Source organism: Deltaproteobacteria bacterium IMCC39524, from assembly GCA_029667085.1.
Classification (GTDB): domain Bacteria; phylum Desulfobacterota; class Desulfuromonadia; order Desulfuromonadales; family BM103; genus M0040.
Map to the genome: position 1 here is coordinate 56,947 of JARUHJ010000003.1, position 57,671 is coordinate 114,617.

56 protein-coding genes and 2 tRNA genes (2 of these 58 only partly in view) are annotated in these 57,671 nt (G+C 52.0%); 31 read left to right on the forward strand and 27 right to left on the reverse strand.

All coding sequences use genetic code 11. From position 1 onward, the window contains the following. On the reverse strand, positions 1-1,268 hold the 5' portion of the coding sequence (gene uvrA, locus P9J64_08385) for an excinuclease ABC subunit UvrA (GenBank protein ID MDG5468334.1). It extends 1,549 nt beyond the left edge of the window; the window shows 1,268 of its 2,817 coding nt (coding positions 1-1,268); it begins with the start codon at positions 1,266-1,268; its stop codon lies beyond the left edge, outside the window. Positions 1,269-1,371: 103 nt separating this feature from the next. Further along, positions 1,372-2,421 carry a 4-hydroxythreonine-4-phosphate dehydrogenase PdxA gene (pdxA, locus tag P9J64_08390; protein ID MDG5468335.1) on the reverse strand — a complete coding sequence of 350 codons (1,050 nt, stop codon included), beginning with the start codon at positions 2,419-2,421 and terminating at the stop codon, positions 1,372-1,374. Positions 2,422-2,599: 178 nt separating this feature from the next. On the opposite strand from pdxA, the gene P9J64_08395 reads away from it, so the two are divergent. Beyond that, positions 2,600-2,959: a PilZ domain-containing protein gene (locus P9J64_08395; protein MDG5468336.1), complete on the forward strand. Its 360-nt coding sequence runs from the start codon at positions 2,600-2,602 to the stop codon at positions 2,957-2,959. A 75-nt stretch (positions 2,960-3,034) separates the two neighbouring features. Here P9J64_08395 and P9J64_08400 read toward each other — a convergent pair whose 3' ends face one another. The 4 genes from P9J64_08400 to nadA all read right to left on the reverse strand — a co-directional run bounded on the left by P9J64_08400 (position 3,035) and on the right by nadA (position 9,558). Next, complete coding sequence (locus P9J64_08400; protein MDG5468337.1) at positions 3,035-3,982, reverse strand: SurA N-terminal domain-containing protein; 948 nt, start codon at positions 3,980-3,982, stop codon at positions 3,035-3,037. An 89-nt stretch (positions 3,983-4,071) separates the two neighbouring features. Further along, positions 4,072-5,022, reverse strand: a complete 951-nt coding sequence (locus P9J64_08405; GenBank protein ID MDG5468338.1) for a peptidyl-prolyl cis-trans isomerase — start codon at positions 5,020-5,022, stop codon at positions 4,072-4,074. 45 nt (positions 5,023-5,067) lie between these two features. Further along, on the reverse strand, positions 5,068-8,556 hold the full coding sequence (gene mfd / locus P9J64_08410) for a transcription-repair coupling factor (protein MDG5468339.1): 3,489 nt from the start codon (positions 8,554-8,556) through the stop codon (positions 5,068-5,070). An 87-nt stretch (positions 8,557-8,643) separates the two neighbouring features. Beyond that, positions 8,644-9,558 carry a quinolinate synthase NadA gene (gene nadA / locus P9J64_08415; protein MDG5468340.1) on the reverse strand — a complete coding sequence of 305 codons (915 nt, stop codon included), beginning with the start codon at positions 9,556-9,558 and terminating at the stop codon, positions 8,644-8,646. A 153-nt stretch (positions 9,559-9,711) separates the two neighbouring features. On the opposite strand from nadA, the gene tatB reads away from it, so the two are divergent. Both tatB and tatC read left to right on the forward strand, forming a co-directional pair. Next, complete coding sequence (gene tatB, locus P9J64_08420) at positions 9,712-10,074, forward strand: Sec-independent protein translocase protein TatB (GenBank protein MDG5468341.1); 363 nt, start codon at positions 9,712-9,714, stop codon at positions 10,072-10,074. Continuing rightward, positions 10,067-10,828, forward strand: a complete 762-nt coding sequence (gene tatC, locus P9J64_08425) for a twin-arginine translocase subunit TatC (protein MDG5468342.1) — start codon at positions 10,067-10,069, stop codon at positions 10,826-10,828. The genes tatB and tatC overlap by 8 nt, the downstream gene beginning before the upstream one ends. A gap of 87 nt (positions 10,829-10,915) precedes the next feature. Here tatC and P9J64_08430 read toward each other — a convergent pair whose 3' ends face one another. After that, positions 10,916-11,761 (reverse strand): thioredoxin domain-containing protein, encoded by an 846-nt coding sequence (locus tag P9J64_08430; GenBank protein MDG5468343.1) that lies wholly within the window; start codon positions 11,759-11,761, stop codon positions 10,916-10,918. Positions 11,762-11,930: 169 nt separating this feature from the next. On the opposite strand from P9J64_08430, the gene P9J64_08435 reads away from it, so the two are divergent. Continuing rightward, positions 11,931-12,857, forward strand: a complete 927-nt coding sequence (locus tag P9J64_08435) for an ABC transporter ATP-binding protein (protein MDG5468344.1) — start codon at positions 11,931-11,933, stop codon at positions 12,855-12,857. Continuing rightward, complete coding sequence (locus P9J64_08440; protein ID MDG5468345.1) at positions 12,854-13,642, forward strand: ABC transporter permease; 789 nt, start codon at positions 12,854-12,856, stop codon at positions 13,640-13,642. The genes P9J64_08435 and P9J64_08440 overlap by 4 nt, the downstream gene beginning before the upstream one ends. A 121-nt stretch (positions 13,643-13,763) precedes the next feature. Here the strand turns inward: P9J64_08440 and P9J64_08445 are convergent, their stop codons facing one another. Next, positions 13,764-14,456 carry a GntR family transcriptional regulator gene (locus P9J64_08445; protein MDG5468346.1) on the reverse strand — a complete coding sequence of 231 codons (693 nt, stop codon included), beginning with the start codon at positions 14,454-14,456 and terminating at the stop codon, positions 13,764-13,766. 155 nt (positions 14,457-14,611) lie between these two features. On the opposite strand from P9J64_08445, the gene P9J64_08450 reads away from it, so the two are divergent. From P9J64_08450 to P9J64_08460, 3 genes are read left to right on the forward strand one after another with little or no spacing between them, the layout of a single operon-like run. Then, complete coding sequence (locus tag P9J64_08450; protein MDG5468347.1) at positions 14,612-14,893, forward strand: ion channel; 282 nt, start codon at positions 14,612-14,614, stop codon at positions 14,891-14,893. After that, positions 14,890-15,699, forward strand: a complete 810-nt coding sequence (locus P9J64_08455) for a sugar phosphate isomerase/epimerase (GenBank protein ID MDG5468348.1) — start codon at positions 14,890-14,892, stop codon at positions 15,697-15,699. The genes P9J64_08450 and P9J64_08455 overlap by 4 nt, the downstream gene beginning before the upstream one ends. A 56-nt stretch (positions 15,700-15,755) precedes the next feature. After that, positions 15,756-16,529 (forward strand): sulfite exporter TauE/SafE family protein, encoded by a 774-nt coding sequence (locus tag P9J64_08460; GenBank protein ID MDG5468349.1) that lies wholly within the window; start codon positions 15,756-15,758, stop codon positions 16,527-16,529. A gap of 389 nt (positions 16,530-16,918) precedes the next feature. Here the strand turns inward: P9J64_08460 and P9J64_08465 are convergent, their stop codons facing one another. From P9J64_08465 to rpmH, 18 genes are all read right to left on the reverse strand, one after another. Beyond that, a complete protein-coding gene (locus P9J64_08465; protein ID MDG5468350.1) occupies positions 16,919-17,332 on the reverse strand; it encodes a F0F1 ATP synthase subunit epsilon in 414 nt (137 codons plus the stop codon). Positions 17,333-17,365: 33 nt separating this feature from the next. Then, positions 17,366-18,772: a F0F1 ATP synthase subunit beta gene (gene atpD / locus P9J64_08470; GenBank protein ID MDG5468351.1), complete on the reverse strand. Its 1,407-nt coding sequence runs from the start codon at positions 18,770-18,772 to the stop codon at positions 17,366-17,368. A gap of 69 nt (positions 18,773-18,841) precedes the next feature. Next, positions 18,842-19,717 (reverse strand): ATP synthase F1 subunit gamma, encoded by an 876-nt coding sequence (gene atpG / locus P9J64_08475; GenBank protein ID MDG5468352.1) that lies wholly within the window; start codon positions 19,715-19,717, stop codon positions 18,842-18,844. 25 nt (positions 19,718-19,742) lie between these two features. Then, positions 19,743-21,251 carry a F0F1 ATP synthase subunit alpha gene (gene atpA, locus P9J64_08480; GenBank protein ID MDG5468353.1) on the reverse strand — a complete coding sequence of 503 codons (1,509 nt, stop codon included), beginning with the start codon at positions 21,249-21,251 and terminating at the stop codon, positions 19,743-19,745. A 25-nt stretch (positions 21,252-21,276) separates the two neighbouring features. Further along, positions 21,277-21,819 (reverse strand): ATP synthase F1 subunit delta, encoded by a 543-nt coding sequence (atpH, locus tag P9J64_08485; protein ID MDG5468354.1) that lies wholly within the window; start codon positions 21,817-21,819, stop codon positions 21,277-21,279. After that, positions 21,816-22,415 carry a F0F1 ATP synthase subunit B gene (gene atpF, locus P9J64_08490; GenBank protein MDG5468355.1) on the reverse strand — a complete coding sequence of 200 codons (600 nt, stop codon included), beginning with the start codon at positions 22,413-22,415 and terminating at the stop codon, positions 21,816-21,818. The genes atpH and atpF overlap by 4 nt, the downstream gene beginning before the upstream one ends. Then, the gene (locus tag P9J64_08495; protein ID MDG5468356.1) at positions 22,415-22,840 is read right to left on the reverse strand and encodes an ATP synthase F0 subunit B; all 426 of its coding nucleotides are present in this window, start codon (positions 22,838-22,840) and stop codon (positions 22,415-22,417) included. The genes atpF and P9J64_08495 overlap by 1 nt, the downstream gene beginning before the upstream one ends. A 206-nt stretch (positions 22,841-23,046) precedes the next feature. After that, positions 23,047-23,439: a polymer-forming cytoskeletal protein gene (locus P9J64_08500; GenBank protein ID MDG5468357.1), complete on the reverse strand. Its 393-nt coding sequence runs from the start codon at positions 23,437-23,439 to the stop codon at positions 23,047-23,049. Between the two features lie 79 nt (positions 23,440-23,518). Then, positions 23,519-24,376: a ParB/RepB/Spo0J family partition protein gene (locus P9J64_08505; protein MDG5468358.1), complete on the reverse strand. Its 858-nt coding sequence runs from the start codon at positions 24,374-24,376 to the stop codon at positions 23,519-23,521. A 2-nt stretch (positions 24,377-24,378) separates the two neighbouring features. Then, complete coding sequence (locus P9J64_08510; GenBank protein MDG5468359.1) at positions 24,379-25,146, reverse strand: AAA family ATPase; 768 nt, start codon at positions 25,144-25,146, stop codon at positions 24,379-24,381. A gap of 151 nt (positions 25,147-25,297) precedes the next feature. Beyond that, a complete protein-coding gene (gene rsmG, locus P9J64_08515) occupies positions 25,298-25,930 on the reverse strand; it encodes a 16S rRNA (guanine(527)-N(7))-methyltransferase RsmG (protein ID MDG5468360.1) in 633 nt (210 codons plus the stop codon). 9 nt (positions 25,931-25,939) lie between these two features. Next, a complete protein-coding gene (gene mnmG / locus P9J64_08520) occupies positions 25,940-27,787 on the reverse strand; it encodes a tRNA uridine-5-carboxymethylaminomethyl(34) synthesis enzyme MnmG (GenBank protein MDG5468361.1) in 1,848 nt (615 codons plus the stop codon). A gap of 81 nt (positions 27,788-27,868) precedes the next feature. Beyond that, a complete protein-coding gene (gene mnmE / locus P9J64_08525; protein MDG5468362.1) occupies positions 27,869-29,239 on the reverse strand; it encodes a tRNA uridine-5-carboxymethylaminomethyl(34) synthesis GTPase MnmE in 1,371 nt (456 codons plus the stop codon). Then, positions 29,239-29,874 carry an RNA-binding cell elongation regulator Jag/EloR gene (gene jag, locus P9J64_08530; protein MDG5468363.1) on the reverse strand — a complete coding sequence of 212 codons (636 nt, stop codon included), beginning with the start codon at positions 29,872-29,874 and terminating at the stop codon, positions 29,239-29,241. The genes mnmE and jag overlap by 1 nt, the downstream gene beginning before the upstream one ends. Positions 29,875-29,883: 9 nt before the next feature. Further along, positions 29,884-31,521 (reverse strand): membrane protein insertase YidC, encoded by a 1,638-nt coding sequence (yidC, locus tag P9J64_08535; protein ID MDG5468364.1) that lies wholly within the window; start codon positions 31,519-31,521, stop codon positions 29,884-29,886. Positions 31,522-31,553: 32 nt separating this feature from the next. Then, positions 31,554-31,766: a membrane protein insertion efficiency factor YidD gene (yidD, locus tag P9J64_08540; GenBank protein ID MDG5468365.1), complete on the reverse strand. Its 213-nt coding sequence runs from the start codon at positions 31,764-31,766 to the stop codon at positions 31,554-31,556. Continuing rightward, complete coding sequence (gene rnpA, locus P9J64_08545; GenBank protein MDG5468366.1) at positions 31,759-32,115, reverse strand: ribonuclease P protein component; 357 nt, start codon at positions 32,113-32,115, stop codon at positions 31,759-31,761. Before rnpA ends, yidD begins: the two co-directional genes overlap by 8 nt. A gap of 15 nt (positions 32,116-32,130) precedes the next feature. Beyond that, entirely contained in the window at positions 32,131-32,280 is a 150-nt protein-coding gene (gene rpmH / locus P9J64_08550; protein ID MDG5468367.1) for a 50S ribosomal protein L34, read from the reverse strand. A gap of 317 nt (positions 32,281-32,597) precedes the next feature. On the opposite strand from rpmH, the gene dnaA reads away from it, so the two are divergent. The 10 genes from dnaA to nth all read left to right on the forward strand — a co-directional run bounded on the left by dnaA (position 32,598) and on the right by nth (position 45,479). After that, positions 32,598-33,950, forward strand: coding sequence for a chromosomal replication initiator protein DnaA (gene dnaA / locus P9J64_08555; protein MDG5468368.1), 1,353 nt, complete (start codon positions 32,598-32,600; stop codon positions 33,948-33,950). A 252-nt stretch (positions 33,951-34,202) separates the two neighbouring features. Beyond that, positions 34,203-35,315 (forward strand): DNA polymerase III subunit beta, encoded by a 1,113-nt coding sequence (gene dnaN, locus P9J64_08560; protein ID MDG5468369.1) that lies wholly within the window; start codon positions 34,203-34,205, stop codon positions 35,313-35,315. A 54-nt stretch (positions 35,316-35,369) separates the two neighbouring features. Further along, positions 35,370-36,473: a DNA replication/repair protein RecF gene (gene recF, locus P9J64_08565; GenBank protein ID MDG5468370.1), complete on the forward strand. Its 1,104-nt coding sequence runs from the start codon at positions 35,370-35,372 to the stop codon at positions 36,471-36,473. A 13-nt stretch (positions 36,474-36,486) separates the two neighbouring features. Continuing rightward, entirely contained in the window at positions 36,487-38,862 is a 2,376-nt protein-coding gene (gene gyrB / locus P9J64_08570; GenBank protein MDG5468371.1) for a DNA topoisomerase (ATP-hydrolyzing) subunit B, read from the forward strand. A 100-nt stretch (positions 38,863-38,962) separates the two neighbouring features. Continuing rightward, positions 38,963-41,467 (forward strand): DNA gyrase subunit A, encoded by a 2,505-nt coding sequence (gene gyrA / locus P9J64_08575; GenBank protein MDG5468372.1) that lies wholly within the window; start codon positions 38,963-38,965, stop codon positions 41,465-41,467. Continuing rightward, positions 41,394-42,278, forward strand: coding sequence for a tetratricopeptide repeat protein (locus tag P9J64_08580; protein ID MDG5468373.1), 885 nt, complete (start codon positions 41,394-41,396; stop codon positions 42,276-42,278). Before gyrA ends, P9J64_08580 begins: the two co-directional genes overlap by 74 nt. 46 nt (positions 42,279-42,324) lie before the next feature. Next, a complete protein-coding gene (locus P9J64_08585; protein ID MDG5468374.1) occupies positions 42,325-43,326 on the forward strand; it encodes an NAD(P)H-dependent glycerol-3-phosphate dehydrogenase in 1,002 nt (333 codons plus the stop codon). A gap of 24 nt (positions 43,327-43,350) precedes the next feature. Beyond that, the gene (locus tag P9J64_08590) at positions 43,351-43,920 is read left to right on the forward strand and encodes a peptidylprolyl isomerase (GenBank protein MDG5468375.1); all 570 of its coding nucleotides are present in this window, start codon (positions 43,351-43,353) and stop codon (positions 43,918-43,920) included. Positions 43,921-44,005: 85 nt separating this feature from the next. Further along, positions 44,006-44,740 (forward strand): hypothetical protein, encoded by a 735-nt coding sequence (locus P9J64_08595; GenBank protein MDG5468376.1) that lies wholly within the window; start codon positions 44,006-44,008, stop codon positions 44,738-44,740. Between the two features lie 85 nt (positions 44,741-44,825). Beyond that, complete coding sequence (gene nth, locus P9J64_08600; protein ID MDG5468377.1) at positions 44,826-45,479, forward strand: endonuclease III; 654 nt, start codon at positions 44,826-44,828, stop codon at positions 45,477-45,479. Between the two features lie 76 nt (positions 45,480-45,555). On the opposite strand, the gene P9J64_08605 is transcribed toward nth, so the two are convergent. Further along, complete coding sequence (locus P9J64_08605; protein ID MDG5468378.1) at positions 45,556-47,991, reverse strand: PBP1A family penicillin-binding protein; 2,436 nt, start codon at positions 47,989-47,991, stop codon at positions 45,556-45,558. A 219-nt stretch (positions 47,992-48,210) separates the two neighbouring features. On the opposite strand from P9J64_08605, the gene pyk reads away from it, so the two are divergent. From pyk to P9J64_08670, 13 genes are all read left to right on the forward strand, one after another. Continuing rightward, positions 48,211-49,650: a pyruvate kinase gene (gene pyk / locus P9J64_08610; GenBank protein MDG5468379.1), complete on the forward strand. Its 1,440-nt coding sequence runs from the start codon at positions 48,211-48,213 to the stop codon at positions 49,648-49,650. Positions 49,651-49,684: 34 nt separating this feature from the next. Beyond that, positions 49,685-50,374, forward strand: coding sequence for a 7-cyano-7-deazaguanine synthase QueC (gene queC, locus P9J64_08615; GenBank protein ID MDG5468380.1), 690 nt, complete (start codon positions 49,685-49,687; stop codon positions 50,372-50,374). A 102-nt stretch (positions 50,375-50,476) separates the two neighbouring features. Further along, complete coding sequence (gene folE2 / locus P9J64_08620; GenBank protein MDG5468381.1) at positions 50,477-51,259, forward strand: GTP cyclohydrolase FolE2; 783 nt, start codon at positions 50,477-50,479, stop codon at positions 51,257-51,259. Further along, entirely contained in the window at positions 51,252-51,950 is a 699-nt protein-coding gene (locus P9J64_08625) for a TIGR04282 family arsenosugar biosynthesis glycosyltransferase (protein MDG5468382.1), read from the forward strand. Before folE2 ends, P9J64_08625 begins: the two co-directional genes overlap by 8 nt. 115 nt (positions 51,951-52,065) lie before the next feature. After that, the gene (tolQ, locus tag P9J64_08630) at positions 52,066-52,737 is read left to right on the forward strand and encodes a protein TolQ (GenBank protein MDG5468383.1); all 672 of its coding nucleotides are present in this window, start codon (positions 52,066-52,068) and stop codon (positions 52,735-52,737) included. A gap of 1 nt (position 52,738) precedes the next feature. Further along, positions 52,739-53,161, forward strand: coding sequence for a protein TolR (tolR, locus tag P9J64_08635; GenBank protein MDG5468384.1), 423 nt, complete (start codon positions 52,739-52,741; stop codon positions 53,159-53,161). After that, on the forward strand, positions 53,162-54,016 hold the full coding sequence (locus P9J64_08640) for a TonB C-terminal domain-containing protein (GenBank protein ID MDG5468385.1): 855 nt from the start codon (positions 53,162-53,164) through the stop codon (positions 54,014-54,016). Between the two features lie 2 nt (positions 54,017-54,018). Further along, a complete protein-coding gene (gene tolB / locus P9J64_08645) occupies positions 54,019-55,317 on the forward strand; it encodes a Tol-Pal system beta propeller repeat protein TolB (protein ID MDG5468386.1) in 1,299 nt (432 codons plus the stop codon). A gap of 193 nt (positions 55,318-55,510) precedes the next feature. Further along, entirely contained in the window at positions 55,511-56,038 is a 528-nt protein-coding gene (pal, locus tag P9J64_08650) for a peptidoglycan-associated lipoprotein Pal (GenBank protein MDG5468387.1), read from the forward strand. A gap of 42 nt (positions 56,039-56,080) precedes the next feature. Further along, positions 56,081-56,929 (forward strand): tol-pal system protein YbgF, encoded by an 849-nt coding sequence (ybgF, locus tag P9J64_08655; protein MDG5468388.1) that lies wholly within the window; start codon positions 56,081-56,083, stop codon positions 56,927-56,929. 75 nt (positions 56,930-57,004) lie between these two features. Beyond that, positions 57,005-57,080 (forward strand) — tRNA-Lys (locus P9J64_08660). Positions 57,081-57,135: 55 nt separating this feature from the next. Further along, positions 57,136-57,213, forward strand: a tRNA-Glu gene (locus P9J64_08665). A gap of 448 nt (positions 57,214-57,661) precedes the next feature. After that, a protein-coding gene (locus tag P9J64_08670; protein MDG5468389.1) for a putative sulfate exporter family transporter crosses the window boundary here: on the forward strand, positions 57,662-57,671 show its 5' end (the start). Its footprint extends 929 nt past the window's final position; 10 of the gene's 939 nt are visible here — the first part of the coding sequence; the start codon lies at positions 57,662-57,664; its stop codon lies off the right edge, out of view.

The following is a 57,671-nucleotide window of genomic DNA, read 5'->3' on the forward strand; positions in this document are numbered from 1 at the left end:
GCAACACGCACACAGAGGGTTTCCGGTTTGAGTCTGGCACCATCACAGCTCGGACAGGACATGATGTTCATAAACTGCTCAAGCTTCTCTCGGGTCGCATCGGAATCGGTTTCACGCAGACGTCGTTCCAGGTTCGGGATCACGCCCTCGAACGGTTTGTTGTAAAAATGCCGGCGACTGGCCTGATCGTAGAAGAACTTGACCTCCTCTTTCCCTGAGCCATGCAGAAGAACCTTTTGTACCTGTTCCGGCAGTTCAGCGAAGGGCGTGCGGATATCAAAGTCATAAAAATCAGCCAGAGCCTCCAGAACCTGTAAATAGTAATAACCGGTCCGGGTCGACCAGGGTGCGATCGCACCCTCCCGCAAGGAAAGCTGACGGTTCGGGACAACCTGCTCCGGGTCAAAATACATGCGGGTGCCCAGACCGGAACAGTCCGGGCAAGCCCCGTAAGGGTTATTGAAGGAGAACATGCGCGGCGTCATCTCCGGTATCGAGATACCGCACTCCACGCAGGCGTGCCACTCGGAGAAGAGATAACTCTCTCCGCCCACAACTTCGACCCTGACCAACCCCTCACCGAGACGCAGAGCGGTCTCCAGGGAGTCCGACAGGCGGCTGACGATGTCCTCTTTGACCACAAGGCGGTCAACGACCACCTCGATGGTGTGTTTCTTGTTCTTATCCAGAACGATCTCGTCACCCAGTTCGCGCATTTCACCATCGATACGCACCCGAACGAAACCGTCCGCCTGCAACTGACGTAGTTCCTTGCGGTATTCGCCCTTGCGGCCCCTGACCAGTGGCGCCATGAGCAGCAGCTTGCTTTTTTCCGGCAGAGCCAACACCTGCTCCACCATCTGTTCCACCGTCTGTGAAGCTATCTCCTTGCCGCAGGAGGGACAATGCACGCGCCCGACCCTGGCAAAGAGCAAGCGCAGATAATCGTAGATTTCCGTAACCGTGCCAACGGTAGAGCGGGGGTTCTTCGACGTGGATTTCTGTTCTATGGAGATGGCGGGGCTCAGACCTTCAATACTTTCGACATCCGGCTTGTCCATCTGCTCCAGAAACTGCCGGGCATAGGCGGAAAGGCTCTCAACGTAACGGCGCTGTCCCTCGGCATAGATGGTATCAAAGGCCAGGGTGCTCTTGCCGGACCCTGAGACACCGGTGATCACCACCAGCTGATCTCGGGGAATCTCGACATCGATATTCTTCAGGTTGTGCTCGCAGGCACCTTTGATGATGATTTTATTGACCATGATTTTATATCTGCCACTTTTCTTCTATCATTGATTCGCTTCTGTTTTATGACACTATCAGGACGCGGCACACTGTACGAGGGCCGCGAGAAGCAGTCCACGCAACTTAAAGTACTGCTTTTCCTCGTGCCTCGTGCCTCGTGCCCCGTTCCTGCTTCTCAGCCATCTCGGCAGCCATTCTGACTGCAGCGACCAGGCTGGCAGGGCTGGCCTGACCGGTGCCGGCCAAATCATAGGCCGTACCGTGATCAACGGACGTGCGGACGATCGGCAGACCAAGGGTGACGTTGACGCCGTCATCAAAATGCAGCAGCTTGAGAGGGATCAAGCCCTGGTCATGGTACATGCAGATCACCGCGTCATGCTCGCCCTGAGCAGCAAACCAGAAGAGGGTATCGGCACTGTGCGGACCGCTGGCAAGGATTCCTTCAGAGCGGGCAGCAGCAATCGCCGGAGCGATGTGCCGGGTTTCTTCGTCACCGAACAACCCCCCTTCACCAGCGTGCGGATTTAGCGCCAAGACCGCCAAGCGCGGCTTTTTGATGCCGAACTGCCGCTGCAGACTCGACGAAACAATGCGCATGGTCGTCAGGATACGTTCTGCGTTCAGGCGTTGCGGGACCTCCCGCAAGGCACAATGGGTCGTCACCAGGCAGACGCGCAGTCTCTCTCCGGCCAGCATCATAACAACCTCTTCAACCTCGCAACGATCAGCTAACAGCTCTGTATGCCCCGGGAAAGAGACCCCTGCTGCGCGCAAGACTTCCTTGTTGATCGGTGCCGTGACCATCCCAGCCACATCACCGGCAACACAGGCATCGCAGGCCCATTCGATATAATCAGCCATGGCACGCCCGGAAGAGATCTGCGGCTGGCCAAACCTTTGCGAGGAGAGATCGAGTTGCGATAGGGCCTGTACAGGCAAGCGGTGCCCGCCAACAACAAGTTCATCCGTCGCCAGGGATGAGGAGGAACCATTCTGGTGCTGGACATCGCAACCACAAACGGCAGCAGCGCGTTTCAGGACACCAAGATCTCCGGCGACGATCAACGGACGAGCAAGATCAGCAAAAGTACCTTCGTAGACGGCTCGAATGACAATTTCCGGGCCAACCCCGGTCGGGTCGCCCATCGTTATGATAAGTGGCTTTGTCATAAAGCTCCCATTTCAATTAGCACGAACCTACAGTATAGCCCAGGCGTGAAAACCGCCTCAACCTGATTCGCAAAATAAGGATTCTTCTTTTAAGCCGGGAAAGCGGTTTTCAAACTCCGGGGAAAGGGTTATACTTTGATGAATTTCATTACGTTATGTAAATTACGGAGAAGAAGTGATGAGTGACGACCTGTTCGAACGCCGTCAAGCGGAACGCCGGTATGCCTTGAAATTTCTCGATTACGAGATCCTCTCCTCAAACGGTGAGGTCACCGGCCGTGGCCTGGCTCGCACACTCAATGTCAGCGAAACCGGCTTGCGGCTCGAAACCGGTCAATTCTTTGAGCCGGAACAACCGTTACGCATCACCCTCGGCCTCGACAACGACCTGGTGCAGATCAACGGGCGCGTGATCAATTCTCAACCGGAAAGTGACGATCTCTGCTCAAGTGGTGTCATGTTTCTCGAATTTGACGAAGCGGACCGCCGGACCTATCAGAAACACTTCACTGCCCTCAAGAGTGCCCTGGAAGAATAATTCTTTCTGATACAGATATTAAAAATGGCCACCTGCTTTTAGCAGGTGGCCATTTTTTTCAGCACGGGAGCTTCGCTACAGGCGGATATCGATAAACGCATTATTTTTCAGCGCTTTAGTCCACTCCTTGATACGGGCATCCGTTTTCTGATCCAGAATCATCTGGTGAATGTCAAATTTTACCGCATCAAACTGTCTCAACCCCTCAGACAGACGGTCGTCTACTCTCAGCAGGTGGATCGCGGTATCCATCTCTACGGGAGCAGTAAAGGTGCCATCCTCAACCTCATTAATCGCCTCGACAAACTGCGGGGTTAATTCTTCGTAGACGAATTTGCCCATTGAACCGCCAGTGGCACCATAGGTTTGATTATAGCTGTCAGCAACCTCTGCCAGAGCTTCGCCCTGCTGTAACCGCGTCAGAGCTTCATTGACCATCTTGCGGATCTGGGTGCGCTCCTGTTCGGACGCCTTTTCCGAAACCGGGAAGGAGATAGCGCTCAACTCGACCTCGGGGGGCAAGCGATAGTCATCCAGGTGAGCACGGTAATATTCAACGAGCTCACGCTCAGGCACATCGATCTGGCTACGAACTTCTTCACTAATCAGCTTATAGCGCAAAATCTGCTGCCGAAGATTGTCACGATAATCATCAAAATCCAAACCTTGCGTCTGTACGGCATCTTCAAGATCATCACGGCTCAGTTTATTCTTCTTCTGGACATCCACCAGAGCCGTTTCAATCTCTTCTTCGGAGACGGTCAGGTTAAGTGCCGCGATCCGCTGTTGAACCAGAGACTCCTCTATCATACGGGAAAGTAGTTCCTGACGCAGAGCTCCCATCTGCACCGGAGAAGGCTGTTTCTGCTGTTTTGCCAACTGCTCCTGCAGTCTCTGATCAAGCTGGTGGGTTGAAATGATCTCCTTGTTGACAACCGCCGCAACACGACTGACAACCTTTGCCGAAACCGATGTCAAACCGATGCTGCATATCAACAGCAGTGCAATTCCGAAATATCTCATAACATCCTTTTCCTTGGTTGCATTCTTTGAAACGTTAAACCCATATCATCACAGGATCTTACCCTGGTCTCCCGGGAAAGGCCCCTTGACTAATTTCTCTCGTTCTTTTCAAGCTGAGCCCAATCTACAGAAATCACGGCACGGGCTCGCATATCCTGGAGCCAGGCAAGGTAAACTTCTTCCTTTTTACGGCCTTCAAGGATCGCCCGGATCTCATCAGAAGCTTCCTTTTTATTGAGTCGTTTTGCTTTGCGTTTTTCCTCAACCAGGAAAATGTGATAGCCGTACTCACTTTTGACCAGGTCGCTCAGGCGCTTGACCGGCAGGTCGAAAACAATCGCGTCAAATTCAGGCGGCATCTCGCCGCGGCTAAAGAAGCCCAGATCGCCACCTTGTTCTGCATCCGGAGACAGGGAGTACTCTGCAGCGACTTCGGCAAAAGAACGCTCTTGACGCAAGATGCCGAGGACCTCCTGGCCCTCTGCTTCATCCGCAACCACAATCTGCCTGGCCCGGACCTGTTCGGGACGATCAAACTGATCACGATTGGCCTTGAAATAGGCGGAAACTTCTTCGTCGCTCACCGAAACCATGGAGTAAACCGCCTGCTCAAGGAGCTTCTCCATGATCAGGCTTTCCTTGAGCTCTTCCCGCCAGGACTCCAGGGTCAAGCCTCGCTCGACAAGCATCTCTTCGAAACTGCTGCCGGGATAATCCTCTCGGTAACCCTGCAAAGCGGTTTCAACATCAGCTTCTGTAAGAGCAATGTTAAGGCGCCTAGCCTCACCATGAATCAGCTCCCGATCGATCAACTGGACCAGAAAGGAGCGCTGTAATTCCTCGCGCTCGATTCCGCTTAGTTGCTGATCTTTTTGCAGGCTCTGTTCAAACTCGACGAGAAAGTCCGCCTTGGTGATCTCCTGATCATTAATCACGATCAACGCAGGCAAAGCTTCCACAACGGGTTCGGAACTGCATCCTGCCACCAGACCGAACAAGCAGAGGAGGAGGGAGAATATTCGCAAGTGAGTTCTATGCATGCTTATTCATTTGTTTCAAAGGGTAGAATAGAAGTCGCCAACCTATCATAGCCGACAAAAAGCTTGCAATTCCTTTTTAGCGATCGTCAAGACCTCTTCCTTGGCGATCCTGCCAAGACGGATACTCAAGCGGTAATCGGGGCTGAACGAGTACTTTTTGCCGTCTTCAAGCAGAGCCAGAATCTGCTCCGGAGCAACCTTGGTATTGCCCGGGAAAGCAAAGACCAGGTTATGACCGTCAAACTCTGCCAGTTCAACATGTAACTGTTTCATCAGAACCCGCAACTTCATGACATCAAGCAGGAGCTCAGCGGCTTCTGGCAGTTCACCGTAACGGTCGCGCAACTCATCCCCGGCCTGGTAGATTTCGACATCATCGACAGCGGAAGCGAGCTTGCGATAGAGGACCAGGCGCTGATTGGGGTCAGCAACATAAGTCTCGGGCAAAAAAGCAGAAAGGCCGAGGCGGATTTCCGGATCGACGCTCTCTTCACGGCTTTGCCCTTGCAGCTCCTGGATCGTCTCCTCGAGCAGCTCCGTGTACATTTCAAAACCGATGGCCGCAACCTGTCCGGCCTGTCGCGCACCGAGCAGGTCGCCGGCGCCACGTAATTCAAGATCGTGACGGGCGATGCGAAAACCAGCGCCCAGTTCCGCCTGCTCCTGGAGTACCTTGAGGCGTTCGCGAGCATCCCTGGTCAGCAAGCCTTCGCCGGGAATCATCAGGTAGGCGTAAGCGCGTTGATGCGAACGACCGACCCGGCCACGCAACTGGTAAAGTTGCGACAGGCCGAAACAGTCCGCCCGGTTGATGATCATGGTGTTTGCTGAAGAGATATCAATACCGTTTTCTATAATCGTTGTACAAACCAGCAGATTGGTTCGCCCTTCGATAAAGTCGAGCATGACCCTCTCCAACTCTTTTTCCGGCATCTGCCCATGGCCGACACCAACCTTGGCCTGGGGAACCAGCTGGCGCAGGAAATCGGCCATGGCTCCGATCGACTGCACCCGGTTGTGCACGAAGTAAACCTGTCCGCCACGGCGCAGCTCACGCAGGATGGCGTCACGGATCAGATCATCATCAAAACGGGTGACATAGGTCCGGATTGCCTGTCGATCCACCGGTGGAGTATCGATAATCGACAGCTCTCTCAGGCCGGCCAAGCTCTGGTGCAGGGTCCGCGGAATCGGTGTGGCTGTCAGGGTCAGGACATCGACCTCGGCGCGCATCTTCTTCAAACGTTCCTTGTGGGTCACGCCAAAGCGCTGTTCCTCATCAATGACGATCAGACCCAGGTTTTTAAAATGCACATCACGCTGCAGCAGGCGATGCGTGCCGATCACGATATCAACCTGCCCGGCAGCCGTGCGCTCAATAGTCCGTTTTTGTTCCGCCGCGGTACGAAAACGCGACAACATATCAACGGTCACCGGGTAATCGGCAAACCTCTGCCGGAAAGTCTCCAGGTGCTGACGGGCCAGAACTGTCGTCGGCACCAGGATGGCCACCTGGCGACTGTCAAGGACCGCTTTAAAAGCCGCCCGGATCGCAACCTCGGTCTTGCCGTAACCGACATCGCCACAGATCAGACGATCGACTGGGCGTTCGGAGACCATGTCCGCGAGGACAGCTTCGATCGCCTCCAGCTGGTCAGGGGTTTCTTCGTGGGGGAAAGCCGCTTCGAATTCACGAAAAAGCCGATCCGGAGGACTGTAGCTGAAACCTTCAGCGAGCTGCCGTCGAGCCTGAACCTGCAGCAGGTCACGGGCCATCTCCTCGATCGTCGCCCGCGCCCGCAGCTTGGCTTTTTCCCAGGCGCCGCTGCCCATCTTGTCCAGTCGCGGCGAGGAGCCATCCGACAGGTACTTCTGCACCTTCTCAATACGTTCAACCGGCAGGTAAAGGCGATCCTCTCCGGCATACTCGAGATGGATAAAATCCCCCTCGACCGCACCGGTCTTTAAATGAACCAAACCGAGATAACGGCCGATTCCGTAGTCGGCATGTACAACCAGGTCCGCAGCCTTCAAGTCGGCCAGGGAGGATTCAAAGACCCGTTGCCGAGGGCGCACCTTGCGATGTGTGCGCGGTCCAAAAATTTCATCGTCACAGATAACGACCAGTTTCTCTTCGACCAGTCTGAAACCACTGTCCAGAAGACCTGTTGTGATGGTAATGCCTTCTGCAAAGACGCGCCCCGCCAGAAGATCCGGCTCCCAGCCAATTGGCAAGTCGCTCGGCACCAGAAGATCGAGTAACCGCTCCGCCTGACCGCGCTGGTGACAAACAATCAGCACTCTCCAGCCATCGTTCTGCCACTCTCGCAATTTTTCGACAAGAGGAGCAAGACTGCCGTCATGGGCGGCGTGATCAGGCCGCAGGTCGGTATTGCCCAGAACCGGAACACGAAAAACCGGGTGCTCATCTTCAAGCTGATAAACCTGCAACGAAGCCAGGTCAATACGCGGCCCCTGGTTGAAGCGTAGATCGAGCTCTTGTGCGGTTAGATAAAACGTCTGTGCCGCAACATAGGGTTCGGAATTGCTCTGCGCACGTTTTTCACCGCTTTTTATGGCTGCAAAGAATTCGTCAGCAGCGGTGATGATTGCGGCAGGGTCCAGCAGCAGCCAGCAATAACGCCCCATATAGTCAAAAAGAGTATCAAGAGACTCGTAATTGAGCGGCAGGAGATTCTCCCGCCCGGGACCGAGCAAGCCCTCGCGGACTTCCTCCAGAATCGCTTCGCGCTGGGCACGGGGAATCTCCAGATCATCGCAGCGTTCCTTGCAACGCCGGGTAAAGGTATCCAGATGACGTCCGGCCAGGATCATTTCCCGGGCCGGCGCCAGCTCAAGGCGTACCAGATGCTGATCACCGGAACGTTGACTGGCAGGGTCAAAACTGCGAATCTCCTCAAGCTCGTCGCCGAAGAACGCCAAACGTACCGGCTGTTCAAGCATCGGCGGAAAAAGATCCACTAGGTCACCACGTACGGCAAAGCTGCCGCGATCCTCAACCAGAGAGACCCGCTGATAACCAAGCGAAGCCAGCCCGTGCAAAAGGACGTCGCGCGGCATCTCGTCGCCGACCTCAAGCTGCAGGCGCAGGGAATCGAGAACCTCGCGGGGCAGGATTTTCTGCTGCAAAGCTTTGACCGTTGTGACTACGGCCTTGCCGCGGTCGTTGGCGAGAGCGGCGAGAGTCGCTAAACGGGTGGCTTCGATTTCAGGGTGAGGGCTTAAGGGAGCGTAAGGTTCGGTTTCCCAGTGCGGGAAGAAAAGAATATCGGCCTGAAGGCCATGAAAAAAGCTCAGAGCCCGGTAAAACCGCTGGGCTTCAGCCTGGTCGGATGCCACGATCAAGAGAGTTTCTGCGCTCTTTTTGCGGGCTAAGAGCCCGGCGGCAAACCAGGCGTCGCTACTGCCGTTGAGACCAAGAATTTCGCTGCGTCCGAACACGCCGGAAGCGAAAGGATGCTGAAGACCAGCAAGGCTGCTGTGTTGAAAGCGGGGTTCAGTCGGTTCTGACATGTTGGCACCCGACAAAGACCATCATTCTGTCTTCATCTTTCACACCTGAATCCGTAGCAAAAGAGCCGAGAACAGGGACTAAGGGAATCAATCACGTGGAACGGCCAGCATCCGGTCCAGAGTAATTTTAGCTGGAATTCTGACCTCTTCCGGGACCGTCACCTGGGGGCTCATAGTCTGCAAAGATTTGAGAATATCCTCGATAGAGGTCAGCTTCATGTTGGGGCAGATAAGTCGCGTGGTCGGCAGGATAAATTCTTTGTCGGGATTCTCCTTGCGCAAGCGATAGAGAATCCCCGCTTCGGTACCGACGATGAATTGTTTGGCTGGATTTTCCGAGGCGAAGGTGTACATACCGCTGGTGGAACAGATATGATCGGCCTGAGCCAGCACCTCGGGAGGGCATTCGGGGTGTGCCATAAAGAGGGCGTCTGGATAATCCGCCTTGATCGCCTCAACATCGGCAACCGTAAAGCGTTCGTGCGTTGGGCAGTAACCATCCCAGAAGTAACAGGTTTTGTCCACTTGATCGGCGATGTAACGGCCCAGGTTACGATCCGGAGCAAGAATGACTTCTTGGTCGGCAAGAGAGGCAACAACATTGACGGCGTTTGAGCTTGTACAACAGATATCGCTCTCGGCTTTCACAGCAGCACTCGAGTTGACATAGGTCACCACGGGTACGCCGGGGTACTTGCTTTTGAATTCACGCAAGCCCTCTGCCGTAATCATGTCGGCCATCGGGCAACCAGCATCAAGGCGCGGCAGCAGAACCGTCTTTTCCGGTGCCAGGATGGCAGCGCTTTCTGCCATAAAGTGAACACCGCAGAAGACGATCACCGACTTGTCGGTGCGGGCGGCCTCCATCGACAGAGCGAGAGAATCCCCTGTAATATGTGCCAGTTCCTGGATTTCATCGCGTTGATAATTATGGGCCAGGATCAGAGCATCACGCTCGTCAGCCAGGCGGAGGATTTCTTTTATGATATCGTTTTGATTCATGATACAACCATTTCCTTGCTGAAAGATTGCCGTATCCTAGTGTAAAACCCTTGATATGTCAAACGCTTATAGCCGTCCCAGTGCCCTTGACAGGGCCTCTGTTTGCCGGTATTCTCAGCTCACTTTTGCAACCCTGCTTACGGTGATTATATTATGTTTGGTATAGGTTTTCCTGAACTCCTCATGATCATGGCCATCGCCCTGATCGTGCTCGGGCCGAAACGTCTCCCCGATATTGCCAAAGCCCTCGGTCGTGGACTTTCCGAATTCAAACGCGCCTCCGACGAGCTGAAGCAGACCTTCGAGGCCGAAGTCCGTAGTCATGACACCGATCAGCAAACGCCTCCACCGGTCAAGCTGACCCCGCCCGGAGCCATGCAAAGCCCTTATCCTGACGAGGCCAACTCTGGCGCCCCGGAGCCTTCCCTCGACCCAGAGCCTGTTGTCGACAAACCCACATTGGAAACAGCAACGGCTGAAACCGAGAAGAAGAGCGAGGACTCCCGGCATGAGTGATCAACAGATGCCGTTGACCACTCACCTTGAGGAATTGCGCCGCAAGCTGATTATTGCCGGCGTTTCCTGGCTGGTGGCCTTCCTGGCCTGCTATTCATTTTCAGAACAACTCTTCAACCTGATTGCCGACCCGGTTCGCCAGGCGTTGCCGGAGGGGACCTCGCTGGTCTTCATCACGGCAACCGAGCCGTTCTTTACTTACCTGAAAATAGGTGCCCTGGCCGGGCTGCTCGTCTCCATGCCGGTGATCTTCTGGCAAATCTGGTCCTTTATCGCACCGGGCCTTTATGCAAACGAGAAGCGCTACGTTTTCCCCTTTGTGCTGGCAAGCTCCTTCTGCTTCGCCTGCGGCGCATTTTTCGGTTTCAACTTCGTCTTCCCCATGGCCTTCAAGGTGCTTATCGAGTTCGGCACCGGCGGTGGTGAAATCAGCGCCATGCTCTCCATGGGCTCCTACCTCTCCTTGTCGAGCAAACTCCTGCTTGCCTTCGGATTGGTTTTTGAGCTGCCGGTCGTGATCTTCTTTCTGGCCCGCATGGGTATCGTTGACTACAAGTTCCTCGCCCGTAATCGCAAATTCGCTCTCCTCGCCGCGTTCCTGATCGGTGCCATGCTTACGCCACCGGATGTTTTTTCACAAACAGCGCTGGCCCTGCCCTTCATCATCCTCTATGAAATCGGTATTATCATCGCAAGGCTGTTTGGCAAACGTCGTGAAACCGATGACGAAGCAGAGCAAAAAACCGAGGCGTAACAACCCTGCTCAGCTTCAAAGAGACAAAAGGCGACCCTGCAAGAATAGAGCAGGGTCGCCTTTTGTCTTGGAGCAACGAACGAAGAGCTACTTGGCTGCTTTTTTCAGCTCCGCATCAATCATCATCTTGAAGCCTTTAAGACTACGATCTTTCAACTGGCGTCCGTTGATATACGCAGCCGGTGTGCCACGCACGCCGGCTTTGGCTCCCAATTGTATATCGTTGTTCACTTCCTGAAGCAGGGCCGGGTTTGCCATATCCTGGTCAAAACGTGTCATATCAAGGCCGACAGCTTCGGCCAGTTCACGGATTTTGGCGTCATTCAGCTTGTTGTAATTGGCAAACAGTTGATCATGTAAAGGCCAGAAATTGCCCTGGTTGCGCGCTGCAATACTGGCAACAGCTGCCTGTTTGGCAAACTTGTGCATGCTCAAAGGAAAATGCTTGAACACCACCTTGACCTGCTTGGGGTAGGCAGCCATCACCTGGTCCAGAGTCGGCACCAGTTTTGCGCAGTAGGGGCACTGGAAATCATCGAAGAGGGTAATAGTGACAGGCGCATCCGCATCCCCCTTTACGGCGGAGGGACCAACCGGAAGCTGCTGTACATGAGCAATAGCGAGAATCTGCAATTCGTTGCTTTTGCTGTTACCCAGGTAAAGCGTCTGTCCGTCCGGGGAAACTTCCAGACTGGTGACTCCCGCTCCAACATTGAAGAGCTCCTGCGGCTGGCCGTCAGCTGAGAAAATCTGGACCTCTCCTGTTTCCAGGAGAACAAAGAGACGCCCGTCACTAACACTCTGGGCAACATCGACCGGTTGCTTGCCCAGGGGGTGACGTTTGACCAGATTCTTTTCGAGTTCCGCACAAACCGAGCCGGCCGTTAACAGCAGACCGAGCAACAAGATCAAAATACGACTTACACCTGACATGAGTGATTCCCTCTCGTTGTTGAATTTTGAGAACACGACCTGTTGTCGTGTATCCCTTAACTTAGCCATTAAACATTCCCTATAATTAACCCCAGCAGGGGGCTATGTCAATCACAGCAGATGACAAGCCTTGACAATCGTTCCTTGCGACGGCATAACTTGAGATTCCATGACGACTCCAGCTCTTGCCATTCATAACCTCTCTAAAGAGTTCGACGGTGCCATCGCCGTCAACGACATCTCGTTTACGATCGAGCCCGGAGAAATATTCGGTCTGCTCGGCCCTAACGGTGCCGGTAAAAGCACGACAATCAACATGATCGGCGGTGTCTCGCGCATCGGTAGCGGCTCCATCGAGATCTTCGGTGCAGACAACCAGAAGGACTACCGCACCACCCGACGTATGGTTGGCGTTATGCATCAGGAAATCGTCATCGATAATTTCTTCACCATCGACCAGGCCCTGAAACTGCACGCCGGCTATTACGGCGTTCGTGATGATGAAGCCTGGCGGCTGCAATTAATCGACCGCCTGGGACTTAAACCACACCTGCACAAGGTGATGATCAAGCTCTCCGGCGGCATGAAGCGCCGTTTCATGATCGCCAAAGCGCTGATTCACAAGCCCCGGCTGCTCATCCTTGATGAACCGACCGCCGGTGTCGACGTGGAACTGCGCCATACGCTCTGGGATTTTGTGCGTGAAATCAACCAGCAGGGCACGACCATTCTCCTGACCACTCATTACCTTGAAGAGGCCGAGCAGATGTGCGAGCGCCTCGCTATCATGAACCACGGCAAGGTCATTGCACTTGAAACAACCGAGACCCTGCTGCAGGAACTTGGCACGCGCACGATCATTGTCCACCTGCAGGAGCCGATTACACAAGTGCCCGATAATCTTTGTTGCCAGGCAACGGAACTTGACGCGTCCGGTACAACCTTGCAGTTGACCTTGTCGACCAGTCAACCGACCGGTGACCTGTTGCAACGACTCTGTGAGATCGGCCTGTCGATCGCCGATATCGAAACCAGAAGTGCCGGGCTCGAAGAAATTTTTCTGCAAATGACCAAGGCGGGCAGGGTGGACGCATGAATCAACAGAGCGACAACTCCTTCAACTCCTGGCTGCCTTTTTACACCCTGCTGAGAAAAGAAATCCGCCGGTTCCTGCGCGTGGCCTCCCAGACCCTGGTCACCCCGGTCATCACCGCCTCGCTTTATCTCTTTATCTTCGGAGCCACCCTCGGTGAACGTATCAGCGTACTCGAAGGCTTCAGCTATGCCCAGTTCGTTATACCTGGTCTGATCCTGATGGGTGTCATCAACAACTCTTTCTCCAACGTGGCCTCCTCGCTCTTCATGTCGCGCTACCTTGGCAGCATAGTCGACCTTCTGGTCACACCAGTCACGCCGACCCAGTTCATCATGGCTTACACCCTGGCCGCCATGTTGCGCGGGCTGGCTGTGGGCCTTGTGGTCTGGGTGATCTCCTGTCTTTTTGCCACGCTGCCCTGGGCGCACCCTTTTGCCGCGATCGCCATGGCTTGCCTCGCCAGCTTCCTCTTTGCCCAGTTCGGCATTATCGCTGCGATCCACGCAGACAACTTCGATTCGCTGTCGATGTACACCAACTTCATCATTTTACCCCTGATCTATCTCGGCGGCGTATTTTACCCGATCTCCATCCTGCCGCCACTCTGGGCCAATCTTTCTCACCTCAACCCGCTTTTCTACCTGATTGACGGTTTCCGTTATGCGATTCTCGGTGTCGGCGACCTGTCCTTTGTCGTCTCTTTCTGCACGGTTATTGCGATGGCTCTGGGACTTTTTGCCTGGGCTGCCCTCCTGATTGGTCGCAGTTATCGTTTGCGCAACTAAGACCACCTTCTTTCCTGCTTGTTGGTGCCCTTTGCACCAACAGAAAGAGGGCCCGTCCATTCAGACGAGCCCTCTTTATTCACCTCATATCACACGATTGCCTGCAGCAATTTTTATGTTTCTAGGCTGACTCCGCATTATTTGCAACAGTTTCAGCTTCTGACATACTCTGAATCAGTACTCCGGCACCGATGGTTGCAGCGTGCCGTACCAAGCTATCTGCCCGTTCTCCATCATGGTTCCTAAAGGCTTCGATCATATTGCGGTGCTCTTCCACTGATATTTCCATACGGCCGGGCTGTGAAAGAGACGCCAGGCGCAGGCGCTTGAACCTCATCACCAGCTGGTTAATCATCTCGTAGAGTTTATCGTTACCGGCCGCCTTGATAAAGAGATCGTGAAACTCATTATGCACACGGAAAAAGCTCTTGACGTCACCCTCCACGGCGATCTTCTTAAGCCGCTCGTTAATTGATTCGAGCCGATCGATATCTTTCACGGTCAGTTTTTCTGCTGCCATCTTCGCAGCAAAACCTTCAAGGAGAATCTTGATCGCATAAAACTCTTCTATATCCCGCTCTGACAAGGACGCAACAACGGCTCCCTTGCGTGGAACCACAACAAGATAGCCCTCAGATTCAAGCTGCCGAAAAGCCTCCCTGATCGGGGTACGGCTGATGCCGAAACGTTCCGCCAGCTCTGGCTCCGAGACTCGTTCGCCTGGTTTCATCGTTCCCTTGAGGATAGCATCCCGGATCATCTCCAGGATTTTTTCTCTTAGGGTCTGATGTCTTTCAATTGGTTTTTTGCGCAAGAGAAACTCCGTTTTATTAGTCTTCCACAAATTGTATACAGTATACACCCAATGTCAAGCTATTTCTCTTTCACAAACATTCCTAAACCACTTAACTGCTTGCCTTTTATTCTATGCATGATTATCATCCCATAAGTTTTTCTTGAGGTTAAAGTATGGATCCGATTGGACATCTTCGCTTCTCTATCGGCGCACTTGTATCGATCATCGCGATCGGCACTTTTGGTTATTCCATGGTCGAAGGTTGGTCGCTTTTCGATTCCCTCTACATGACCGTCATTACCCTGGCAACAGTCGGCATCAAACTCACCGACAACGAAATGACCTTTATTCCACCATCCTACACTGTCATTGAACCGATATCCGTGCTGATCACACTTGGTGAAATACCTGCTATCGAAAAGCTGGAAAAGATTGCCGGAGGCTTGCAGCAATGACCCGTCCTCGCTTTGGAGCCCATATTCCCTGGGCACAGATCACAACCGACCTGGATCTGGTCCTTGCGCTTGAACTCGCTCCAGAAATTGCCATCAAGGGCCCCGAGTTCGACACTCTGGACGAAAGCCTGCTCGATCAATCCAGTCAAAAACTTGCTGCAGCTCAGATCAGACCAACCCTCCACGCGCCCTTTTTCGATCTCAACCCCGGCGCCCTCGATCCACTGATCCGCCAGGCAACAAGGCAACGGTTGACCCAGGCCCTTACTGCGGCCGGGCGTCTTAACGCCCACCTGATGGTTATTCATCCGGGAGTCGATAAATGGCGGTACCCGAACCTCGAACAAGTCTGGTTGGTCAAGGCAAAGGAGTTCTTGCTACCTCTGATTGACCAGGCCGCAGCATGTGGATGTCGTTTGGCTATTGAGAACATCTACGAAGATGCGCCCGACCTGCTCGTACAACTTGTGGATGAAATTGATTCAGAATGGTTTGGTCACTGCTTTGACGCCGGGCATTGGCACCTGTTCGGCAAAACCAACATGACAGATTGGCTCGACGCCATTGGCCCACGCCTTTTGCATCTTCACCTGCACGACAACCACGGCGTAGCTGACGAACATCTGCCGGTCGGTGAGGGCACGATAGACTTCTCACCTCTACAGAATAAACTGCGCAGCATGCCGACTCTTCCGAGCATGACCCTCGAAGCGCACAGCGCAGAGCACCTGAAACGATCGTTGAAGCAGGCAAACAAGCTGTTCGCACCCACAAGTTATCGGCCAGACTCCCCATCCAGTTACTAGCTGTGCAAACAACCGGAATTCAACTGACGACACGAGCATTGCGGGAGTTTTCAAATATGTTGTTTAAATTATTATCACTTTTTACTGCAGGTTTTTTTGGAGGGATTCTTAACTCGATCGCCGGAGGTGGAAGTTTCATAACCTTTCCTGCACTCCTCTTTTTTGGGGTGCCTCCGATTAGTGCCAATGCCACAAATACTTTTGCTTCCTGTGCTGGTTATTTGAGCGGCGCTTATGCGTTCCGAAAAGATCTATACGCGCACAAGAGAGAATTGCCGCTCATTCTTCTGATTAGCCTGGCTGGTGGTATCGCAGGTGCATGGTTGCTTCTTCAGACACCAGAATCCATATTTCGTGAAATCATTCCCTGGCTACTATTATTTGCAACACTACTCTTTATCTTCGGTGGGAAACTTAATAGTACATTAAAACAGTTCGCTTCATATCACCAACATGCCACAATTATAGGCCGTTTATTGCTGATTCTCTTGCTGCTGGGGATATGTATCTATGGTGGGTTTTTTAATGCTGGTTTGGGAATAATTGTTCTCAGCTATCTGGCACTGGCAGGTTATTCTAACATTAACACGATGAATGGTTTGAAACTCCTTGTGTCATCAGCCATATCGATGATCGCGATTGTTTTATTTATTTTCAGTGGAGTCATTGCATGGCATGAGGGCATTAGTGTTTTACTTGGAACATTAGTGGGTGGGTATGTTGCCGCTCATGTTTCCCGCAAGCTCTCTCAAAAACATGTAAGGTCCTTTATTATTATGGTTAGTTGTGGAATTACTTGTTACTTCTTTATCGACATGTACGTCCCATGAAGAGAGTCCAAAAGACATATAAACTGAGCAACGAAGAAGTCATCTACAGGGTAGCACCCTCACAATACATTCAAAGATATCAAAAACTTTATTCAACGCAAACGGAAATCGTGTGAAGTAAAATTTCGCAATGCCTGCTCGAAAAAGCCTTCCATATTTACGCCTCAATCAAAGTTTTTTTGTTTTAAGTGGTCCAGGCAGGTTTTTCTCTTCGGGTGCCTCCAGGGGGCTGTAAGAGCCTTTTCTGAGCGCCCCTGTTAAGGTTTAAATTTTCATCATACAAGCAGCGTGCAAAGCACCAATAAATCCATAAAAACACAATCTGACACTTATAAACGAAAAAGGGCGACTCGCAAGAGTCGCCCTTTAATCATTATTTCAATGCCACATCAGTGGACTTTCTTACTCGCCACCTGGACACGAATTAAGGCACGTTCCAGGGCGCACTCCATGATCTTGAACTCTTTGTCTTCGCTTGTAAGCTTCTTGAGAGCTTCCTCTGCGCGAGAGAGGGCGGCTTTGGCACGTTCCAGATCAATCTGATCAGCCGGCTCAGCTGTTTCGACCAGCACAGTCATAACATTGTCTTCAACTTCCACATAACCCCAGTTGACTGCAACGTGAAACGTCTCGCCGTCCTTATTATAGGTTAACTCACCAACCTTCAAGGTGGTCAGCAGGGACGTATGGTCGGGAAGAACACCAAACTCGCCAACGGTGCCGGGAGCGGTGACTTCGTCAACCTCTTCCGATAACACGCGCTTATATGGTGTAACCATTTCCAATTTAAGCTTATCTGCCATGCCTATTTATTCCTTTATGCCGGAATCGTCTGATTAAGCTGCCATTTCCTTGGCTTTTTCGAGGGCTTCCTCAATTGTACCAACCAGGTAGAAGGCCTGCTCCGGGATATCGTCGTACTTGCCATCGACCAGATCACGGAAACCCTTGATGGTGTCCTTCAGTTCCACGTACTTGCCTGGAGAACCGGTGAAGGTTTCGGCAACGAAGAACGGCTGGGAGAGGAATTTTTGAATCTTACGGGCACGCGATACGGTCAGTTTATCATCTTCGGAGAGCTCGTCCATACCGAGGATCGCGATGATGTCCTGCAGATCTTTGTAGCGCTGCAATACGTACTGAACGTCACGGGCACACTTGTAATGCTCATCACCAATAACCTGAGGATCGAGAATCCGACTGGTGGAGTCGAGCGGGTCAACCGCAGGGTAGATACCGAGCTCGGCGATCTGACGGGAAAGAACCGTGGTTGCGTCGAGGTGGGCAAAAGCCGTTGCAGGTGCAGGGTCAGTCAAGTCATCGGCAGGAACGTAGATCGCCTGAACCGAAGTGATCGAACCTTTGCTGGTTGTGGTAATACGTTCCTGAAGCTCACCCATCTCGGTGGCCAGGGTGGGCTGGTAACCAACCGCTGAAGGGATACGACCGAGCAGCGCCGAAACCTCGGAACCTGCCTGGGTGAAACGGAAGATATTGTCAACGAAGAGCAGAACGTCCTGACCTTCTTCGTCACGGAAATATTCAGCAACGGTCAGAGCTGAAAGAGCAACACGAGCACGGGCTCCTGGAGGCTCATTCATCTGGCCGTAAACCAGGGCGGCTTTATCAAGAACGCCGGAATCCTTCATCTCGTGCCAGAGGTCGTTACCCTCACGGGTACGCTCACCGACACCGGCGAAGACCGAGTAACCGCCGTGCTGCTTGGCGATGTTGTTGATCAGCTCCATGATAAGAACGGTTTTACCGACACCGGCGCCGCCGAACAGGCCAATCTTACCGCCACGGGCGTAAGGTGCGAGCAAGTCAACGACTTTGATGCCCGTTTCGAAGGCTTCGACCTTGGTCGATTGTTCAATGAACTCAGGAGCAGGACGATGGATGCCCCATTCCTTCTCTGCACCGATCGGACCAGCTTCATCAACCGGCTCGCCGATCACGTTCATAATCCGGCCGAGGGTCTTGGGACCGACAGGCATAACAATCTGCTTGCCAGTGTCGAGTGCATCCTGCCCGCGAACCAGACCATCGGTAGCGTCCATAGCGATAGTACGTACTGTATTTTCACCAAGATGCTGGGCAACTTCCAGAACCAGGTTCCACTCCCGATCGTCAACCGCCGGGTTGGTCACCTTAAGCGCGTGATAGATCTCGGGCAGCTTGCCAGCTTCAAATTCGACGTCGACAACCGGGCCGATGACCTGTGTGATGCGTCCTTTATTCATGATGAACCGTTCCTCCATTTTGCCCACTCGGCTTGCGGGTGGGTTGTTCTTATATATTTCGTTGAATTCTTAAGCTTTAATAGACTCAGCGCCGGAGATAATCTCCAGCAGTTCCTTGGTGATAGCAGCCTGACGGGCACGATTGTACTGCAGGGTCAGCTTGCCAATCATTTCCGAGGCATTCTTACTGGCACTATCCATGGCCGTCATCCGGGCACCGTGTTCTGAAGCCGCGGATTCAAGCAAGGAGCGGAAAATCTGTACTTCGATGTGCTTGGGCAGAATTTCTTCCAGAACCTCATTGGCATTCGGCTCATAGATATATTCGGTAACCTGCGCACCTTCATCCACGACCTTCGGTACGATCGGTAACAGCTGAGTGACCGTTTGCACCTGGGTCATAGCACTCTGGAAAGCATTGTAAATCAGGAAAACGCTATCGTAATCACCGCTGCGATAGAGCTCAATGACTTCCTGGCCAAGCAGCGCTCCAGTCGGGTAGGACACCTGCCCGGTACCAACCAGGTTTTCATGAACCTTGGTGATCTCCATGCCTGCGCGACGTTTGAGGTAATCGTTGCCCTTACGACCAACGATTAACAGCTCGTAGCTCTCGAAGCCTTCGCCTTTTTCACGGATAAACCGTTCAGCGGCTTTGGAGATGTTGGTGTTGAAGCCGCCACAGAGCCCTCGATCGCCAGTAATCAGAACGACTAATGCCTTGCCTTTGCCGCGTTCTGCCAGCAGAGGGTGGCTATCGGCGTCTTCACGCAGTGCCAGGCTGGAGAGTACATCAGCCATTTTGTCTGCATAGGGACGAGCCGCTACAACGGCTTCTTGAGCACGCCGCAGTTTGGCCGCCGAAACCATTTTCATGGCCTTGGTGATCTGCTGAGTGTTCTTGACCGTGCCTATTCGTTTTTTTATGTCTTTAAGACTTGCCATCTCTTCTTACCCGATCGTTGCGTTATTAAGCGACAAACTGGCCCTTGAATTCATCGAGAGCGGCTTTAATCTTGCCTTCCAGCTCGTCATCGATGGCTTTCTTTTCAGCAAGCGTAGACAGAACGTCAGCATAGCTGCTTTCCATGAAGGAGATCATTTCACTCTCGTAACGCTGGACGTCGGTTGCTTCATATTCATCGACATAGCCATTGTTAACCGCGAAGATCGCCACGACCTGCTTCTCAACCGGCAGAGGCACATACTGACCCTGCTTGAGGATTTCAACCAGACGCGCGCCACGATTCAACTGACGCTGGGTCGCAGCATCAAGGTCGGAACCGAACTGAGCAAAGGCTGCCATCTCACGATAAGAGGCGAGAGCCAGACGCAAGGTACCAGCGACCTGTTTCATCGCTTTGACCTGGGCAGAACCACCAACTCGTGAAACCGAGAGGCCAACGTTGATCGCCGGACGCACACCTGAAAAGAACAGGTCGGTTTCGAGGAAGATCTGACCATCAGTAATCGAGATAACGTTGGTCGGGATATAGGCAGAAACGTCTCCAGCCTGGGTCTCGATGATCGGCAACGCCGTCAAAGAGCCAGCACCTTCTGCATCATTGAGCTTGCAAGCACGCTCGAGCAGACGGCTATGGAGATAGAAAACGTCACCAGGGTAAGCTTCGCGCCCCGGCGGACGACGCAGCAACAAGGAAAGCTGACGATAAGCAACAGCCTGCTTGGAGAGATCATCATAAATAATCAGAGCGTGCTTGCCGCTATCGCGGAAGAACTCGCCCATGGTAACACCCGTGTATGGGGAGATGAACTGCATTGGCGCCGGCTCGGAAGCAGAAGCAGAAACGACAATGGTGTAATCCATGGCGCCTGCCTTCTTCAGCTTGTCGACAACCTGTGCCACCGTCGAGCGCTTCTGGCCGATGGCGACATAGATGCAGATCATGTTCTGACCTTTTTGATTGATGATGGCGTCGATCGCAACCGCAGTCTTGCCGGTCTGACGGTCACCAATGATCAACTCACGCTGGCCACGACCGATAGGAACCATCGAGTCGATCGCCTTGAGACCGGTCTGCATCGGCTCGTGAACCGATTTACGTTCCACGATACCCGGTGCCTTGATTTCAACCTGACTGTAGGTGTCAGTTTCAATCGGACCCTGGCCATCAATCGGAATACCGATACCGTTAACGACGCGACCAATCAGCGCTTCGCCGACCGGAACCTGAACGATTCGTTCCGTTCGCTTGACTGTGTCGCCTTCCTTGATGTGCTCGGCGTCACCGAGGATCGCAGCACCAACGTTGTCTTCCTCGAGATTGAGAACCATTCCCATGGTGTTTCCCGGGAACTCCAGCAACTCGCCAGCCATCGCCTTGTCCAAGCCATGGATACGGGCGATACCGTCACTCGCGGAGATAATGGTTCCTGTTTCGCTAACCTCGACTTCACGCCCGAAGTTTTCGATCTGTTTCTTGATAATTGCGCTGATTTCTTCTGCTTTAATTTGCATTATTGCGACCTCATCACCCTGTTCGTTAAGGATTCTTCAAGGATTCTTCGATTCGTTTAAGTTGAGTTTTGACGCTGCCATCAAAAAGGCGACCGCCAATTTCCGCTTGTAAGCCGCCGATCAGATCAGGATTAACTTCAACAGTTAAGGCGATCTGCTTACCGGTCTGCTTCTCCAGGCCGGAGGCAATCGCCTGCTGCTGAACATCATCCAATTCAGTGGCAGCTGTTATTTTAGCGCTCAGGATACCGGACAGTTCGTCCGCCTGGCGTCGGTAACTTTCTTCTATTTGACTGAGGAAGCAAAGACGTCCCTTGCTCAGGAGAAGGCCGAGAAACTTGACCATTCCTTCTGACAACTCAAGGGCCTTGTAGACTTCGGACAGCATTGCCTGCTTCTTGTCCAAGGCCAGGGTGGGGTTGTCGAGCAACTGGCTTAACAACTCTTCCTGAGACAGGACTTCCTTAACTTTGGCCAATTCATCGGCATAGGCCTCAACAGCCTTTTCTTCCATGCCGATCTCAACCAACGCCTTGGCATACCGTCTGGTTAGGGCACTGACACTCAATGGAGTTCTCCCACTTTTTGCATATATTCATCGACCAGACGTTTCTGATCGTCTGCAGAAACCTGCTTTTTCAGCATGTCTTCTGCAAGTTCCACGGCCAGGCTTGCAGCTTCTTCACGCAATTCAGCGCGAGCCTTGGCAACCACACCGGAGGCCTTGTTATCTGCTTCCTGTTCAATCTTGATTGCTAACTCTTTGGCAGCAGCAATAATCTTGTCACGCTCCAGTTCGCCTTCGCGACGAATCGAGTCGGTAATACCGGCAATCTCTTCGGTTGCCTTGGCCAGCTTCTCACTGTATTCGAGATGTTTAGCCTCAGCAGCCTCTTTGGCAGCCTGAGCGTCAGCGAGAGTCTTCTCAATCTCTGCGGTACGGCCTTTAAGACCTTTACGAATTGGCTTGGTTACAAAATAGGCGAGCAGGCCAACCAGCAAGGCGAAGTTGAAGCAACGGTATGCGAAGTCCTTAAGAATGACACCACTGTCGGCATGACCACCGCCACCACTTGCCAGAGCGACAACTGGCAAGAACACCAGGCCGGTCATAACCGTCAACTTAATCAAGGCGGGCATAAGCTTTGCGTTGGAATTTTTCATCAAACGGCCCTCCCGAGTACCTTACCGGCAATCTCTTTAGCAAGAGCTTCAGTTTGGCCACGCAGTTCCTGACGGGCAGAGTCGGCTTCTTCCTGGATTTGCGCTGTGATCTTCTGCAACTTGTCAGCGGCGGTACGATTGGCTTCACCTAGGATGCGGACTTCTTCTTCCTGGCCTGTCTTACGCAGGGCAGAACGTTCCTGAACGCCCTGTTGACGGGCTTCCTGAAGCTGTGCCTCGTAGCGTGTAATTTGTGACTGTACCTGCTCATCAATATCCTGAACCTTGGCCTTGGAACTCTCAATGGTTTCTTTGCGAGCCTGAAGAGCAGCGCGCAAAGGCTTGAAGAGCAGTGCATTCAGCACAACCAGAAGAATCATGAAATTGACAAACTGCAGGACCAGTGTCCCGTCTAGCTCGATCACTGTCTTACCTCATTAAGTTCGCACCTTAAATAATTCAAGGTACATCGGTATACTGTATACGAAATTAGAAGCGCCTATAAAGCTTCAAGCTGGGGGCTCAAAGCAGTGGATGTCTACCATAGCACCTATGCCTTGTCAAGATTCTTTTCGCAAAACATCGCCACAAAAAGATCCTCTCCCGTCATAGGCACCACGGATGGTTGGTGCTACTTCTTGGCGTCAACCTCAACGGCTTTGCTTCCTGCCGCATTTTCGCCGATGTTCATTGTAATCGTGCCGTTCAGCAACACGCCATCCTCTACCGAAATAGCAGGCGTCTCAATAGTGCCATCAACTTTAGCCGGAGAACGGAGCTCAACCCTTGTCTTGGCTTTAACATTGCCTTTGAAATTACCACTCATAATCAAGGTTCCAACCTGGATATCGGCTTGAATATCTGCACTTTCACCAACAATCAGGGTGTCGTGTGACGTCACTTCTCCACGAAAGGCACCATCCAGACGGACAATCTCATTGAACACCAACTTACCTTCAAATTGGCTGCCAGGTCCCAAAAAGGCCTTGATATCACTCTTTTCGATCGGAGTTTCTTTGCGCATGGGTTCTTTTTCCTTCTTGTTGAACATCGCTTAATTTTCCTAGATTTCTATAGTGAGTCTAACCAAAAAGCTTTTTCGACTATCGACCCTCAAAAATATCAAGTAACCGCTCGAGTTCGTCCGGCGAATAATAGCTGATCTCGATTTTACCGCCCTTACCACCGCGGGCTTGAGGGAGAATGCTCACCTTGGTGCCGAGGCTGCGCTGCAACCGGGCAGCAAGATCCACCATTTCAGGATCAAGCTTGCTCTTGCGGGCAACCGCTTTGGTTACACCACCCTTGAGCTTTTTAACCAAGGCTTCCGTTTGACGGACAGAAAACTGCTTCTTGACCACCTGGTCTCGGACTTCCTTGATACGGGCAGCGCTTTCCAGCGCCAGCATGGCCCGGGCATGACCCATGGTCAACTGGCCGGCAACAACATCCTGCTGGATCATCTCCGGCAGGCGTAACAGGCGCAGGGAGTTAGCAACGGTAGGCCGTTCACGACCGACCCGACGGGCCACTTCTTCCTGAGACAGATCAAAGGTGCTCATCAGGTAGCGGTAGGCTTCAGCCTCCTCGATCGGGTTCAGATCCTCACGTTGGATATTCTCTATCAGGGCCATCTCCATGGCCCAATCTTCAGAGACATCCTGAATAACAACCGGAACTTCCTTAAGGCCCGCCTTCTGAGAAGCCCGCCAGCGACGTTCACCGGCGATGATCTGATAATGATCACCTGCGTGACGGACAACCAGGGGCTGGATCACCCCTTTTTCCCGAATCGAGGCAACCAGTTCCGCCATTTTGGCGTCATTGAAGGTTTTACGGGGCTGCTGGTGATGCGGCTTGAGTTCTTCGACGGGGCAGACAAAGTATTTGTGTCGACCATCCTGGGAAGCAGACGTGAGCAGGGCACCGATACCCTTACCGAGTGCAGGACGCTTGGCCATTCTTAAGACTTCTCCCTGCGAATGATTTCACGCGCCAGATCCAGATACGCCGTAGCACCCCGTGAAGAGATATCATAAAGCAGTGCGGGCAGACCGTGACTGGGCGCCTCAGAAAGACGTACGTTGCGCGGAATCATGGTTTCAAAAACCTGTGTGGAAAAATGTTCCCGAATGCCTTCACTGACCTGGTGAGACAGGTTGTTACGGGCATCAAACATTGTCAGCAGGATGCCATGAATAATCAGGCTCTGGTTTAGCTCCCGCTGAATCAACCTCACCGTATTGATCAACTGGCTCAATCCCTCCATGGCGTAATACTCGCACTGCAGGGGGATCAGTACGCTGTCTGCGGCAGTCAGGGAGTTAATGGTCAACAAACCCAAAGAAGGTGGGCAGTCGATGAGGATATAGTCATACTCTTCAGCCACTTCGGAGAGGGCTGTCTTCAGCTTGTTCTCACGCGCCAAGGCAGAAATCAACTCCACTTCGGCACCGATCAGGTCTGGATTGGCAGGCAACAGATGAAGGAGGTCAAGAGCAGTGGTTTTACGTAATTCGCTCACCGGCACAGAACCAAGCAGGGCATGGTAAACCGTTTGCTCCATACTGTTGGGATCTACACCAACGCCACTGGTCGCATTGGCCTGGGGATCGAGATCAACCAACAGGGTGCGTTTTTCGGCAACAGCCAAAGACGCCGCCAGATTCACGGCTGTGGTGGTTTTACCGACGCCGCCCTTCTGGTTGGCAATGGCAATGACTTGAGCCATGCCTCTATTTCTCCTTAGGAATTGATGTTTTTTGAGTCGCTCAGACTAACATAAGCATTTGGATCTGCAAAGGAAATTTGCCTACCCCCCATCCACTACCAGATGTTGATCAGCAGGCAAACAAAAACACTACATCTGGTGTAAAAACCCTCTATCGGGCCAACTCAATCAGGCAGCGCTGGGCCCCGGAACGAGGTAAAACAAGGCGATGCAAAGCAATGTTCCAACCCGATTCGCAAAGGCGCTTCCGATATGCCAAGAACTCCTGCTCACCTTCCGGCCCTTTCATCGCGACCAAACGTCCCCCGGCTTGCAGAAAAGGCTCAGCCATAACCACCAGATCCTCCAGGGAGGTCAACGCCCTGGCTGTCACCAGGTCGAAACCGGCCCGGTAGCTCTCCTCTTCCTGCAAGTCCTGGACACGTGCGTGCAAAGCGGCAAAAGACGGTAACCCGAGCTTTCTTGCTACATGCTTCTGAAAGTCTATCTTCTTGCCAACAGCATCAACCGAAACGACCTGCAGAGAAGGGCAAACAATTTTGAGGGGTAATGCGGGGAAGCCGGCACCGGACCCCATATCGAGAAGGCGGCCGGCCGCCCTTGCAAAAGAGAGCATGGTCAGGGAATCAACCAGGTGTTTCTCCAGCACCTCATCCCGATCGGTTATGGCCGTCAGGTTTCTTCGTTTCGTCCAGCGCAGCAATTCGTCTACCAGCAACTCGAGTTGCGCAAGGCTGTCATTGGAGATTTCAAGCTCCAGTTTTTGTAACTGATCTTTAAGCACCAAGAAAACCTAACGTTTTAGAATGACAGATAAAATTGCAAGTGCAGCGGGAGTCACGCCAGGAATTCTACCGGCCTGACCGAGGGTGCGAGGAGCGACCTTCATCAACTTCTCACGAACCTCTGCGGAGAGACTCCCCACGCTGTCATAATCAAAATCAACCGGGATAGCCAGGGCCTCCAGACGTCTGAAACGCTCAACCTGCTCGTGCTGGCGACGGATGTAGCCCGCATATTTAACCTCAGTTTCCAATTCATTGCGAACCTCGCCAGACATCTCGGCCAGCCAGGGATCCAGAAAATCGAGATTGACCAGTCTCAGCTCGGGTCTGCGCAACAACTCCTCAAGAGAGGCACCATTCTTCAGGTCCGGCAACCCCAAACGCTTGATTGCTTCCTGGTTGCCTGGTGAGACCCTCGTTATACGCAAACGCTCACGTCCCTCCTCAAGAGAAGCCAACTTTGCAGAAAAGCGCAACCAGCGCTCCTCAGGCAACAAACCAACCTCATAACCAAGGGGACTGAGCCGTTGATCAGCATTATCTTCGCGCAAAAGGAGACGGTACTCAGCCCGGGAAGTAAACATTCTGTAAGGTTCCTTTGCGCCTAAATTGACAAGGTCGTCAATCAAAACCCCCAAGTAACCCTGTTCTCTGCCAATCACAACGGGTTCACGGCCCTGAATCTGTAGTGTAGCGTTAATACCAGCCACCAGACCTTGACCAGCGGCTTCCTCATAACCTGAGGTGCCGTTGACCTGCCCGGCGTGATAAAGACCTTTTATAAGCTTCGTCTCCAATGACGGGCGGAGTTGTATCGGGTCGACATAATCATACTCAATTGCGTACCCGGGACGCATTATTTCAACCTTTTCCAGGCCTTTCATGGTTCTCAGGTAGGCCAACTGAACATCAACCGGTAGAGAGGTTGAAACGCCATTAGGATAAATTTCCCCACTCGTCAAGCCCTCCGGTTCGAGAAAAATCTGATGTTGCTCCTTCTCCGGAAAGCGCACCACCTTATCTTCTATGGAAGGACAATAACGAGGCCCGACCCCTTCTATAACGCCTGAATAGAGAGGGGAGCGGTCCAGGCCGCCACGGATCACCTCGTGGGTCCTCTCGTTGGTATAAGTGATATAGCAGGGAACCTGGGGACGGTCTATCGACACTGTGTCGGCGGAGAAAGGCTGTGGAGAGTCATCGCCAGGCTGCGCCTCCAGAACTGAAAAGTCGATCGTTTCAGCAGCAAGCCGGGGCGGCGTACCTGTTTTTAAACGCCCAACAGTAAAACCGAGTTCGCGCAAATGGTCAGAAAGCCCTTCCGATGGCGGCTCTCCGGCACGGCCACCGGGATAATTCACCAGTCCAACATGAATCAAACCACGCATGAAGGTACCGGTTGTCAGAACCACGGCAGGGGCCTCAAAGAGCAGGCCGTCCCGGGTCTCGACACCGGCGACACGTCCATCCTCCACCAACAACCGCACAACCTGGGCCTGCTTGAGATCAAGGCCCGACTGGGTCTCAACAACCAGCTTCATCCGTGCACGGTAGAGATCGCGATCAGCCTGCGCCCTGGAAGCCCTAACTGCTGGCCCCTTCTTGGTATTAAGTAAACGAAATTGAATCCCTGTTGCATCAATATTCCTGGCCATCTCACCGCCGAGCGCATCAATTTCTCGCACCAGGTGACCCTTGGCCAACCCACCAATTGCCGGGTTGCAGGACATTTGCGCTACCGCATCCAGGTTGAGCGTTAGCAGCAAAGCCCGGCAACCCATACGTGCCACCGCCAACGCAGCCTCGCAACCCGCATGACCAGCGCCAACAACGATCACATCGTATTTTTCAACCATAGTAACCACGCTTTTCAAACCAGGAAAACGTTCCACGTGAAACATACTGGTAATGTCACCAGAGGTTCCACGTGGAACAGATTACTTACCTATACAGAAACGACTAAAGATTTGATCCAGAATTTCGTCCGGGGTTGTTTCACCAGTAATCAAACCCAGAGAATTGAGCCCTTCACGTAAATCCATCGCCAGACACTCGTAAGGTGCCGATAGATGCACACCCTCAAAAAACGCGTTGAGGGAAGCTATTGCTCTAAGCAGGGCCTCCTTGTGACGTTTTTCTGTGACGACAAGGCCCTCTCCCGCTGCAGTAAGACCGTCCTGCCCCAATCGCTCAGCAATAACAGCGCAGAGGGAATCAAGGCCTGCCAGCTGTTTAGCTGAAACCGGGACCATGTGTGAAAACTCTGTTAACTGACTGGAATCTATACAATGTGGTTTATCGTCCTTGTTAACCACAACGATCGTTTTATCAATTTGGCATTGGCTTATCGCCAGACGATCTTCCGCGGTCAAGGGGGTAGATCCATCGACAACCAAAAGGATCAGGTCAGCACTGCGGGCTTTACTGCTAGCCCTTCGTACTCCTTCTTTCTCAACGGGGTCATCCGTTTCTCTTACGCCGGCTGCATCTATAAGACGAACCGGAAAACCGGCAAGGACGAGTGACTCCTCGAGAGTGTCACGAGTGGTTCCGGCTACATCTGTGACGATAGCCCTCGCCTCGCCAAGCAAGGCGTTCATAAGAGAGCTCTTGCCAACGTTGGGACGACCTAGGATAAGTATACTAACACCTTCCCGTAACACGCGGCCCACGTCAAAACTATTGGCAAGCGCAACCATCTCATCTACCTGAGCATGAATCGGGTCAACCAGGGAAGCTAGGTCCAGCGATCCAACTTCGTCATCAGGAAAATCAATGTGCGCCTCCAAAAGGGCCAGTGCCGACTTGAGCTGATCAGAGTATGTGTAAATTTTACGAGAAAGGTGACCTTCAAGCTGATCTAGGGCCACCTGTCCAGACCTTTCTGAGCGTGCCTTGATAACGTCGACAACGGCCTCGGCCTGTGAGAGGTCAAGACGGCCATGCAAGAAAGCCCGCTGGGTAAACTCTCCGGGTGCGGCCATTCTTGCTCCGGCAGCCAGAAACAGGTCAAGGACGCTACGTATAATCTGGATTCCACCATGACAGTGTACTTCAACGACATCCTCTCCAGTGTAGGAACGGGGTGACCGCATCACAACAGCGAGGACTTCATCTAGGCGAACCTCGTCCGCATTGAAGAGTTGGCCATAGTATAAACGGTGGGATTCAAACTCTTCATGCTTTGTTTTACTGCGAAAAGAATTTTTAAGGTAGGTGACAGCCTGGGGACCAGAGAGGCGAACGATACCAACACCACCTTCTCCCGGCGGAGTCACCGGAGCAACAATGGTATCCAAGTTCAACATCAGTTCTCCCGGGGCTTTAGGACTATAACCTTGCGGTCACCTTCGTGATTTCTGGAAATCGCTTCGAGGTCGACTTCCAGCTTGAACCGTTCGTAGAGAATGCGGCGTTCACCAAGGGCGAGGGGAGGGGTGGTTGCAGGCTTGCCTGTCTCACGGACCTTACGAGACAACTTATCAGCCAACCGGGTCAGAAAATCGTGTCGGCGGGCACGGTAGCCGTCAACATCCAGGATAATGGGGGTGCGATCGGTGGTCTGCCGGTCTGTCATTGTGCCAACCAGGCCCTGCATGGCATCAAGCATCTGGCCATGACGACCAATGAGAAGACTGGAATCATCAGAGGAAAGGAGCAGTTGAATCTGTTTTGTGGAGGTTACAACCTCTATCTCAACGGCCAAACCGCTCAAACGCAACAAACCGTCTGTAAATTGACGCGCTATAGCTCCCCGATCATGGAGCTTTACCCTGACCTTGGCCTGACGCTTGCCAAACAGACCAAAGAAACCTGATGAAGCGGCCTGCAACACCTCTACCTCGGCCTCGGCGCGAGTAGATTTTAACTGCGACAGGGCGTTCTCAACGGCAGTATCAAGGTTTTCAGCGGTGACTTCAAGGTGCAGGTGATCTAGCTTCATAATCAGAAATCAAGTGGCCTTACGGTGTATAAAATACTGCTGCAGAATGGTCAGGAGATTGTTAACCAACCAGTAAATAACCAGTCCCGAAGGGAAATTAAGGAACATGAAGGTGAACACTATCGGCATCATCATAAAGATTTTAGCCTGCATAGGATCAGCCGTTGTCGGCGTCATCTTCTGCTGCACGAACATGCTCGCACCCATCAGGATAGGGGTGATGTAATAAGGGTCCTTGGCAGAAAGGTCCGTTAACCAGAAGGCGAAGGGAGCATGACGCAAGGCAATGGAGTCGAGCAGAACCTTATAAAGAGCAAAGAAGACTGGGATCTGTACGATCATCGGCAGGCAACCACCTAAGGGGTTGACGCTGTGTGTCTTGTACAGCTGCATCATCTCTTTATTCAGTCGTTCCTTGTCATTTTTGAATTTCTCGCGCAGTTTAGCCATTTCCGGCTGCAACTTCTGCATCGATTTCATCGATGAATAGCTCTTGTGAGTCAAAGGCCAGAAGATGATCTTGATCAAGACGGTGAGGAGGATAATGGCGACACCGTAGTTCTTGAAAAACCCGTAGAAGAAGGTCAGTACGGTAAAGAGGGGTTGGGCCAGAAGGTTAAAGAAGCCGAACTGAACGATCTTGTCGAGCTGGTGACCTGCCGCCTTGAGCTGTGCCGGTTCCTTGGGCCCTATGAATACCAGGTAATCAAGCGTTCTCTTTTCACCGGGTTGCAGGGTAAAGTAGGGAGTTTCCATAATATTCTCTATGGCATCGCCCTTGCGTTGCAACAGGATTCGTTCAACGGTTTTATCGCCAGGAACGACAACGGAAAGAAAATATTTGGTTTGAAAAGAGGTCCAGGACAGATCCTGACCGTACGACACAAAACCATCTTTCAGGTCATCAACATCCACCTCTTCAATTTCATCTTTAACCAGTGTGGCAGGACCCGAAAACGAGTAACTGTCTCCTTCCATAGAATCATCCCAGCGTTGCACCATGGCGAGGTTAACTGTGCCGCGCAGTGGAGTCTGGCTGGCATTGCTGAGTTCAAGGGCCATGTCGATGACATACTCATCACCACGCACATTGAAAGATTTAACATACTGCATGCCGTTGGCCGCAACATGCTTGAAGAGAATCTCCAATTGCTCCTGACCGTTAACACTAACAACAGAAGCTGTTGCCGTTTCAAAAAGAGCTCCTTCGCTCAAACCGAAACCTTCTGCACCAGTCGTACGCAAGGTTGAATAACGCAAAGGACCCGTTTCGTACATTTGTACAGGAGCAGAGTCTTTAGCCGCCGTGGCCATGTACTCTTTCAACTTAAAAGAAATCAGCCGCGCGCCCTCTGTCGTAAAGACGGCCTGATATTTGTCTGTTTCAACCATAATCTCGCGAGCTGGTGTAGAGGTCTGCGCGTCCACCGAAACAGGGGTCTCTCCAGCAGCAGGTAAGGTCTCAACCTCAACAACCTTATCGGTAACAACAGCCTCTTCTTTTTCCTGGGAAGCAGCAACAGGAGTTGTTTGCGCACTCTCTGCTTGTTGTTCCTTCTGTGGCGGGAAGAAAAAAGAAAATCCCAACCAAACGGCAAGCATGAGGACCATCGCGAGAACCAGGTTTTTATTTTCAGCTGAATTCATAACTTAAGAAAAACTCCTGTTTTTACAAGTACTTAATCAAGCGGATCATAACCGCCTGGGTGCCAGGGATGACAACGGGTAAGGCGCTTCAAGCCCAACCACAGACCGCTCACGGCACCATACCTGTTGACAGCATCCAGAGTGTACATGGAGCAGGAAGGGTAAAAACGACAGGTCGGAGGCTTCAGCGGAGATAGAAAGGTTCTATAAAAGCGAATGCCCGCTATGGCTAACCGTTTAAACATGTTCTTCGGTCTCCAAGCGGGCAAATACGGTTAAAAGTTCCCGGTCAAGTTGCAGGTGGGTCAGACCTCCGGCGTTGCGCTTGGCAATGATCGATACATCTACGATCTGACCGAATAACTTATAATTGTGTCTGAACAGCTCTCGCATCCATCGTTTGAGTTGGTTTCGACAAACTGCATTGCCGACCTTGCGGCTTACAGTTAAGCCCAGGCGGGAATGAGCTCCGCCCGGGTTTACAATCACAACAAAGTGGGTTGTGTGATACCGTCGTCCCTCTCGCCAGATACGTTCATAATCACATGAACGTAAGATACGGCGAAATTTATCGAGAGTATGTTCACCTTTCACCCGCTAACTTTTAAACTATTTGGTCGGGATGGTTGCAGCTAAATTTTTGCGGCCCCTAGCGCGACGACGCTTGATAACGTTGGCGCCTCCTTTCGAACGCATGCGCTTGCGAAAACCGTGAGTACGTTTACGACTAACTTTACTGGGTTGATAAGTACGCTTCATGACTTTTTAATCTCCTCGAATATCGTCAAAAGGGGGTTTTTGTAAAATTTGTAAAAGGAACTTTTAAGCATGCCTGAAAAATAAAGTCAAGAACGAAAAGGTTTTCTCCCTAATTACTCTTTAATAAACAGACAGTTTTCCCTTGCAATAAAAAAAACCATCTGATAATCTTTGCTGTCAAGTTTTACACCTTTTTTAAAACACCTAAACCTTTGTAATTAGGTTCTTTTTGAGTTATCCACGGTTGTTTAAAAGTTTGTGGATAAATCTATTGTCAAAGTCTTTTCCTGAAGGCTTGAGTTGAATAAGATACCGGTATGAGTAAACTCTGGGATGATACCCTCTCACATCTGGAACTGAATCTCAGTCCTCAACACTTTTCTACCTGGATAAAACCTTTAAAGCTCGTCAAGATCGAGCAGGATATGGTTTATCTGGAGGTCCCGAACCGTTTTGTCCTGGACTGGGTGAAAGAGAACTACAGTAAACTTATTCAGAAAAAACTCTCGGACCTTTCAGCTGTCAGTTACAGATTACATTTTGATGTTTCCAATCAAGCCACCGAGAAACACCCAAGAACAACTCCTGTTGTCGAAAAACCTGTTGCTGTTGCGGCTAAAAAAAGCATCGTTAATAACACTCATACGTCAGATCTCAACCTTAATAGAAAATATACTTTTGAAGAGTTTGTTTCAGGCTCTTCAAATCAATTTGCTTATGCAGCTGCCATGGCAGTCGCCAGCAATCCGGCAACCACTTATAACCCCCTCTTTATTTATGGTGGGGTCGGCCTCGGTAAAACACATCTGGTGAATGCAATTGGCAACGCTATTCTCAAAAAATCTCCCCAGATGAGGATCTGCTATTACACGTCCGAAAAATTCATGAACGAACTGATTAATTCTCTGCGTTACAATCGCATGGATGAATTCAGAAACAAGTTTCGATCGATGGATGTTCTCCTCATTGATGATATACAGTTTATTGCTGGAAAAGAACGTACGCAGGAAGAGTTTTTTCATACCTTTAATGCTCTTTATGAATCTCACAAGCAGATCATTGTTACCTCCGATAAGTTTCCAAAAGATATTCCAGGACTTGAAGAACGCTTAAGATCGCGTTTTGAGTGGGGTCTTATAGCTGATATTCAAGCCCCTGATGTAGAAACAAAACTGGCTATTCTGAAAATGAAAGCAGAACAGAACAGTATAAATTTACCTGAAGATGTAGCTTTATTTCTGGCTAATTCTATCTGTAACAACGTCCGGGAATTGGAAGGTTATCTGATCAGGATTGGAGCCTACGCGAGTTTGACATCTGTTCCGGTCTCTCTGGAAATGGCTCGTGATGTCCTTAAGGATATACTGATAGAGAGAAACCGTGAACTCTCCGTAGAAGAGATCCTTAAAAAGGTCAGCCTTCATTTTAATATAAAAGTGTCAGATATAAAATCTGCCAAGAGGCTTAAGGCTGTGGTCTTGCCAAGACAGATTGCCATGTACATTTCACGCCAGTTGACCTCTTCCTCTTATCCAGAGATAGGGGACCGTTTTGGCGGCAAAGATCATTCAACAATTATTCATGCCATCCGCAAGATTGAAAAATTGATGGAAGAAGATTTCCAACTGAAAAGCACGATAGAAAATTTAAAGAAAGAACTGACCAATTAGTTTTTAAAAGGGGGACTTATAACCTGTTTAAAAGAAGGTGGATAGACTGGTGATAAAATAGACTTACAAAAAAACCCATCTTTATCCCCATTTGATCAACAGCTTTTACAGGAAGTTATAAAGCTATTAAGTACCTGAAAATAATAAAAAAATATGATTTTATGAGCTATTAACAGACACTATTACTACTACTAGCTTTTAATATTATTAGTATTTAAATAATAATAAGATCTGTGGATTGAGGAGGACGTTATGAATTTCACCATTGAAAAAGATGTTTTTCTGAAAGGCTTGGCCAGAGTTCAAGGGATTGTCGAAAAACGCAATACCATACCGGTGCTTTCCAATGTACTTCTGGAAGGCGCAGATGGTGAGCTGCATTTGACAGCCACAGATCTGGAAGTCGGTATGCAATCGTCCTATCCGGCCAATATACGTAAACCGGGCAAGATTACTGTTTCAGCAAAGAAGCTCTTTGAAATTATCAAGGAACTTCCAGATAACGAAATCAGTTTTAATGCCAAAGACAATTGCTGGATAGAGATAGAATGCGGCAAAGCACAATTCAATATAGTGGGACTCTCTGCCGACGAATTTCCTAATTTTCCCCAACCGGATAGAAACACTTTTCTTTCTCTGAGTAGTTCCTTGTGCAAAGAGATGATAGAGAAGACTTTCTTTGCTGTTTCCCAGGATGAAAGTAAATACAATCTCAACGGTATCTTCTGTCAGGTTCAGGAAGGTACAAATCAATTGCGCCTGGTCGCCACAGACGGTCATCGTCTATCGATGATTGATAAGCAGATAGAGTTGGCAGAAAGTTCAGAACTGAGTCGTGGAGTTATTCTACCGCGTAAAGGTATCCTTGAACTGAAAAAACTCGCCGAAGAGGGCGAAGGCGATCTGCAGCTGGGTTTTATGGATAACAATGCCGTTGTAAGCAAAGATCAGACGGTTATTATCATGCGTCTGGTTGACGGAGAGTTTCCTGACTACAGCCGGGTTATTCCAAAAAATAATGAACAGACCGCAGCGATCGCTGTTGATCCTTTCCTGCATGCATTACGTCGCATGATTATCCTCTCAAGCGAAAAATCCCGTGGTGTGAAGATGAACTTCAAGAACAACTTGCTTGAAGTCTCATCATCCAATCCTGAGTTAGGCGATGCTCGTGAGGAGATGGATATAGAATATCAGGGACCGGAACTTTCAGTTGGTTTCAACGCACGTTACCTGCTTGACATATTACAGGTACAGAACCAGGATCAGATCAATATGATTCTTAAAGATAACCTTTCTCCCGGGCTGATTAAGCCGATTGAAGAGGATGGTTATCTGGCAGTCATCATGCCTATGCGGCTCTAGTCGGAAAGTTTTGAAAAAGCCTTTAATATTTGAGGCTTTTTTCTTGAAGGTTATATGATTCTCGAAACATTGAAGCTGCGTTCTTATCGCAACCTGGGCAATATTGATCTGACCTGGAACAATCATTTCAACGTTATTTACGGCGAGAATGCACAAGGCAAGACAAATCTTCTCGAAGCTATTTACCTGTTGGGGCATTTAAAGAGTTTTCGTGGCGCGCGCGGACAGGATTTAATCAATCATACGGCAGAAACGGCTTTTATAAGCGCCAAGATAGACAAGGGAAACGTTGCTCACAAGCTGGATATAGGTTTACAGAAAGCAGGACGTAATCCCCGGGTTGATGGTAAGACGGTCAAAAAATTAAGTGAGTTCCTAGGTTATCTGAGGTCAGTACTTTTTACCCCTGAAGAGCTGGGTAACATAAAAGGTTTCCCCGCAGGAAGGAGGGCGTTGCTTGACCGAGCAATATTACAGACCGAACCGGTTTACCTGGACAGGGTGCAGGAATACGACAGGATCTTACGACAACGCAATCAGCTTTTGAAAAAGCAGGCGGCAGAGGCAGAGTTGGCACCCTGGACAGAGGCTTTGGTGCGGAGTGGAAGCCGGATACGTCATGATAGGCAGCGTTACCTGACCCGCTTCAAACCACTATTGAGCCAGGTTTACCGAGAAATAACGGGTGGTACTGAGTCAGCAGCGGTCAATTACTCAATAGCAGCTGAAAAGCTTGATGAGTTGACCGACCATATGAACGCTGCTTTTGAGCGTCTGCAGACGCGAGAACAAAAATTAGGCATAACACTGGCCGGGCCACACAGAGATGATCTCGATTTTCAGGTTGAGGGAAGATCCTTGCGCGCCTTCGGCTCCCAGGGGCAACAGAGATCTTTTTTGCTGGCTTTTAAAGCCGCTCAGGTGATGGATCTCGAGGAAAAATTCAGAGAACCGCCGGTACTGCTTCTTGATGATCTGGCGAGTGAGCTGGACAGCAAAAGACAGGAAGGGTTTTTCAATTTTTTATTGAATCGTCGTGGTCAGGTTTTCCTGACCTCTGCCCAGCAGTCACAGCTGGCTGATAAGGTGCAACAAACGGCAAGTTTTTTTAAGGTTAACCAGGGGTTGGTCAGCGCTACATCCCCAGAACGAGGCTGAAATGACAGAAAAAATGAACAAAGATTACGATGCTGGAAGTATTACGGTTCTAGAAGGACTATCGGCTGTTCGTAAACGGCCGGCTATGTATATCGGGTCAACATCTATACAGGGCCTTCATCACTTGGTTTACGAGGTGGTGGATAACTCGATAGACGAAGCTCTGGCCGGTCACTGTGATGATATCAAGGTGGTTATCCATGTTGATAATTCAGTGACGGTTACTGATAATGGCCGGGGTATTCCGGTGGATATGCACGAGACCCAGAAAAAACCTGCCGCCGAAGTCGTTATGACGGTCCTCCACGCCGGAGGCAAATTCGATAGCGATACCTACAAAGTTTCCGGTGGCTTGCATGGTGTTGGTGTTTCGGTCGTTAATGCGTTATCCAGTCGTTTGGAGTTGGAAATTCGTCGCGGTGGTAAAATTTACCGACAAAACTATGAAAAGGGTGTCCCGACTGGCGACTTGGTTGAAGATGGTACCACCAAACGTCGTGGCACCCGGATTCTCTTCTGGCCGGATGCGGAAATTTTCGAAACCACGGATTTCTCTTTCGAAACACTTTCACAGCGTATTCGCGAAATGGCCTTCCTGAATGCCGGCGTCAAGATAGAGATTATTGATGAGCGCACCGACAAGAGCCATGTCTTCCACTACGAAGGCGGCATCGTTTCTTTCGTCGAATATCTGAATCGAGCCAAAACACCACTGCATCCAAAGCCGCTTTTTTTTACAGGCACCAGAGAAGATGTCGAAATTGATATCGCCATTCAGTACAACGACTCTTACGATGAGAAAATCTTCTCCTTTGCCAACAATATCAATACCCACGAAGGTGGCACCCACTTAAGTGGTTTCAAAGCGGCGCTGACGCGCACCATGAACACCTATGCAACCGTTAACAACCTTCTTAAAAATATGAAAAGTGCGATTTCAGGGGACGATTTGCGCGAAGGTATGGCCGCGGTTCTTTCGGTTAAGGTTCCTGATCCGCAGTTTGAGGGTCAAACCAAAACCAAATTGGGCAACTCGGAGATTAAAGGTTATGTCGAGACCCTGATGAACGAAAAGCTGGCGGAATATCTCGAAGAGAATCCGTCCATAGCCAAGAAAATCCTGGAGAAAGGTATCGATGCCGCCAGAGCCCGCGAAGCGGCGCGCAAAGCTCGTGACCTGACTCGCCGCAAAGGTGCCCTTGATGGGTTGGCTCTGCCGGGAAAACTGGCTGATTGCCAGGAGAAGGATCCTGCGCTCTGTGAACTCTACCTGGTCGAGGGCGACTCGGCCGGTGGTAGTGCCAAACAGGGACGGGAAAGGCGCTATCAGGCTATCCTGCCGTTGAAAGGTAAGATTCTAAATGTCGAGAAGGCACGCTTCGACAAGATGATCACCTCCAACGAGATACGAACCCTGATCACGGCGATGGGAACCAGTATAGGCAAAGAGGATTTCGATCTGAGCAAGCTGCGCTACCACCGGATTATAATCATGACCGACGCCGATGTCGACGGTTCGCATATCCGTACCCTGCTCTTGACCTTCTTCTTCCGACAAATGCCGGAGCTGGTGGAACGCGGACACCTCTACATCGCTCAACCCCCACTCTACAAGGCCAAACGCGGAAAGAAAGAGCTTTACCTGAAAGACGAGGAAGCTCTTCGTGAATATTTGCTCGATGAGGGTGTCGAGGGAATGACCGTGAAGATGGAGAAGAGCGGCAAGGTCTTGCGTGGCAAACAAATAATCCCGACGTTGCGCAATATCCTTGATTACAACGAGCACTTCGGCAAGATGGTGCACAAGGGGATTAATGCCGAAGTTCTTAAGGTTTTTGTGAGTGGCAAATTGCAGAATGGTTTCGCGGACCTGATTGACCTTGCACCTTTGGCCGCCAAGTTACGTGAGATTGAACCTGATGTTGAGTTTGAGGTGTTTAACGATCCACCTCGGATTCTCTATAAAAAGGGTAGCTTGCGATCCTACATCGACCAGAAGGTGTTGGAGAGTCTGTCGATGTATGAGTACAAGCTATTACTGCAGTCGTACAAGCAGGTTGAAGAAATCTGTTTGAATGAGAAGGCATTGATCAGTAAAGAAGGGCAAGAAGAGATGGTTGTGAGCGATCGTCAGGACTTGCTCAACTATTTCTTCGCCCGGGCCAAGAAGGGACAGTATATCCAGCGCTACAAAGGCTTGGGGGAGATGAACCCGGACCAGCTCTGGGAGACCACGATGGATCCCGAAAAAAGGGTGTTACTGCAGGTCAAAATCGAAGACACCATCGAGGCGGAGCAGATCTTTACCGTGCTGATGGGCGACCAGGTTGAGCCGCGTCGTGAATTTATTGAAAATAACGCCCTTAACGTATCTAATTTGGACGTATAAACCCCGGAACGAGGTTATGGGTTCAAGGTTCGTGGAATTAGCTTTTACCACGAACCACGAACCACGAACCACGGTCCGGTTTTCCGGAGGAAAAACCTAGATGCTTTCAGAACAGAACAAAGTCAGCGTCAATATCGAAGACGAAATGCGCAAGTCCTACATGGACTATGCGATGAGTGTAATCGTCGGCCGGGCTCTACCGGACGTGCGAGACGGTCTAAAACCGGTTCACCGGCGGGTGTTGTTCGCCATGAATGAACTGAACAACGACTACAACAAGCCGTACAAGAAATCGGCTCGCGTGGTCGGTGACGTTATCGGTAAATACCATCCCCATGGTGACTCGGCGGTTTATGACACCATCGTTCGTATGGCCCAGGACTTCTCCATGCGCCATCCTCTGGTCGACGGACAAGGAAACTTCGGTTCGGTTGACGGCGACTCGGCGGCGGCTATGCGTTATACAGAAGTTCGCATGGATCGGTTGGCCCATGAACTACTAAGCGACCTGGACAAGGAAACGGTTGAATTTGGACCCAACTACGATGACTCTCTCGAAGAGCCATTGGTTTTGCCCTGCAAGTATCCCAACCTGCTGGTCAACGGCTCTGAGGGTATTGCGGTCGGTATGGCGACCAAGATACCACCACACAACCTGGGAGAGATTATCGATGGCTTGATTGCGGTAATCGATAACCCGAAGCTAGAGGTTGAGGAACTGCTTGAGCTGATCCCGGGCCCTGATTTTCCGACCGGCGGCTTCATCATGGGCCGAGACAGCATCCACCAGGCTTACCGCACCGGTCGAGGGATTATCCCGATGCGCGCCAAGGCGATGGTCGAGCAGAACAGCCGCACCAGTCGTGAGAGCATCATCGTCACCGAGATTCCTTTCCAGGTTAACAAGGCGCGACTGATTGAAAAGATCGCCGACCTGGTTCGGGACAAGAAGATCGAAGGTATTTCCGATCTGCGCGATGAGTCGGACCGTGACGGCATGCGCATCGTTATCGAGTTGAAGCGTGACAGCATCCCCCAGGTGGTGCTTAACCAGCTCTACAAGATGACGCCGATGCATTCGTCTTTTGGCATCATCATGTTGGCGATTGTCAAAGGCCAACCACAGATTCTTAAGCTGCGCGAAGTGCTGGATCTCTTCATTGACCACCGCAAGGAGATCGTGACTCGACGCACCATGTTCGAGCTGAAGAAAGCCGAAGCCCGCGCCCACATCCTCGAAGGTCTGAAGATCGCCCTGGACAACCTCGACGAGGTTATTCAAACGATCAAAACCAGCGCCAACCCGGCTGAAGCCAAGGAGAGATTGATCTCCCGCTTCGAGCTGAGTGATATCCAGGCCCAGGCGATTCTTGAAATGCGCCTGCACCGCCTGACCGGCCTCGAGCGTGACAAGATTATCGAGGAGTATAACCAGGTCATGGCGCTGATCAAGCGCCTCAAGGAGATCCTTGCCAGCGAGGTCGAGATACTCAAAATCATCAAGACCGAACTGATAGATATAAAGGATCGCTTCGGCAATCCTCGTCGTACCGAGATCCTCGCTGTTGCGGCGGATCTCTCCATCGAGGACATGATCGTCGAAGAAGATATGGTGGTCACCGTATCCCATTCCGGCTACATCAAGCGTAACGCTGTGTCTCTCTACCGGGCACAACGCCGGGGAGGCAAAGGTTCGACAGGGATGCGACCAAAGGATGAGGATTTTGTTGAAAGCCTATTTATTGCTTCAACCCACAGCTATGTCCTGATTTTTACCAGCAGGGGCAAGGTCTACTGGCTCAAGGTCCATGAGATTCCGCAAGGCGGCCGGGCTGCACGCGGCAAGGCGATCGTCAACCTCCTCAACCTGGAAGCGGATGAGCAGGTCATGACGATCCTGCCGGTCAAGGAATTTGAGGAAGGCCGCTTCATCATTACCGCTACGCAAAAAGGCACGGTCAAGAAAACTGATTTGCTGGCTTATTCGAATCCCCGCCAGGGTGGCATTATTGCCCTGACCATCGACGAAGGTGATAGCCTGATCGCTGCGCGTCTGACCGATGGCTCCATGGATATTCTGCTTGCCAGCCATAACGGTAAATCGATTCGCTTTAACGAAAGCGACGCCCGCCCCATGGGCCGCACAGCCCGGGGTGTTCGCGGTATGATGCTCGAAGGAGATGATGAAATCATCGGCATGGAGGTTGTCTCCGATGCGACTGCGTCGACCCTGGTCACCGTTACAGAAACCGGCTACGGCAAGCGCACCAGTCTTACCGAATACCGCGTACAGAGTCGCGGCGGTAAAGGTATTATCACGATCAAGACCGGAGGTCGCAATGGCCAGGTGGTTGATGTTAAACTGGTAGACAATGAATCAGATCTGATGTTTATTACCGACCGGGGTAAGGTGCTGCGTACACGGGTAAGTGCCCTCTCCGTTATCGGCCGAAACACCATGGGGGTTCGCCTGATGGTGCTCGAGGCTGATGAACGTATTGTTGCCGTCGCCAAGCTGGCAGAGAAGGAAGATGACGAAGGAAATCCAGAAATTGAAGAAACAGCTCCTTCTGGAGGAGTTGACGCGCCAGGGGAAGGCGCCTAAGCAGCGGCTCTGGATTTTACTCGGTCTGATCATGGTGGCGCTGGTCGCCGCCGGCGCTTACTGGTACCAGGCGAATTTACAAACAAGACTCGAAGAACGTTTCCAGCAAGGCCTCGCTTTCAGGCAGGAAGCCAGGTATAGCGAAGCGGTTGAGCTCTTTAAGGAGCTTCACGCTGAGCAGCCGTCTTTTGTGCGGATACCTCAGGCTCTTTTTCAGGTCGCTGAAATACAGGATCTGTATCTGGGTCGTTATTCCGATGCCCTGCTGACCTACCTGCTGCTGGAGCGGGATTACCCGGACGCCCCAGAGGTGTTTGCTGCCAGGAAGCAGGTCGCTGTGCTTTACAAGTATCGGCTCAACGACTGTGGTCAGGCTATTGCTGTCTACCAGAAGGTTCTCGATGATGCCGATAGCAACAGCGATCAGTTGCAATACGAGGTGGCAGACTGCTATTTCCGCCTGAATAACTTTGCCCAGGCCCGGATAGAGTTTGAAAGCCTGCTCAAGAATGATCCGCAAAGCGATCTTTTTGCCGAAGTTCAATACCGAATTGCCATGACCTACGCTCTGGAAGGAAAGCTTCCGGAAGCGGCCGGGGCCTATCGGGTTGTTATTGAGCGCTGGTCGGAAAGCTCCTATGCTGTAGAAGCAAGCTTCGGTCTGGCAACGGTACTGGAAGAGCAGGAAGAGCTCGTGGAAGCTTTGAAAATTCTCGAGGAGCTTAAAGGGATTTATCCCAAAGAAGATATCCTGACTCGCAAGACGGAGCAGGTACGCGAGCGGATTGAAAAGAAAAAGAAGGCGATTTAGCGCTTTTCGGTTGTTCATTACGCCAAGGGTGAGAGGATTTGACATGATGAAAATCGGAGTCATCGGTGCCGGTAGCTGGGGAACCACCCTTGCCAATGTTCTGGCTAAAAAGGGTCACAATGTCACCCTCTGGGTTTACGAAGCAGACCTGGCTAAACGCCTGCAGGAAACAGGAGTCAACGATCTCTATCTAGGTGGGATAACGCTTTCAAGTAAACTGTCTTATACCAACGATCTGTCAGAGGCTGCCAAAAACAGCCAACTCATGCTGCTGGTTTCACCATCGCAGGTCATGCGCCACGTCCTAAAAGATCTCAAAGCTTACATTACAGAAGATTGCCTGCTGGTTTCTGCGGCCAAGGGGATAGAAAACGGTACCCTGTTGACTATGTCCGAGGTCTTGCAGGAAGTTCTTGGTGAGCAGGTCGCCAAACGCAGTGCTTTTCTTTCCGGACCCTCCTTTGCGCGTGAAGTTGCCGTAGAGCAACCAACGGCGGTTGCCGTTGCAGCGGAGGATCCTGAAGTTGCGCACCGTGTTCAGGAAATTTTCAGCACGGATTATTTCCGTGTTTATACCAACCAGGATGTGGTTGGCGTTGAAATTGGCGGGGCGATGAAGAACGTGATTGCCTTGGCTGCCGGTGTTGGTGACGGTCTTGGCTTTAACCACAATGCGCGAGCGGCCCTGATTACCCGGGGTCTGGTAGAAATTTCCCGTCTCGGTGAAGCCAAGGGTGCCCAGGAAACGACCTTTTCAGGCCTGGCCGGCATGGGCGATCTGGTGCTGACCTGTACCGGCGACCTTTCCCGCAACCGCTCGGTCGGTATCGAGCTGGGCAAAGGACGCAAACTGGACGAAATCCTCAATCAGATGCGTATGGTTGCCGAAGGGGTCAAGACCACCCTTTCCGCGTATCAACTGGCCGCCAAGCTTGGGGTTGCCATGCCGATAACGGAGCAGATGTACCAGGTTCTCTACGAAGAGAAAGACCCGAAGCAGGCGGCTGCTGACCTGATGACGCGGGCCCTGACTTCAGAAGACGAATAAAAAAACCATTTTAAGGGGATAAAAATGATGAAAAAAATAATCTTGATGATTCTTACCGCCAGTCTTTTATTTACCGCACCTGTGCTCGCTTTCGAGGTTGTTGTAATAGAAACCAATCATGGCGATATAACTGTTGAGCTGGATAACGAAAAAGCGCCTATTTCAGTAGCAAACTTTTTGGCCTATGCTGAAAGCAACCATTATGATGGTACGATCTTTCACCGGGTCATTAAGGATTTTATGATTCAGGGCGGAAACTTTACCCCTGATATGTCGCCCAAAAAGACTCTCGCTCAGATCAAGAACGAAGCAGGCAATGGTTTGCGCAACCTGCGTGGCACGATCGCTATGGCTCGCACCGGCGTCGTCGACAGTGCGACCAGCCAGTTCTTCATCAACCTCAAGGATAATGATTTTCTCGATCATAAGGACACCTCTGTCAGGGGGTACGGCTACGCCGTGTTCGGCAAGGTCATCAAGGGCATGGATGTGGTTGACAAGATCGGTACGACCAAAACCCACACGTTTAAACGTTTCCGTGATGTTCCCGCCGAACCGGTTGTTATCAAGAGCGTCAAACGTGTAGCAAAGTAAAATCGGTCATTGGTTAAGTAAACTCTTTTTCGGAAGAGCAAGCTGAAGTCGTTACCCTGCGAGTAATGACGTTAGCGAGGCAGGTATGTCCACCGCTCGCATCATGACTTACAACATTCAGGGCTGCCGAGGTGGCGATGGTCAGGTGAATCCTGACCGGATTCTGAATGTTATCGCCGACGCTGCTCCTGATATTGTCATCCTGCAGGAGCTCGGCGCGGTGCACCATGCCGATATCCTCCCCTACCTGTCTGAGCGCCTCGGTCTTGAGGCCTTCCGGGATGTGACCGGAGGACCCTTGGCTTATCTTTCCTTTTTTCCCCTCAAAGGCGTGCAGCGATTCGATCTTGGTTATGGTGGGCAGTGCCTGCGGGCTGATGTCGAGCTGGCTGGCAAGCGCCTGCACCTCTTGAATGTCAGCTTGGACAGTTTCCCGCGTTTTCGCAGTCACCAGGTCACACGTTTGCTCGGTTCAGAACTGCTCGGCAACCCATCTATGGCGTGCCCGGCATTAATTGTTGGTGACTTTGCCGATTTTCTTTGGGGTGCAGGCAACCTGGAATTGGCCTCTGTGCTGCGCCGGGCCCGTCGGCCCCTGTGGCGGGGCACCTACCCTTCCCGTTGCCCGGTTTTTGGCCGGGACCGTGCTTATCTGCGTGGTGGCGTACGAATCCTTGACGCTTCCATCAATCGTAGTTACATAGCCCGCCAGGCGTCAGGCCATTTACCTTTGACGATGACGGTACAGATTACCGACACTCGCCGCTCCGTGCGTCTTAGACAGTTGACCGGTGGTCGCATGGAGGCCGCTCCAGGTTAAAAGAGTCGTGACAAGCCCACGCCGTGGAAAACTCTGTGGATAAGGTTGATAACTCCCATTGAACCGGGTAAAAATCATTAAAAAAATGAAAACCCGCCGCATAAGCAAAGTTCATGCATTGCACACCCTGGATCGTCTTGAAGCAAGCTATCCGGACGCTCATTGTGCTCTCTTGCATGACAACCCATGGCAACTTCTGATAGCGACAATCCTCTCGGCACAGTGTACAGATGTGAGGGTTAACATGGTGACACCGGTTCTTTTCAATCGCTTTCCAGATCCTTTGAGTCTGGCGCAGGCAGAGCTTGGTGACGTTGAGGAGTTAATCCGCTCGACCGGGTTCTTTCGCAACAAGGCAAAGAGTCTGATCGGATGTTCGAGGGCGCTGGTTGAAGAACATCAGGGGAAGGTTCCGCAAGAGATGTCCGCTCTGGTTGCCTTGCCCGGGGTTGGCCGTAAAACCGCCAACGTGGTTTTGGGCAATGCCTTTGCTACGCCTGGGATGGTGGTGGATACCCACGTCGGTCGAATCGCCGGGCGCCTGGGATGGGTTACGGTGCGCACCGCAGAAGGCATTGAAGAGCAGCTCTGCAAGTTGCTGCCGAAAGAGCGTTGGACGCAAGCTGCACATGTCTTGATCTTTCATGGTCGGCAATGTTGTCGGGCGCAGACTGCCTGGTGTTCAAATTGTCCGGTTGTGGATCGGTGTCCGCAGGTTGGGGTTGGGCGGCAGAAGTAGGGGTAAGATAAAAACAATCAAAAAAAGGGACACGACATTAGTCGTGTCCCTTTTTACATAAAACCATGATGAAAATTTAAAGCTCATCCATATCCAGTCGGAAAAAGTCCTTTGCCTCAGGTGTCTTCTCATCGAGTGCATAACGAACCGGAGCGGTATTGGGCGCAAAAGCCTCAATTACGATGTCCTGGCTGTCTTCGGGCGCAAGTAGACCAGTGAGTGGATCAATGGGCCGAAATAGGATGCTGTCCGGGACAGGAAAATGTTCAACCGGCATATCCTTGGTTGCCTCGAGCATGAATGCAACCCAGGCGGGAGCCGCTGCCTTGGAGCCGGTTTCTTGCTTGCCGAGAGGACGTTCCAAGTCGTAACCGACCCAGGAGACGGCAAGCAGCTGATTGACGTAGCCGATGAACCAGGCATCCTTGAGATCGTTTGTGGTGCCGGTTTTGCCGGCAGTGGGGCGTTTCAAGCTTCTGGCACGCCAACCCGTGCCATTTTGCACGACGCTCTCAAGGAGGTTGGTGGTCAGGTAGGCTGTTTCTGGGCTGATAACGCGGTTGCGGGATTGGCCGATCAGCTTCTGACCACTCATAGGTCCAGCCGGGAAGTCTGCCGGGTCGTTCGATTCAATCACCTTGCCATCACGATCGAGAACCTTGTTGATGTAGGTCGGCGCAACGCGCACACCACCGTTGGCGAGCACCGAGTAGCTGCGTGCCAGTTCCATCGGGGTTAACGCCGAAGAGCCAAGACCAAGGGTCAAGTCTTCGGCAAGATCCGATTCAATGCCGAGTTTGCGGGCGTAGTTGGCCGCGTAGCGGACGCCGATATCCTCAAGGATTTTAATGGTGATGACGTTGTAAGACTTGGCCAAAGCGGTTCGCAGAGGAACCGGTCCGTAGAAGCGCTTGGAGTAATTCTTCGGCTTCCATTCCTTGATTTCACCACTCTCCAGGCGTTCTTTGTAGATCAAGGGAGTATCGAGAATCACAGTGGCCGGCGTATAGCCTTTGTCGAGGGCCGATGCGTAGATCAGGGGCTTCATCGCTGAACCGGGCAGGCGTCGGGCCTGGAGAACCCGGTTGAACTGACTGGTGCGGAAGTCGTAACCACCGACCATGACCTTGATCTGTCCTGTGTGAGGATCCATGGCCAGCAAAGCGCCCTGGGCTTGCGGCTCCTGCTCAAGACTCAGCTGCCAGGGGTCTTCTGTCGGGATATTGAGGACACGCACCTGGATCCTGGAACCAAGCGGCAGGCGGGTTGCTTGCTCATTGGCGTTGCCGCTTTCTGCTTCGGTGCGTTTGACCTGCTGGATCGGGCCGGCCCATTCGCTTTCCTTGAGCAAGATGCGCCCTTCCCGGTCGGCAAAGCGGAGGTGCAAACTCTTTTTGTCAGAACCACTGACGACGGCCTCGATGAAATCATCAACCTGCGGTGTCTTTTCAGCAAAGGATGCAACCTGTTCACTCAGGAAGAGCCCTTCTTCTTCAGGAGTCAAAACAGCAAGTGGGCCGCGGTAGCCCCGGCGTTTGTCATGATCACGCAGGTTGGCTTGCACCGACGCCTGGGCGGCAAGCTGCATCTGCAGGTTCATACTGGTCTGTACTTCGAGGCCGCCACGGTAGAGCTGTTCTTCACCGTAGGTGTCTTCAAGGTAGCGCCGAACCTGTTCGGTGAAATAAGCCGCGTTGGTCAGGTGTTGATTGATGCGCGGGCGAATGACGAGCTCTTGTGCCGCAGCCTGATCCGCTTCTTCCTGGGTGATGAAGCCCTCGCTGACCATGCGGCCTAGAACGTAAACTTGCCGATCCTTGGCGCGCTCATAATGACGGTAAGGGGAATAGCGACTGGGAGCTTTCGGTAAGCCAGCGAGAATACTGCACTCGGCGAGAGTCAGGTTCTCGACATCTTTGTCGAAATAGTTCTCGGCAGCAGCCTGCACGCCGTGGGCACCATGACCGAGATAGATCTGGTTGAGGTAGAGGTAGAGAATTTCTTCCTTGGAGAGACGCTTTTCCATGCGATAAGCAAGAATGGCCTCTTTAAACTTGCGCTTGAATTTGCGCTCCGGGGTCAGTAAAAGACTTTTCGCAACCTGCTGGGTGATCGTGCTGCCGCCCTGAACAATGCCGCCCGCTTTAATATTCTTGATCGCTGCCCGGATAATCGAAACAATGTCGATGCCCTGGTGTTTGAAGAAGTTTGCATCTTCCGCCGCAACAAAGGCCTGAACGAGTTGTTTCGGCATCTTTGACACTGGCGCGATGATCCTGCGCTCCTCGAACAGTTCGGCAATAACCGAGCCATCGTCGCTGAGCACACGGGTGATAATTGGCGGGCGATAGTCTGCAAGGGTATCGACCTTGGGCAAAGACTTGGAGATGTAGAGGTAAGCGCCTACCGGAATCAAAATGGCGAGCAGCAGGCCAAGCAGACCCAGGGTCAACAGGGTTCGGGTCAGTATGGTAAGCAATGATTTTTTTTGTTTCTCTTTCTGTTTTGGCATATAACCCTCGATTGAACCTGATATCTCTACATGAAGAAGAGACCTCTTCTTCCCATAAGGGTGTAAGATACAGGTAGAACGGACTTTTCTACCATAGCACTTCCCTTTTCGGCAACACTTTTGCCGGTTTAACAGGCCTCTGCGCTATGCTATAGTTAGAAGCTGTGCAAAAGAGAGAATAAAAATTCAAAGGTCCACAAAACCTTTAAAGGAGATCCTTTGCCTGTCATAGCTTTTCGTCGAAACAAAATAGTCGCCACGGTTGGTCCGGCCAGTTGCAGTAAAGAGATGTTGCTGGCTCTGATGGAGGCGGGCGCCGATGTCTTCCGCCTTAACTTTTCTCACGGCCAGCATGATGCTTTAACCGAAACGGTGGCCCTGATCCGGCAGATCTCGCGGAATCGCAGGCGCGCTGTTGCCATTCTCGGTGACCTGCAGGGGCCAAAAATTCGTACCGGTATGATGCGCGGCGATGTCATGACCCTGACCAGTGGTGAAAGAGTGGTAATTACCACGGCCGATGTGTTGGGTGAGGATGGTGTTATCCCAACCACTTACAAGTCACTACCGCAGGATGTGAGTGATGGCGACAGAATCCTCCTGGATGACGGCCTTTTGGAGCTTCAGGTTGAAAAAATCAGCGGCGAACAAGTGCATTGCCGTGTGCTTGTGGGAGGGCAGCTGAAGAATCGCAAAGGCATGAACCTGCCGGGCGTGGCCGTCTCTGCACCCGCTCTGACCGAAAAAGATCTGGCCGACCTTGAGTTTTGTATAGAGCAGGAGCTTGACTATCTGGCGCTCTCTTTTGTGCGTACGGCGGCAGAAGTCATCGAGCTCAAAAAACTCCTCGCACAAAGACAGGCGTCGATCCAGGTCATCGCCAAGATTGAGAAACCGGAAGCGGTGGAAGCTTTTACTGAAATCCTCGCAGCGGCCGACGGTATCATGGTGGCGCGCGGTGATCTGGGTGTGGAGATCAACTCGGAAAAAGTTCCCCTGATCCAGAAGCATATCATCCGGCAGTGTAACCTGGCCGGTAAGCCGGTCATCACGGCAACCCAGATGCTGGAGAGCATGGTCAATAACCCGCGACCGACCCGCGCCGAGACGTCCGATGTTGCCAACGCGATCCTCGATGGTACCGACGCGGTCATGTTGTCAGCGGAAACAGCTTCGGGAGATTATCCCTGTGAAGCGGTGGAGATGATGGTGCGGGTTGCCGTCGATGTTGAGCGAGACCCGCAGCTCAAAGAACAGTTTTTTCATCCCCTGTCAGAACAGAGCAGCACACCTAGCCTCACCGAATCAATTGGCCAGGCCGCCTGTCGGGTGGCTGAAAACGTCGGTGCCGCGGCCATTCTGGCTTTCACCCAGACCGGCAGTACGGCCGCCCTGGTCGCCAAGTATCGGCCGCCCATGCCGGTCTATGCTGTGACCCCGACCCTGGCGGTTCGTCGACGCATGGCCCTCTATGCAGGAGTGCGCTCTATCCGTGTTGATATCGAAGGGGACACGGAAGCGCAGATTCGCTCGGTGGATGCGGCGGTTCTGGAAGCTGGAGTTCTTAGCAAGGGAGATATCGTGGTGATTACCATGGGCAGCCCGCTTTCTGATCCCGGCACCACCAACCTGCTCAAGGTTCACCAGCTTGGCAGTTGATTGTAAAAACTGGAACGCGGAACGAGAAAATAAAATGAATAAAAAAGCAGTGGTTCTTTATAGCGGCGGTCTTGATTCAACGACCTGTATGGCGATCGCCAAAGCGGATGGTTTTGAGCCCTACGCGATGAGTTTCGCTTATGGCCAACGACACACCATCGAGCTGGAGAAAGCTCGTGAGTATGCAGCAAAGATCGGTGCCGTAAAACACCAGGTGGTGGAGATCGATCTGCGCCAGTTCGGCGGGAGCGCTTTGACCGCTGATCTTGATGTGCCAAAAGATCAGAGCTCAACAGACGATATTCCCATCACCTATGTCCCGGCGAGGAACACGATCTTTCTCAGCTTTGCGCTGGGTTGGGCGGAAGTCCTCGGTGCCAGTGATATCTATGTCGGCGTTAACGCTCTGGATTATTCCGGTTATCCGGATTGTCGCCCTGAATTTATCAGCGCGTTTGAAAATATGGCCAACCTTGCCACCCGGGCAGGTATCGAGGGCGATCAGCCCTACACCATACATTCGCCTTTGATCCAACTCAGCAAGGCGGAAATTATTCGCACCGGTCTGGACCTCGGCGTTGACTATGGCTTGACCCACTCCTGTTATGATCCGACTCCGGCAGGAATTTCCTGCGGACGCTGCGATTCCTGTTTTTTGCGCTTGAAAGGCTTTCGCGAGGCGGGCTTGGAAGATCCGATTGATTATGTGACGCGGGGCGCGTAGCGCGTTGCGAGAAAAGGCAAAAAAATGAATCAAACAAAACAAGACCAGGGTTCTCCGCAGCACGCGCCACAGGCCATGCGCGCCACAGGCGAAGCCGGCTGCATGCCTGACATGCAGAAGAGCCACGACGATCGTAACATCGCCATCGACAAGGTCGGCGTTAAGGATATCCGCTACCCAATCGTCGTCATGGACAAGAGCAAAGAGCAACAGCAGACGGTTGCGCGCATCAACATGTATGTTGACCTGCCCCATCACTTCAAGGGCACCCACATGAGTCGCTTCATCGAGATACTCAATCAGTATCACGGCCAGGTCAGTATCGACCGCATGAACACCATGCTGAGTGATATGAAAAAGCATCTTGAGGCCAGTTGTGCCCACCTCGAACTGGAGTTTCCGTATTTCATCGAGAAGCAGGCACCAGCGTCCGGAGCGCGCAGCTTGATGGAGTACCAGTGCAATATGACCGGCAGCCTCGGCGAGGATTACGATTTTGTGCTTGGCGTCACGGTACCCATGACCTCGCTTTGCCCCTGTTCGCGGGAAATCAGCGAACGCGGTGCTCACAACCAGCGCAGCGCCGTGACCGTTGAGATCCGCTATACCGATCATATCTGGTTGGAAGACCTGATCGAGTGGGTGGAAGAGTGCGGCAGCGCACCGGTTTATGCCTTGCTCAAGCGTGACGACGAAAAAGCCTTAACCGAGATGGCTTACGATAATCCAATGTTTGTCGAAGACGTGGTGCGCAAAGTTACCCAGCGTTTACTCAAAGTTCCCGAGATCACCTGGTTCAAGGTTGCCTGTGAAAATTTTGAGTCGATTCACAATCATTCTGCCTATGGCCAAGTGGAACGAACTAAATCTGAAAAGCGTGGATAAACCTGTGGAAAAGGTGGATAACTCGTTAAACAGCAACATTTTTAATCATTCTGGCCCTGTTATCGGCCTGTTTGCCAAGGAGCCGGTTGCGGGTCGTGTCAAGACCAGGCTGTCTCCAGCCTTAACCACAGAGCAGGCCTGTTGGCTCTACCAGATCTCACTGTGCGAGACTGTGAATCGTCTGCTCGCCGCGGACTTGCCGCTGGTGCTCTGCTACGACGGACGACGGGAATGGTTTGCTGAAGCCTTCCCGGGGCTGCCGCTACTGGCACAAGTTGGTGATAGTCTCGGCGATCGCATGAGCAACGCTGTCCAGGAACTCTTTCATCTCCTTGATGGACCGGTTCTTTTGGCGGGCTCCGACAGCCCCGATTTACCCATAAGCCTGGTTGATCAGGCTTTGCAGTCACTCCGGGAAACGGACGTGGTCACCATCCCCTGCCGTGATGGCGGCTATGTTGTCGTCGGTCTGAGGCGGTCGACCACAGAGTTGTTTGCCGGCATCCCCTGGAGCACCTCAGGGGTCTTGCAGGCAACCCGACAGGCCTGTCGGCGGAACGGCTTGAGCTACGCCGAAACAGAAGAGTGGTACGATCTGGATGAAATTGATGATCTGCGCCAGCTGGTAATACGCTCTCCCGAATCGGCGACCGCCCGTCATCTTCTTGCCGATCTGCAAGAACGGCTATAAATTCAACGGCAAGCCGGTTGACTTGCTGTCAGCGCTACCCGATAATCAATTGGCAGACAAGGCTGGCCTTTTGCTGTTGCCAGCCTGACATCCCGTAAGCGTAAGGAGATCTCCCTTGGAATTGGTTCTTAATGCCGGCCCGGTCGTCAAGCTGGTCCTGTTGATTCTGGTTTATTTTTCCGTGGTCTCCTGGGCCATTATCTTCTACAAACAGCTGGTCATTCATCGCGCGATAGCCGACTCGGAGCGTTTCCTCGATTTTTTCTGGTCGAAGAAAAGTTTCGATACCATCGGCAAGGGCCTGGATGACTATCGGCATTCACCTCTCACGGTTCTGTTTCGGGAAGTCTACAGTGAGTTGGCCCAGAACCGCCGCCAGAGCGAAGGTCAGGAAGATGGCAACCTGGTGGCTGACCTCGGCGAGCAGGAACGGGTGGCCCGGGTGTTGCGGCGCTCCACGACTTCACAGACCCAGCGCCTGGAGAAATATCTCTCTTTTCTCGCCACCACCGGCTCGGCAGCGCCTTTTATCGGACTGTTCGGTACAGTCTGGGGCATCATGGATGCCTTCCATGGCATCGGCACCAGCGGCAGCGCTTCGCTGGCTGTTGTCGCACCGGGTATTTCAGAAGCTCTGGTCGCGACGGCAATCGGCCTGGTCGCAGCGATTCCGGCTGTTATTGGGTACAACCACTTTGTTAACAAGATCAACGTTTTGATTGGCGAGATGGATAATTTCTGCCAGGAGATGTTGAACATTGTCCAGCGTATGAGCCGGGGCCGTTGATATGGAAGTTGGTCAAAACAGCAATCGCCGGCGCACGGTGCTGGCCCAGATCAACGTGACACCCTTTGTCGACGTCATGCTGGTCCTGCTGATCATTTTCATGGTCACGGCACCGATGATGGAAAAGGGTGTGGATGTTGCCTTGCCGGAAGTTGAAAACGCGCCGAACCTGACTGCGGTCAAAGAGCCTCTGGTGATTACCGTAACCCGCAAGGGTGAGATCATGGTCGGCAAGAACAGCGTCGCTGATGCGGGCAAGCTGACTCCGGTGTTGCAGCAGGTGTTAAGTGAACGTGAAGACAAGACCGTCTACCTGGAAGCCGACAAGGCTGTGCCTTACGGCACGGTCGTCAAGGTGATGGCTGCAATCAAGCGCGCCGGAGTCGCCAAGCTTGGTATGGTGGCTCAGGAACCACAAGAGTAAGTGAGTGCGCCTCTGATGCCTGTCGAGTCTCTGCGCCAAATCAGCGCTTTTCACAAGGATCCGAAGTTCGGTCGCTTGCTGCTTGTCTCTCTGCTCGTCCACGGCCTGGTCTGGGTGGCCTTCACCGTTGACCTGTTCGGCACCAAGACCCGCCCCAAGCCCCCGGTCTATTACGTTGACCTGATTCACAAGCCGGTGCTCAATCCTCAGGCGGGACGACCCGATCCCCGTCCGGCCAAGAAGCCGAAAGCTGCGGAAGTCAAACGCACGGTCCAGACAGCACCACCTGCTGTGCAGAAAAAGGCCAAGCCGGCCGTCAAACCTTTGGTCAAACCGGTACAGACCAGCAAGCCCAAGCCGAAGCCAGTGGCGAAGTCGGAGGTCAGGTCAGATACGCGTAACGAACAGCAGGTGAAGAGCGCTCTTGATGAGATTCGTGAGCGTCAGGCCCGTCAAGCTGAGCGCGATGCCATAAAGGACAAGATTGCCAAATTAAGCGCAGGGGCGGCCACCGTTGCAGCCGACGTGCCGGTGGGGATGCCTGACGGTACGGGTGACGAGGTGGGTGTCAGTGCTCTGGCTTTTGTGCAGGCTTTTATCCAGCAAAACTGGGCTCTTTCTCCTTATCTTCTGGATCAGTCGCGACTCCGTGATCTTGAAGCGAAAGCCACTCTGACCTATGCGGCGTCCGGAGAAATGATCCGTTACCGAATCAATACACCCTCAGGGAATCAGCAGTTCGATGATTCTCTGAAAAGAGCAATCACCAAATCGAAGCAGTTGCCGCAGCCGTTGCCGAAGCAGATCGATCTGTTGGTTACCTTCAACCTCAAGGAAATGGCCCGGGGAAAATAAGCATGTTGATACGCTGGTTCACGATTTGTTTCTTCTGTCTGGTTCTGCCGTGGTCGGTTTTGGCCGCCACGGAAATTGAAATCTCCTCGCCCGGCGAACAATCGATTCCCCTGGCTCTGACCCGGTTGCTGCCTGACAAGGGCCCCGAGTCAGCGCAGATCTCCGGGGAGTTTAACGAGGTCCTCGATGCCGATTTGGATCTTTCTGGACTCTTTCGGTTTGTTGATCCTGAAGCTTTTCTCGATGATGCGCAGCGTATCGGGCTTTACAGCATCCAGGTTGATTTTCCGCAGTGGCGATTGCTCGGTAGTGAAACCCTGATTAAGGGAACCTATAAAATTGAGGGTGATAAACTGACCATCGAGGCGCGCCTCTTTGATGTTGTCAACCGCAAGCTCCTGACCGGTCGACGCTATGTTGGTGAGACCAAGGATGTCCGGCGCATGGCGCACGCCTTTGCCGACCTGGTGCTTAAGGAACTCACCGGCGAAGAGGGCCCTTTCAGTGCACGCATCGCCTATATCTCCGATTTGAGTGGGGATAAAGAACTCTGGTTGATGGACGTCGATGGCAAGCGTCCGATTCGACTGACCAACCATCGCTCGATCGTACTCAACCCCGATTTCTCTCCACGTGGCAAAGAGATCCTCTTTACCTCCTACCGGGCCAACAACCCCGATCTTTATCGCAAGGAAATTTACACGGGCAAAGAGGCCAAGCTATCTTACAAGCAGGGTCTCAACGTTGCCGGACGAATGTCTCCTGATGGGCGCGAGATTGCCCTGACCCTTTCCAAGGACGGCAACCCGGAGATCTACCTGATCGGCACCACGGGTCGCATACGTAAGCGGATCACTGACAGCTGGGGAATCGACAGTGATCCTTCCTGGAGCCCCGACGGTAGCCAAATAGCGTTTGTCTCCAACCGGCAGGGCAATCCGCATATCTTTGTCGCCGACACCTTTACCGGCCAGGCTGCAAGGTTGACGACCCAAGGCAAGTACAATGCCACGCCGGCCTGGGGCCCGAAGGGCGAGCGCATTGCCTTTACGCGCCAGATCGGCGGCCAGTTCGATATCTATACGATCAATATCGATGGCACTGACGAACGTCGCCTGACCTTTGGTCCCGGTAACAGCGAACATCCACGCTGGAGTCCAGACGGCCGCTTCATTATCTATTCATCAGACAAGGGTGGTAACCGTGCGATTTACGTTATGCGCAACGACGGTACCGGTGCCAGACGCTTGACAAAGCTGGACAGCGATTGTCGCCACCCGGCCTGGTCGCCGCGTTGGTAATGGAAAGAGCAGAAGTTCTAACGCCTGTTTTGTAAGTGCTCCGTCGGCAATAGTGGTTGTTTGCCGAAGGCAAAAGCAAGTGGTTGTTATTTATGGTCTAGCTCGTTATAATGCGTGACTCGAAAAAGTTAGTGAGCATCGTGCCGTTTTAAATGAGATGCTATGACCCCTGTCTTAAATCAAGGAGCCCACAATGAAAGCAATGCAAACTCTCAAACTTGTTCTGATCGTCCTCTTCCTCTGCAGCAGTCTCATCGGTTGTGCCAAGTCTACTCCCCAGATGGATCAAGAAGACGTTGGTAAGTCCGATATGAGTCAGCCCTCTGAAGTCAAAGTCGCTGATGAAGGGTCCATGCAGGGCGAAGTCGTGCCGACTCATGATCAGATTGCTGGTATGGAGCGGATCAATTTCGATTTTGACCAGTTCACTCTTTCTGCCGAAGCACGCAGCATTCTCGGCAATAACGCCAAGTATCTGCAGGCCAACAGTGGTACCAACGTCGTCATCGAAGGTCATTGCGATGAGCGTGGTTCCGACGAATACAACCTGGCTCTCGGTGAAAGCCGCGCCCTGGCTGCCAAGAGCTATCTGGTTTCTCTGGGCATCAGCGCCAAGCGGCTTTCGGTAATTTCCTACGGCGAAGAGAAGCCCCTGAGCAAAGGTGCAGGCGAAAGCGCATGGGCTCAAAACCGTCGCGCAGAATTCAAAGCGATCAAGTAAGCGTCCTCGCGTCATTACTGATGCGTTCTTTGGAGTAGAGCCATGTTTCGAATCTGTTTGCCGTTTTTTCTGATTGTCAGCCTGCTGTTGAGCGGTTGCGTGGTCACAGAACAAGACCTGCAGATGCAGCGGGATCTGCTGGAGATGAAGCGGCGGCTCGGTGAAACGGAGCGTGCACTCAAGGAATTGCAGGATGACGCCTCGGGCGGGGTTCGCGCGCATGTGGAAACCCTGGCACGTAACCAGGCTGATTTCCAGGCTGAGCTCGATGGCGTGCGGGTTGACCTGCAGTCGATGCAAGGACAAACGGGTGACCAGGAGCGCGTCAACGAAGATATGCGACAGGATTTAGCTCTGCTTCGTGACGAGCTGAGTTTACAGATTGTCGATCATGAACAGCGTCTTAGCCTGCTGGAAGGGGGCGGTGGCGTTGATCTGCAAAAGCCGGTTGCCGCATCGTCTCCGACGATCCTTGAGCAACCCGTGGTTAAACCGCAAGCGGTAACGCCAGGCGGTGAAAGCGCTCCCGAGCTTTACGAGCGTGCACTCAAAACGATTCGTGAGCAGCGTGATTTTGCAGCTGGCCGAGACATGATGGAGACCTTCCTCAAGCGGTATCCACAAGACGAGCTCGCGGTTAACGCAGCCTACTGGATTGGTGAAACCTACTACGCCGAAAAGGCTTACGAACAATCTATTCTGAAGTTTGAAGAAGTTATTGAGACCTATGGCGAACATCCGAAGGTCGCTTCGGCTATGCTCAAACAGGCACTCGCCTTTGAGGCCAGTGGCGACAAGGCGACTGCGGAGCTCTTGCTGCAGAAGTTGATCAAACGCTACCCTCTCTCCGGAGAGGCAGAAAAAGCCAAGAAAAAGTTACAGACCCCGTAAAAGGGTGAGATATTAGCAGTTAAGCAAAATATAGTTGACAACATAGCGCGGGTCAGTTTATAAGACGCATCTCGTGTGCCGCTAGCTCAGTTGGTAGAGCATCTGACTTTTAATCAGATGGTCGTAGGTTCGATCCCTACGCGGCACACCATTTTTAAAGCGTCGTACATTGCAGGAGCCTTTCCTGCTAGGTACTTGAGAATTAAGTCCCTATCGTCTAGCCTGGCCCAGGACACCGCCCTTTCACGGCGGCGACTGGGGTTCAAATCCCCATGGGGACACCAATAAAAAAACAAAAGCCCTTCCACAAATTGTGGAAGGGCTTTTGTTTTGGGGGCTTCGTTGTCTGTTTGCAATACGATAAGCAGTAAGGTGAGCAGGTCAGGATACTGGACCGGGGAAAGTTTGGGGAGGTGTTTAAGGGTTCTCTCAAAGAGAAGAGATTCACAGGACCAAGACGTGTTCAAGACCCTCCCTGTAAGGAACATGACTTTCGTACCAGGTCATATAGCCAGAGAATAAGCCTTTCACAAAGGTATTGAAAAGGAGCACCGGCCCCTTTAGTCGCCAACCGGATTCTTGCTGTTTTTCTCTCAAAGATTTAGTATCTCAAGATTACAGAAAAGGCAGAGCCGTCGCTTTTTATTCGCTGCAGGAGGTTCATTCCCTTATTCTTGGGGCAAAAGCAATAACCGCTAAAAGGTTGGAACCGATATCATCGACTAATCACATATGAATGATA

Coding starts and splice junctions, on each gene's coding strand:
- gyrB (MDG5468371.1), top strand. CDS start 36,487: ATGAACAAAGATTACGATGCTGGAAGTATTACGGTTCTAGAAGGACTA.
- P9J64_08465 (MDG5468350.1), bottom strand. CDS start 17,332: ATGGCAGATAAGCTTAAATTGGAAATGGTTACACCATATAAGCGCGTG.
- P9J64_08505 (MDG5468358.1), bottom strand. CDS start 24,376: ATGGCCAAGCGTCCTGCACTCGGTAAGGGTATCGGTGCCCTGCTCACG.
- dnaN (MDG5468369.1), top strand. CDS start 34,203: ATGAATTTCACCATTGAAAAAGATGTTTTTCTGAAAGGCTTGGCCAGA.
- tatC (MDG5468342.1), top strand. CDS start 10,067: ATGAGTGATCAACAGATGCCGTTGACCACTCACCTTGAGGAATTGCGC.
- P9J64_08450 (MDG5468347.1), top strand. CDS start 14,612: ATGGATCCGATTGGACATCTTCGCTTCTCTATCGGCGCACTTGTATCG.
- recF (MDG5468370.1), top strand. CDS start 35,370: ATGATTCTCGAAACATTGAAGCTGCGTTCTTATCGCAACCTGGGCAAT.
- P9J64_08395 (MDG5468336.1), top strand. CDS start 2,600: ATGAGTGACGACCTGTTCGAACGCCGTCAAGCGGAACGCCGGTATGCC.
- pal (MDG5468387.1), top strand. CDS start 55,511: ATGAAAGCAATGCAAACTCTCAAACTTGTTCTGATCGTCCTCTTCCTC.
- P9J64_08460 (MDG5468349.1), top strand. CDS start 15,756: ATGTTGTTTAAATTATTATCACTTTTTACTGCAGGTTTTTTTGGAGGG.
- dnaA (MDG5468368.1), top strand. CDS start 32,598: ATGAGTAAACTCTGGGATGATACCCTCTCACATCTGGAACTGAATCTC.
- rpmH (MDG5468367.1), bottom strand. CDS start 32,280: ATGAAGCGTACTTATCAACCCAGTAAAGTTAGTCGTAAACGTACTCAC.
- atpD (MDG5468351.1), bottom strand. CDS start 18,772: ATGAATAAAGGACGCATCACACAGGTCATCGGCCCGGTTGTCGACGTC.
- mfd (MDG5468339.1), bottom strand. CDS start 8,556: ATGTCAGAACCGACTGAACCCCGCTTTCAACACAGCAGCCTTGCTGGT.
- tolR (MDG5468384.1), top strand. CDS start 52,739: ATGGAAGTTGGTCAAAACAGCAATCGCCGGCGCACGGTGCTGGCCCAG.
- yidC (MDG5468364.1), bottom strand. CDS start 31,521: ATGAATTCAGCTGAAAATAAAAACCTGGTTCTCGCGATGGTCCTCATG.
- atpA (MDG5468353.1), bottom strand. CDS start 21,251: ATGCAAATTAAAGCAGAAGAAATCAGCGCAATTATCAAGAAACAGATC.
- P9J64_08405 (MDG5468338.1), bottom strand. CDS start 5,022: ATGCATAGAACTCACTTGCGAATATTCTCCCTCCTCCTCTGCTTGTTC.
- P9J64_08455 (MDG5468348.1), top strand. CDS start 14,890: ATGACCCGTCCTCGCTTTGGAGCCCATATTCCCTGGGCACAGATCACA.
- P9J64_08595 (MDG5468376.1), top strand. CDS start 44,006: ATGTCCACCGCTCGCATCATGACTTACAACATTCAGGGCTGCCGAGGT.
- mnmG (MDG5468361.1), bottom strand. CDS start 27,787: ATGGTTGAAAAATACGATGTGATCGTTGTTGGCGCTGGTCATGCGGGT.
- P9J64_08585 (MDG5468374.1), top strand. CDS start 42,325: ATGAAAATCGGAGTCATCGGTGCCGGTAGCTGGGGAACCACCCTTGCC.
- folE2 (MDG5468381.1), top strand. CDS start 50,477: ATGCCTGACATGCAGAAGAGCCACGACGATCGTAACATCGCCATCGAC.
- gyrA (MDG5468372.1), top strand. CDS start 38,963: ATGCTTTCAGAACAGAACAAAGTCAGCGTCAATATCGAAGACGAAATG.
- P9J64_08435 (MDG5468344.1), top strand. CDS start 11,931: ATGACGACTCCAGCTCTTGCCATTCATAACCTCTCTAAAGAGTTCGAC.
- P9J64_08400 (MDG5468337.1), bottom strand. CDS start 3,982: ATGAGATATTTCGGAATTGCACTGCTGTTGATATGCAGCATCGGTTTG.
- pdxA (MDG5468335.1), bottom strand. CDS start 2,421: ATGACAAAGCCACTTATCATAACGATGGGCGACCCGACCGGGGTTGGC.
- yidD (MDG5468365.1), bottom strand. CDS start 31,766: ATGTTTAAACGGTTAGCCATAGCGGGCATTCGCTTTTATAGAACCTTT.
- P9J64_08510 (MDG5468359.1), bottom strand. CDS start 25,146: ATGGCTCAAGTCATTGCCATTGCCAACCAGAAGGGCGGCGTCGGTAAA.
- nth (MDG5468377.1), top strand. CDS start 44,826: ATGAAAACCCGCCGCATAAGCAAAGTTCATGCATTGCACACCCTGGAT.
- P9J64_08430 (MDG5468343.1), bottom strand. CDS start 11,761: ATGTCAGGTGTAAGTCGTATTTTGATCTTGTTGCTCGGTCTGCTGTTA.
- ybgF (MDG5468388.1), top strand. CDS start 56,081: ATGTTTCGAATCTGTTTGCCGTTTTTTCTGATTGTCAGCCTGCTGTTG.
- atpG (MDG5468352.1), bottom strand. CDS start 19,717: ATGGCAAGTCTTAAAGACATAAAAAAACGAATAGGCACGGTCAAGAAC.
- P9J64_08580 (MDG5468373.1), top strand. CDS start 41,394: ATGACGAAGGAAATCCAGAAATTGAAGAAACAGCTCCTTCTGGAGGAG.
- nadA (MDG5468340.1), bottom strand. CDS start 9,558: ATGAATCAAAACGATATCATAAAAGAAATCCTCCGCCTGGCTGACGAG.
- atpF (MDG5468355.1), bottom strand. CDS start 22,415: ATGAAAAATTCCAACGCAAAGCTTATGCCCGCCTTGATTAAGTTGACG.
- P9J64_08605 (MDG5468378.1), bottom strand. CDS start 47,991: ATGCCAAAACAGAAAGAGAAACAAAAAAAATCATTGCTTACCATACTG.
- mnmE (MDG5468362.1), bottom strand. CDS start 29,239: ATGTTGAACTTGGATACCATTGTTGCTCCGGTGACTCCGCCGGGAGAA.
- P9J64_08500 (MDG5468357.1), bottom strand. CDS start 23,439: ATGCGCAAAGAAACTCCGATCGAAAAGAGTGATATCAAGGCCTTTTTG.
- queC (MDG5468380.1), top strand. CDS start 49,685: ATGAATAAAAAAGCAGTGGTTCTTTATAGCGGCGGTCTTGATTCAACG.
- P9J64_08590 (MDG5468375.1), top strand. CDS start 43,351: ATGATGAAAAAAATAATCTTGATGATTCTTACCGCCAGTCTTTTATTT.
- P9J64_08440 (MDG5468345.1), top strand. CDS start 12,854: ATGAATCAACAGAGCGACAACTCCTTCAACTCCTGGCTGCCTTTTTAC.
- tatB (MDG5468341.1), top strand. CDS start 9,712: ATGTTTGGTATAGGTTTTCCTGAACTCCTCATGATCATGGCCATCGCC.
- jag (MDG5468363.1), bottom strand. CDS start 29,874: ATGAAGCTAGATCACCTGCACCTTGAAGTCACCGCTGAAAACCTTGAT.
- tolB (MDG5468386.1), top strand. CDS start 54,019: ATGTTGATACGCTGGTTCACGATTTGTTTCTTCTGTCTGGTTCTGCCG.